At 51.3% G+C, this 57,495-nt stretch carries 59 protein-coding genes (2 of these 59 cut by a window edge); 21 read left to right on the top strand and 38 right to left on the bottom strand.

Features of this window, described 5'->3' with window-relative positions; all coding sequences use genetic code 11:
* The 5 genes from ACJJI4_RS04775 to ACJJI4_RS04755 form a co-directional block, all read left to right on the top strand.
* On the top strand, position 1 holds a 1-nt sliver of the coding sequence (locus ACJJI4_RS04775; protein ID WP_444927259.1) for a thiamine biosynthesis protein ThiC. Its footprint begins 599 nt before the window's first position; a 1-nt sliver of its 600-nt coding sequence is all that appears in the window; the start codon falls outside the window, past its left edge; its stop codon straddles the left edge of the window (only 1 of its three bases is visible, at position 1).
* 93 nt (positions 2-94) lie between these two features.
* The gene (locus tag ACJJI4_RS04770) at positions 95-406 is read left to right on the top strand and encodes a hypothetical protein (RefSeq protein WP_444927258.1); all 312 of its coding nucleotides are present in this window, start codon (positions 95-97) and stop codon (positions 404-406) included.
* 337 nt (positions 407-743) lie between these two features.
* The gene (locus tag ACJJI4_RS04765; RefSeq protein WP_444927257.1) at positions 744-1,202 is read left to right on the top strand and encodes a hypothetical protein; all 459 of its coding nucleotides are present in this window, start codon (positions 744-746) and stop codon (positions 1,200-1,202) included.
* A 144-nt stretch (positions 1,203-1,346) separates the two neighbouring features.
* Positions 1,347-2,204, top strand: coding sequence for an AraC family ligand binding domain-containing protein (locus tag ACJJI4_RS04760; RefSeq protein ID WP_444927256.1), 858 nt, complete (start codon positions 1,347-1,349; stop codon positions 2,202-2,204).
* Between the two features lie 91 nt (positions 2,205-2,295).
* On the top strand, positions 2,296-2,925 hold the full coding sequence (locus tag ACJJI4_RS04755; RefSeq protein WP_444927255.1) for a LysE family translocator: 630 nt from the start codon (positions 2,296-2,298) through the stop codon (positions 2,923-2,925).
* Positions 2,926-2,939: 14 nt separating this feature from the next.
* On the opposite strand, the gene ACJJI4_RS04750 is transcribed toward ACJJI4_RS04755, so the two are convergent.
* Both ACJJI4_RS04750 and ACJJI4_RS04745 read right to left on the bottom strand, forming a co-directional pair.
* Positions 2,940-4,184: a cation:proton antiporter gene (locus tag ACJJI4_RS04750; protein ID WP_444927254.1), complete on the bottom strand. Its 1,245-nt coding sequence runs from the start codon at positions 4,182-4,184 to the stop codon at positions 2,940-2,942.
* 1,466 nt (positions 4,185-5,650) lie between these two features.
* Positions 5,651-6,715: a hypothetical protein gene (locus ACJJI4_RS04745; protein WP_444927253.1), complete on the bottom strand. Its 1,065-nt coding sequence runs from the start codon at positions 6,713-6,715 to the stop codon at positions 5,651-5,653.
* A gap of 714 nt (positions 6,716-7,429) precedes the next feature.
* On the opposite strand from ACJJI4_RS04745, the gene ACJJI4_RS04740 reads away from it, so the two are divergent.
* The 3 genes from ACJJI4_RS04740 (at position 7,430) to ACJJI4_RS04730 (ending at position 9,438) form a co-directional block, all read left to right on the top strand.
* Entirely contained in the window at positions 7,430-7,885 is a 456-nt protein-coding gene (locus ACJJI4_RS04740) for a Cif family virulence factor (protein ID WP_444927252.1), read from the top strand.
* A gap of 154 nt (positions 7,886-8,039) precedes the next feature.
* Entirely contained in the window at positions 8,040-9,131 is a 1,092-nt protein-coding gene (locus tag ACJJI4_RS04735; protein WP_444927251.1) for a PA0069 family radical SAM protein, read from the top strand.
* Complete coding sequence (locus ACJJI4_RS04730) at positions 9,106-9,438, top strand: GIY-YIG nuclease family protein (RefSeq protein WP_444916552.1); 333 nt, start codon at positions 9,106-9,108, stop codon at positions 9,436-9,438. The genes ACJJI4_RS04735 and ACJJI4_RS04730 overlap by 26 nt, the downstream gene beginning before the upstream one ends.
* Positions 9,439-9,457: 19 nt before the next feature.
* Here the strand turns inward: ACJJI4_RS04730 and tmpT are convergent, their stop codons facing one another.
* The 3 genes from tmpT to ACJJI4_RS04715 all read right to left on the bottom strand — a co-directional run bounded on the left by tmpT (position 9,458) and on the right by ACJJI4_RS04715 (position 11,902).
* Positions 9,458-10,096, bottom strand: coding sequence for a thiopurine S-methyltransferase (tmpT, locus tag ACJJI4_RS04725; RefSeq protein WP_413664982.1), 639 nt, complete (start codon positions 10,094-10,096; stop codon positions 9,458-9,460).
* 240 nt (positions 10,097-10,336) lie between these two features.
* Positions 10,337-10,846, bottom strand: a complete 510-nt coding sequence (locus tag ACJJI4_RS04720; RefSeq protein ID WP_413664981.1) for a DUF1097 family protein — start codon at positions 10,844-10,846, stop codon at positions 10,337-10,339.
* Positions 10,847-11,206: 360 nt separating this feature from the next.
* A complete protein-coding gene (locus ACJJI4_RS04715; protein ID WP_444927250.1) occupies positions 11,207-11,902 on the bottom strand; it encodes an SDR family oxidoreductase in 696 nt (231 codons plus the stop codon).
* Positions 11,903-11,915: 13 nt separating this feature from the next.
* Between ACJJI4_RS04715 and ACJJI4_RS04710 the strand changes: the two genes are divergently transcribed.
* The 5 genes from ACJJI4_RS04710 to ACJJI4_RS04690 all read left to right on the top strand — a co-directional run bounded on the left by ACJJI4_RS04710 (position 11,916) and on the right by ACJJI4_RS04690 (position 16,443).
* Entirely contained in the window at positions 11,916-12,278 is a 363-nt protein-coding gene (locus ACJJI4_RS04710) for a DUF3301 domain-containing protein (RefSeq protein WP_444898052.1), read from the top strand.
* Between the two features lie 8 nt (positions 12,279-12,286).
* Positions 12,287-12,508, top strand: coding sequence for a DUF1653 domain-containing protein (locus tag ACJJI4_RS04705; RefSeq protein WP_444927249.1), 222 nt, complete (start codon positions 12,287-12,289; stop codon positions 12,506-12,508).
* A gap of 385 nt (positions 12,509-12,893) precedes the next feature.
* Positions 12,894-13,400, top strand: coding sequence for a phosphatase PAP2 family protein (locus tag ACJJI4_RS04700; protein ID WP_444898054.1), 507 nt, complete (start codon positions 12,894-12,896; stop codon positions 13,398-13,400).
* Positions 13,397-14,470, top strand: coding sequence for an MJ1255/VC2487 family glycosyltransferase (locus ACJJI4_RS04695; RefSeq protein WP_444927248.1), 1,074 nt, complete (start codon positions 13,397-13,399; stop codon positions 14,468-14,470). The genes ACJJI4_RS04700 and ACJJI4_RS04695 overlap by 4 nt, the downstream gene beginning before the upstream one ends.
* Positions 14,471-14,640: 170 nt before the next feature.
* A complete protein-coding gene (locus tag ACJJI4_RS04690; RefSeq protein ID WP_444927247.1) occupies positions 14,641-16,443 on the top strand; it encodes an acyl-CoA dehydrogenase in 1,803 nt (600 codons plus the stop codon).
* Positions 16,444-16,471: 28 nt separating this feature from the next.
* Here the strand turns inward: ACJJI4_RS04690 and ACJJI4_RS04685 are convergent, their stop codons facing one another.
* The 12 genes from ACJJI4_RS04685 to ACJJI4_RS04630 form a co-directional block, all read right to left on the bottom strand.
* A complete protein-coding gene (locus tag ACJJI4_RS04685; protein ID WP_444927246.1) occupies positions 16,472-17,839 on the bottom strand; it encodes an ATP-binding protein in 1,368 nt (455 codons plus the stop codon).
* On the bottom strand, positions 17,836-18,510 hold the full coding sequence (locus ACJJI4_RS04680; RefSeq protein ID WP_282931897.1) for a response regulator transcription factor: 675 nt from the start codon (positions 18,508-18,510) through the stop codon (positions 17,836-17,838). Before ACJJI4_RS04680 ends, ACJJI4_RS04685 begins: the two co-directional genes overlap by 4 nt.
* 34 nt (positions 18,511-18,544) lie before the next feature.
* Entirely contained in the window at positions 18,545-18,862 is a 318-nt protein-coding gene (locus ACJJI4_RS04675; RefSeq protein ID WP_282931896.1) for a PepSY domain-containing protein, read from the bottom strand.
* A 65-nt stretch (positions 18,863-18,927) separates the two neighbouring features.
* Positions 18,928-19,491 carry a glycine zipper 2TM domain-containing protein gene (locus ACJJI4_RS04670; RefSeq protein ID WP_413664972.1) on the bottom strand — a complete coding sequence of 188 codons (564 nt, stop codon included), beginning with the start codon at positions 19,489-19,491 and terminating at the stop codon, positions 18,928-18,930.
* Between the two features lie 143 nt (positions 19,492-19,634).
* Positions 19,635-20,336: a DUF3106 domain-containing protein gene (locus ACJJI4_RS04665; protein WP_444927245.1), complete on the bottom strand. Its 702-nt coding sequence runs from the start codon at positions 20,334-20,336 to the stop codon at positions 19,635-19,637.
* Positions 20,329-20,568 (bottom strand): hypothetical protein, encoded by a 240-nt coding sequence (locus tag ACJJI4_RS04660; protein ID WP_444898060.1) that lies wholly within the window; start codon positions 20,566-20,568, stop codon positions 20,329-20,331. The genes ACJJI4_RS04665 and ACJJI4_RS04660 overlap by 8 nt, the downstream gene beginning before the upstream one ends.
* Positions 20,552-20,938, bottom strand: a complete 387-nt coding sequence (locus ACJJI4_RS04655; protein WP_444927244.1) for a hypothetical protein — start codon at positions 20,936-20,938, stop codon at positions 20,552-20,554. The genes ACJJI4_RS04660 and ACJJI4_RS04655 overlap by 17 nt, the downstream gene beginning before the upstream one ends.
* Positions 20,935-21,459 (bottom strand): RNA polymerase sigma factor, encoded by a 525-nt coding sequence (locus tag ACJJI4_RS04650; protein ID WP_444912518.1) that lies wholly within the window; start codon positions 21,457-21,459, stop codon positions 20,935-20,937. Before ACJJI4_RS04650 ends, ACJJI4_RS04655 begins: the two co-directional genes overlap by 4 nt.
* A gap of 362 nt (positions 21,460-21,821) precedes the next feature.
* Complete coding sequence (locus tag ACJJI4_RS04645) at positions 21,822-22,235, bottom strand: hypothetical protein (RefSeq protein WP_444912517.1); 414 nt, start codon at positions 22,233-22,235, stop codon at positions 21,822-21,824.
* Between the two features lie 149 nt (positions 22,236-22,384).
* Entirely contained in the window at positions 22,385-23,749 is a 1,365-nt protein-coding gene (locus tag ACJJI4_RS04640; protein WP_444927243.1) for an L-cystine transporter, read from the bottom strand.
* Between the two features lie 162 nt (positions 23,750-23,911).
* Positions 23,912-24,373, bottom strand: coding sequence for a TlpA family protein disulfide reductase (locus tag ACJJI4_RS04635; RefSeq protein ID WP_444927242.1), 462 nt, complete (start codon positions 24,371-24,373; stop codon positions 23,912-23,914).
* The gene (locus ACJJI4_RS04630) at positions 24,291-25,694 is read right to left on the bottom strand and encodes a YihY family inner membrane protein (RefSeq protein WP_444927241.1); all 1,404 of its coding nucleotides are present in this window, start codon (positions 25,692-25,694) and stop codon (positions 24,291-24,293) included. Before ACJJI4_RS04630 ends, ACJJI4_RS04635 begins: the two co-directional genes overlap by 83 nt.
* Before the next feature lie 172 nt (positions 25,695-25,866).
* Between ACJJI4_RS04630 and arsC the strand changes: the two genes are divergently transcribed.
* From arsC to sppA, 4 genes are all read left to right on the top strand, one after another.
* On the top strand, positions 25,867-26,211 hold the full coding sequence (gene arsC / locus ACJJI4_RS04625; RefSeq protein ID WP_282931887.1) for an arsenate reductase (glutaredoxin): 345 nt from the start codon (positions 25,867-25,869) through the stop codon (positions 26,209-26,211).
* Entirely contained in the window at positions 26,211-26,831 is a 621-nt protein-coding gene (wrbA, locus tag ACJJI4_RS04620) for an NAD(P)H:quinone oxidoreductase (RefSeq protein WP_444898064.1), read from the top strand. The genes arsC and wrbA overlap by 1 nt, the downstream gene beginning before the upstream one ends.
* A 10-nt stretch (positions 26,832-26,841) precedes the next feature.
* Positions 26,842-27,189 carry a DUF2069 domain-containing protein gene (locus ACJJI4_RS04615; protein WP_444898065.1) on the top strand — a complete coding sequence of 116 codons (348 nt, stop codon included), beginning with the start codon at positions 26,842-26,844 and terminating at the stop codon, positions 27,187-27,189.
* A gap of 86 nt (positions 27,190-27,275) precedes the next feature.
* Positions 27,276-29,141 (top strand): signal peptide peptidase SppA, encoded by a 1,866-nt coding sequence (sppA, locus tag ACJJI4_RS04610; RefSeq protein WP_413664961.1) that lies wholly within the window; start codon positions 27,276-27,278, stop codon positions 29,139-29,141.
* Between the two features lie 30 nt (positions 29,142-29,171).
* Here sppA and ACJJI4_RS04605 read toward each other — a convergent pair whose 3' ends face one another.
* The 13 genes from ACJJI4_RS04605 to trpB form a co-directional block, all read right to left on the bottom strand.
* Positions 29,172-29,465: a DUF3175 domain-containing protein gene (locus ACJJI4_RS04605; protein ID WP_413664960.1), complete on the bottom strand. Its 294-nt coding sequence runs from the start codon at positions 29,463-29,465 to the stop codon at positions 29,172-29,174.
* Positions 29,466-29,804: 339 nt separating this feature from the next.
* On the bottom strand, positions 29,805-31,025 hold the full coding sequence (locus ACJJI4_RS04600) for an MFS transporter (protein ID WP_444927240.1): 1,221 nt from the start codon (positions 31,023-31,025) through the stop codon (positions 29,805-29,807).
* A 24-nt stretch (positions 31,026-31,049) separates the two neighbouring features.
* On the bottom strand, positions 31,050-33,080 hold the full coding sequence (locus ACJJI4_RS04595; protein ID WP_444928217.1) for a transglutaminase TgpA family protein: 2,031 nt from the start codon (positions 33,078-33,080) through the stop codon (positions 31,050-31,052).
* Entirely contained in the window at positions 33,080-34,090 is a 1,011-nt protein-coding gene (locus ACJJI4_RS04590) for a DUF58 domain-containing protein (protein ID WP_444927239.1), read from the bottom strand. Before ACJJI4_RS04590 ends, ACJJI4_RS04595 begins: the two co-directional genes overlap by 1 nt.
* 4 nt (positions 34,091-34,094) lie before the next feature.
* A complete protein-coding gene (locus ACJJI4_RS04585; protein WP_444927238.1) occupies positions 34,095-35,006 on the bottom strand; it encodes an AAA family ATPase in 912 nt (303 codons plus the stop codon).
* A 148-nt stretch (positions 35,007-35,154) separates the two neighbouring features.
* Positions 35,155-36,336: an O-succinylhomoserine sulfhydrylase gene (locus ACJJI4_RS04580; RefSeq protein WP_444905926.1), complete on the bottom strand. Its 1,182-nt coding sequence runs from the start codon at positions 36,334-36,336 to the stop codon at positions 35,155-35,157.
* A 185-nt stretch (positions 36,337-36,521) separates the two neighbouring features.
* Complete coding sequence (gene purF, locus ACJJI4_RS04575) at positions 36,522-38,009, bottom strand: amidophosphoribosyltransferase (protein WP_282931878.1); 1,488 nt, start codon at positions 38,007-38,009, stop codon at positions 36,522-36,524.
* Positions 38,010-38,054: 45 nt separating this feature from the next.
* Positions 38,055-38,549, bottom strand: coding sequence for a CvpA family protein (locus ACJJI4_RS04570; protein ID WP_444927237.1), 495 nt, complete (start codon positions 38,547-38,549; stop codon positions 38,055-38,057).
* A 241-nt stretch (positions 38,550-38,790) separates the two neighbouring features.
* Entirely contained in the window at positions 38,791-39,435 is a 645-nt protein-coding gene (locus ACJJI4_RS04565) for an SPOR domain-containing protein (RefSeq protein ID WP_444894518.1), read from the bottom strand.
* On the bottom strand, positions 39,416-40,690 hold the full coding sequence (gene folC / locus ACJJI4_RS04560) for a bifunctional tetrahydrofolate synthase/dihydrofolate synthase (protein ID WP_444927236.1): 1,275 nt from the start codon (positions 40,688-40,690) through the stop codon (positions 39,416-39,418). The genes ACJJI4_RS04565 and folC overlap by 20 nt, the downstream gene beginning before the upstream one ends.
* Positions 40,691-40,767: 77 nt before the next feature.
* Positions 40,768-41,622: an acetyl-CoA carboxylase, carboxyltransferase subunit beta gene (gene accD / locus ACJJI4_RS04555; RefSeq protein WP_282931874.1), complete on the bottom strand. Its 855-nt coding sequence runs from the start codon at positions 41,620-41,622 to the stop codon at positions 40,768-40,770.
* A gap of 160 nt (positions 41,623-41,782) precedes the next feature.
* Positions 41,783-42,592, bottom strand: a complete 810-nt coding sequence (gene trpA, locus ACJJI4_RS04550) for a tryptophan synthase subunit alpha (protein WP_444927235.1) — start codon at positions 42,590-42,592, stop codon at positions 41,783-41,785.
* 92 nt (positions 42,593-42,684) lie between these two features.
* A complete protein-coding gene (gene trpB / locus ACJJI4_RS04545) occupies positions 42,685-43,908 on the bottom strand; it encodes a tryptophan synthase subunit beta (protein ID WP_444927234.1) in 1,224 nt (407 codons plus the stop codon).
* A gap of 101 nt (positions 43,909-44,009) precedes the next feature.
* On the opposite strand from trpB, the gene ACJJI4_RS04540 reads away from it, so the two are divergent.
* Entirely contained in the window at positions 44,010-44,207 is a 198-nt protein-coding gene (locus tag ACJJI4_RS04540) for a hypothetical protein (protein ID WP_444916534.1), read from the top strand.
* A gap of 11 nt (positions 44,208-44,218) precedes the next feature.
* On the opposite strand, the gene ACJJI4_RS04535 is transcribed toward ACJJI4_RS04540, so the two are convergent.
* The 8 genes from ACJJI4_RS04535 to leuC form a co-directional block, all read right to left on the bottom strand.
* A complete protein-coding gene (locus ACJJI4_RS04535) occupies positions 44,219-44,827 on the bottom strand; it encodes a phosphoribosylanthranilate isomerase (RefSeq protein WP_108732437.1) in 609 nt (202 codons plus the stop codon).
* A 125-nt stretch (positions 44,828-44,952) separates the two neighbouring features.
* On the bottom strand, positions 44,953-45,846 hold the full coding sequence (gene truA / locus ACJJI4_RS04530) for a tRNA pseudouridine(38-40) synthase TruA (protein WP_444927233.1): 894 nt from the start codon (positions 45,844-45,846) through the stop codon (positions 44,953-44,955).
* A 131-nt stretch (positions 45,847-45,977) separates the two neighbouring features.
* Positions 45,978-49,361, bottom strand: coding sequence for a motility hub landmark protein FimV (locus ACJJI4_RS04525; protein WP_444927232.1), 3,384 nt, complete (start codon positions 49,359-49,361; stop codon positions 45,978-45,980).
* Between the two features lie 197 nt (positions 49,362-49,558).
* Positions 49,559-50,554, bottom strand: a complete 996-nt coding sequence (locus ACJJI4_RS04520; RefSeq protein WP_444927231.1) for an Asd/ArgC dimerization domain-containing protein — start codon at positions 50,552-50,554, stop codon at positions 49,559-49,561.
* Between the two features lie 190 nt (positions 50,555-50,744).
* Positions 50,745-51,860, bottom strand: coding sequence for an aspartate-semialdehyde dehydrogenase (asd, locus tag ACJJI4_RS04515; protein WP_444927230.1), 1,116 nt, complete (start codon positions 51,858-51,860; stop codon positions 50,745-50,747).
* Positions 51,861-51,929: 69 nt separating this feature from the next.
* Positions 51,930-52,988: a 3-isopropylmalate dehydrogenase gene (gene leuB, locus ACJJI4_RS04510; RefSeq protein ID WP_444928216.1), complete on the bottom strand. Its 1,059-nt coding sequence runs from the start codon at positions 52,986-52,988 to the stop codon at positions 51,930-51,932.
* 30 nt (positions 52,989-53,018) lie between these two features.
* Positions 53,019-53,666, bottom strand: coding sequence for a 3-isopropylmalate dehydratase small subunit (gene leuD, locus ACJJI4_RS04505; protein ID WP_444927229.1), 648 nt, complete (start codon positions 53,664-53,666; stop codon positions 53,019-53,021).
* The gene (gene leuC, locus ACJJI4_RS04500) at positions 53,666-55,114 is read right to left on the bottom strand and encodes a 3-isopropylmalate dehydratase large subunit (protein ID WP_444927228.1); all 1,449 of its coding nucleotides are present in this window, start codon (positions 55,112-55,114) and stop codon (positions 53,666-53,668) included. Before leuC ends, leuD begins: the two co-directional genes overlap by 1 nt.
* Positions 55,115-55,311: 197 nt before the next feature.
* On the opposite strand from leuC, the gene ACJJI4_RS04495 reads away from it, so the two are divergent.
* From ACJJI4_RS04495 to ACJJI4_RS04485, 3 genes are all read left to right on the top strand, one after another.
* Positions 55,312-56,184, top strand: coding sequence for a LysR family transcriptional regulator (locus ACJJI4_RS04495; protein ID WP_282931865.1), 873 nt, complete (start codon positions 55,312-55,314; stop codon positions 56,182-56,184).
* Between the two features lie 163 nt (positions 56,185-56,347).
* Positions 56,348-57,085: a TIGR04219 family outer membrane beta-barrel protein gene (locus ACJJI4_RS04490; RefSeq protein WP_413664944.1), complete on the top strand. Its 738-nt coding sequence runs from the start codon at positions 56,348-56,350 to the stop codon at positions 57,083-57,085.
* A 130-nt stretch (positions 57,086-57,215) separates the two neighbouring features.
* Positions 57,216-57,495: the 5' portion of an NAD(P)H-dependent flavin oxidoreductase gene (locus ACJJI4_RS04485; RefSeq protein ID WP_444927227.1), read on the top strand. The gene runs 773 nt beyond the window's last position; only the first 280 of its 1,053 coding nucleotides appear in the window; it begins with the start codon at positions 57,216-57,218; its stop codon lies beyond the right edge, outside the window.

Raw genomic sequence — 57,495 nt, 5'->3', positions numbered from 1 at the left:
ATATACGAAATTCAATCTAACAATCAAGTCGGGCGTGACTTCACAACAGATTGCTCGGCCGCCCATTTAAGACTTATAGAAAGAGACCTTTATAGTGGATGAACTAATATATAGCAAAGAAGAGATCCTGTCGGTTCTTAGAGATATCAATGAATTCGTGGTCTCACTGAATCAAATGAATAAAGTACACCACGAGTTTGGTGAAGAGGCGTGGAAGGATGAAATTATTGATTATTTTCAGAGTGCAAGGGTAAGTGATAGGCTAGCGCAAGTACGCTCGATGCTTTCAAAACCGTTTCCGAGTGAGATTGGACCCGATGATATGGATGAGCTGGAGAGGGAAATGCAGGGGGTACAGTATTGGACTTTTAAGGAGTACCTGGCAAAGAAAAATGGCAAGGCGTAGCGTAGGGCGTTTAGCAATGCATTCGTTTACACTCCCCCGACAAAGAACAACTCACCCCACTTTCCAGAAACCGCTTATCGAAAGCGTTAAATTTCGGTAAGGTGATCGGTTATTAATATTTAAGAAAATCGTTTCCAGCCTATCATAGGCTTTCTTAAGGAGCCATCTACAAAAAAGAGGGACATGCTCGTAATGATATTCTCAAGTAGCATCGTTACACTTTACAAGACTAGTCAACGCCACCTACTATGAGGGTTGGATCTCCATTCTTGGGCTTCGAAGGCTTAAATTAAAAACTTGCCTCTTCACGGGATCCAAAGTCATGGCGTTAAGCAATATGAATAAAATTCGAAGAAAAGTCCTAACCAAAATTACTTTAATTATTTTCCTAACAGGTATAGTTTTCTATATGTCAATTGTATTCAGGTCAAATAAACCTATAGATTACGCAAGGAAAAATCAATTTAGAGTTGTGCCAATAGATAACTTATTGGTAGATAAGCCAAAATTATTTGGGCGAGATGAATTGCCAGTCTTTATTTATATTTCCTCTGCTACAGGTGATCCTGTGCTATTGGAAACTTCTGTTAAATATGATGACTCCGAGTACTATAGATTGATCAGATACAGACCAGGAGTTTATTCAAATGGGAATAAATATGCCTTCGTTGAGGAGGGTAAAGGTGGTTGGTTTTCTTTGGACGGAACAATGGTTTCAAATCCTGGCTGGTACACGGGTAGGATAAAACCAGTGAGCTATGAAGTAAGAATGGGCAATTTATATTTCGTAAGGTAAATGCTTACCAAACAAAGGCACTCGACATCAAAAGTACCACTTCGAACCTCTCCACTATTCAATTGTTACACACCCATCTGTAACTTTGCCTTACCACCCTTTCTTTCTGTAAAGTAATGGTTATTTATCATACGAGGGTTATCAGTGCGAAAGGAATTCTCTAAGGCTTGGCGAAGTCCGAGTCATTGCGGCATAGAGCTTTTTCACGCCTACTTCCATAAGTTTTCCTTTGCCAAGCATTGGCATGATGAACTCGCTATTGGAATCTTCCTTTCTGGCGTAGAAAAGCTCGATTATCGCGGTGAAATAGTGACTATTCCTCAGGGAACCCTTGCTGCGCTTAATCCAGGCGAGATTCATACCGGTTTTTCCGGAAGTGACTCCGGCTGGTACTACCGTATGTTTTACTTTGACACGGCGCTTATTGAGGAAACCCTCAGGGAACACACTCTGCTGAATCAAACACCCGTACCATTTTTGAAAGGGCCACTATTGGATGATCCTGAGCTTTTTCAGCTCCTTTACAAGCTACATAGCAGTCTTGAAATGAACGCCTTATCCCTTTCAACAGACTCACTACTCACCCTAGCAATTAGCCAGCTCTTTGCCCGTCACGGCGACCAAAAGATCTACCCGAAGTCATCGTCTAACAAACAGGAAGCCTTGAAGGTCCGTGCTTATTTACAGGAAAACTGGCAAAGAAATGTGACACTGGATGAGTTGTGCCAATTAACTGGCATGAGTCGATATCAGCTAATTCGTAGTTTTAATGCCCAGTTTGGCGTTCCTCCACATCAATTCCTAATCCTCCTAAAAATCCAAAAGGCCCGAGCATTATTTCGTACGGGTACCCAAGTGGCTGAAGTGGCTATCGACTGCGGATTTTTTGATCAGAGCCACTTGAGTCGAAACTTCAAGCGTGCATTCGGTATCACACCTGCTCGTTACTTAAAGTCTGCACAGCGCAATTTCGTACAAGAACCTTCCTTCTACTCCCTCTAAGCTCACCTATCTCAGGGAAAACAAAGCGCACCGTTAAACCGTGTGAGCTACTTCTCATAGCGATATTTCTTCTATGACATGAGTAATATATATGAGCTTAGAGTTTCTATTAGCCTGGTTGGCAGTAATGTTCCCACTGATTTTTAGCCCGGGACCTGCCAATATCACCTTTGCTGCAGCCGGAGCCAGCTTGGGTATTCGTCGTTCCTTACCTTTACTGGCAGGCATAGACATTGTATTTCTAATGAAGGCCTTATTGGTTGGCTTCGGATTTATGAGCTGGCTAATTCACTACCCTATGGTAATGACCATCTTACAGTGGACTGGTGCCATCTACTTAATTTACCTTGCTTACGTTTTTATAAAGCCTAATAAAGAGCCTGGAAAAACTGCCACCAAATCGGTAAGTATTTGGCAGGGAATGCTAATTCAAAGTATGAATATTAAAGCTTGGATGATAGTAATTACTATGTTCTCTGTGTTCGCACCAAAGCAAGAGGAGAGCAATGAAAGCAGTATTATCACCTTGATTATTATGATCACCATACTCAACTTTGTGACACATTTCTCATGGATCGCTTTTGGTCGGACCTTATCGAAAGCACTTATCAGTGATAAAAATAAAAATCTGCAAAACAAGTTTTTTGCATTCAGTCTGCTTCTTGTCGCTGTGTGGTTAATTGCTGATAACCCCACCGCTATTAGCCTAAATGCTGTATGACTTGGAACCTTAGCTCAAAGGTTTAATTTATGAATCAAGCGGCCACTGGTAGTCCCCTGTACCAACAAGGAGAAAAGGACCACGCCAAATACCATAGATTGAATTGTCCACCAATAGGGCAATTCAACTGGAAGAGAAAGCACCAAAGCGACCGCAATAACCCCTCGCAGCCCGCCCCAACTCATTAACAGACGCCAGGATTTCGGTATCGGGGGGCCAACAAAGCGTGTCAGAGGTGCCACTAAGAATACAGATAATGCTCTAGCTCCTAAAGCAGCCGCTGTAGCAATAAACATTGCCAGCCATTGGTGGGTAAACATCTCAAAAGTTATCACCAATCCCATAATCACAAAAATAATGCCGGTAAAAAACAGTCCCATCCACTCCCAAGTTGGACCCGCATTAATCAAATAGGTGTTATTTTGCTTGCTTAAGCACGCTCGAGCAACAATTGCACATATCATTACCGAAATGATACCTGATACATGAAAGATACTTTCCGCCAAATAGAAACTACCAAATGCAGCGATTACTAAAGTCATTAAAGCCGCACTGGGAGATCGCAAAAACAATATGACAAGAGTGGTTATCAAGCCAAAAACAAGCCCAATTGCAACGCCACCAAAAAATACCATGCAAAAATATAGTGTCACTGAAGTGGCGTCCAACGAAGGGGCTGCAGCCCCCATCGACGAGCTTTCAACGATACCATAGGTAGCTAGCCCTAATACTAACGAATAGAGCACTACAGCTGCAGCATCATTGAAGAGGCTCTCTCCATCCACCAAGGTTAAGAGATCTTCTCCTGTTTTTTCCTGACGCAACTTATTAACTACAGAAACCGGGTCTGTAGCCGCTAAAATAGCCCCGGTCAACATGGCCGCCACCCAAGGAAAACCCTCAGGATGACCAATGCCGTAATAAGTAATTGCTGCAATAAGAACTGCACAAATAACTAAACCAAGTGTAGAGAATAACAGTACAGGTCCAATCCAGCGCTTTAAGACTTTGGGTTCCAGCTGCCAGGCGGACTCAAAAATTAATACCGGTAAAATAACAAAGAATACCAGCTCTCTGATACTGGTTGCACGCAAACCTGTATCATAGTCAATTATGGGAAGTAGCAAAGCCGCCAGCACTCCTGCGACAAGGCAGCCAAGTGTATTATCTATACGTAATATTCTGGCGATAGCTAATCCGATAACAGCAGCAACAGCCAGGTATAACCCTTGCCCTACAACGGTGACTATGTCATTCACCAAGCCACTCCCTCTGCCAATATAACCAAGAGTTAAACACCTTAACTCTTAGCCTCAAAAATGATAAAAAACTCATCGAAAACAACCAACTGTTATCGAAGTAGTCAATCTATTCATATAAAACTCTATATTGTACTGAACACCCTTTTGCCCATTTATTGGTTCACGGTATCCAAAAGTTAACATTACTCTTTGGTATATCATGTTTGCTACCACCAACATTGGGTAACCGCTGCGTATTTGCACCAAATTTCTGAACTCGACCTTCAAGCATCGAAGCTCCTTGACAAGGGCCATATATCGCCTATAAGACTAACGGTAACACATGAAGGCGATGCAGGTTCTCTGGATGGTAAATTGACAGCGAAATTCATTACCTCCTTTACGTGATTTTCAATGTAGGAATGTATTACATATCTAGCTTGTATATTAACAGTAGGTATCCACTGATATTAAGGATTCCAGGCCAGCCTATTTAGATTTAACCACTGCATTTTTGTCTCTCCTGGCAGGCCATTTGTTTCAGTATAGGCGCCAAATGCAGTTACTTTAACCAGTCACTCATAAAGTTCTCACACATTATTTGACAAACAACCCTTTCCCAACTTTTGCAATCCGGCATATCAAAAAGATGTTTATCTAGATGCCACTGGAACCCCTTCTTGTCAATTAGTCATCGGCAACTCCGGGTCTAGTGATCAGAAAAAGGCTTTATTATGCTACTTAGAAACTAAAACCGTCTTTCATAGTCATCCATCTCAAGATATACGCTCGCCGTCCAGAATGAATCGAGCGGAGTAAACTCGCCATTGAGCCTACAGTGGCATCGAAATGTACTTGACCAGCGTCTCCCCTCTTCCCGAGAAAAGTCCTTATGACCCGCCAATCATTACTGAGCAGCTACAAACTAAAACAAGCCAACCAACCCACCAATAATTATTGACAAACAAAACTACTAAACAGGCATAAATTTTTAATTAAAAACTCATTTTATTAAGTAGACTTTTAATTTACAGCCACACAACAAAAAATTAGAAAATATTATATCAAGACCTCATATACACTTTTGCTCACGGCCTAGCAGGAAGCACACTTTATTTAATTGAAGTTAGACTACGCAATCTAACAAATTAAATAGCTAGAAAAGTACCGCGTCCTTTATTGACCAACTCAGAAATCGCGACTTTTAAACCTAACTGAGATAAAATAGAGCCAGTTACTTACTATAAAAAATTAAGAGCACTATCTCTGCGAGACAAGAGTACGTATGATCTCCATAAATCGATCTGCGTAATTAACGGCACTTTTATGGCTAAGTAATGGCTCACAGTAACCAAAAATAAAACTGGAATTACGATTGGTTGTATATGATATTATTGTTAAGGGACTCAAACCATTTGTCTGTGTAACCATTCCTTTTTCAACTTCAAATATTTTCATTTTCCCACCCAACTTATCCAGGCTACCTAAATTTGATACACAAATTCCTGCCATAAAGGACTCATTTGCAAAAGTGGTTTTGCAGCCATATTCTCTATGTCGGAAACCTTATAGACGGATTCTAATTTCTTAGCTAGTGGAGTCTTTTTAGATAGAGCAGAGAGCACCTGAAACTGAAAATCTTCTGCAAGGTCTAAAAAATCATTCAAGGCAGCTCCCTTGAGAACCTTCAAACAAGTGGTATGTGAAAATGAGCCCACGTGTTCAATGGAAATAGGGGGATCACAAAGCCCCCTAACATCCATAGCTAAAACAATCTCCGTTTCTTTTTTGAGGCCAGGTAGCATCTCTGCAGCAATAGAGGCAATTGCACAAAGCATCGAAGTAATTCTTATATTCCTAGGCTTACCAATTTTTGCCAATGACCGAATAATATCTGGATTTAATAAGCGAGCTATCGCATTAGCTCTTCGCTCACCTACAGGTGCAGGTGTCTCTACAAGTCGATTATAAGAATTCTCTTCTCCCCCATGAAAAATATGTTTCTCCCCTACATATCCTGCATCCTTCAATCTACTTACTATACTTTCCTGCAGTGGTAAAGATTCGACCTTTGCTTCCATATAGTTCTCAAGCAGCAGCCTATCTAATTCCAGATATATAGTCATGATAGAGCGGCCATCCATCACGGCATGGATATTATTAAATACCACCCACTCTACCAACCCCTTGTCATTTGTGAAAATCGTAAGGCTATATGTATACTTCTCACTATCCAAATAGTTCTCCGCTTGACGGGCATATTCCAACTCAAAATTTAAAGGGTTATTTAGCTGGAGAATTTTAATAGGAATGTCTGAAAATTTCACATCACATACCCATTTGTAATGGGCATTCTTTACAACCCTCGCCCGCAATAGAGGATGGTGCTGATGAAGCACAGCAAACCCCTTACATAGTGACTCGGGGGTAAGAGGTTCACATACCTTAGTGAAGGTAATTAATTGCAATCCGCCTTTGGACTGCCTGGTCAATTCAACGTAAAGCGCTTCTTGCCGCCCTAATTCACGAGAAAGCACTCTTGAATTCATACTAAAAAATGTCACCTTATAGCGCGTATAATCACTTAGTATAGGCAACATTATTTAGTAATTTGTGTATTAGAAAGCTGAAGAGCAGCCTCTACTAGAAAACTTGATCCCAATTGATTTACCAAGGAAACAGTATATGGTTATATATACGATATGCAGCTTCATGGCGCCCTCAGCAGAGAACCAAATCATCATATTTACATCTTATCTTTTGACACAAAAGTAAAACGACAGCCTTCGGATTAGAAATATCGGGTAAGAATTATCGCTAATTTCGCAGCGACAGAACTTCAGAAACACTATTCCATAGTGTTTTATTTTTAATTTTGTGATTTTTCCAATTGATTACTCTGAATTTCTAATGAGTTAAAATATTCATGCATCAACTTAAAGAGCGAATATTAAGACTAAAACTTAATAAAGCTATATTAGCAAACATATCGATGATAATTTACTCTTCTACATAACAATCAAGCTTTCTGTGACGCAGCAATAGGTACGAACGCCCCACGGTCTTTCTTGCACAGCTGAGATCAAGCTCACATTTCTCTACTGACATCAGTAGAAAAAGGGATTAAGCTCAATTCCAATATAAAGAACATTAAGAGCACGAGAGTTATAAAACTAATTAAGTATTAGCGGCAAACGTCAGCTAGTACGCTTTCGCAAAGTCCCAGCAGTTTGACTTCATACTTAAAAAGCAAGGAGATGAGCATGAAAGACAAGCTTCAAATTCAAAAAGTAGTAGATGAACTTTACAGCGGTATTTCCGGACCTGCAGGTTTTCAGCGAGACTGGGAAAGACAGGCATCATTATTTTCCCCTGATGCAAAAATGATACGCACATTTGCGGATAGCAATGGCAAGCCCCAGTCTACAATCCTCAGCGTCCAAGAATATCCAGAAAATTTTGAAAATCTAATTGCAGATCGCCCTTTCTATGAAGCTGAAATACACAACATTATCGAGCAATTTGGAAATATTGCTCATGTCTTCAGTGTTTATGAAGCCTGGAGCGATAAGGAGAAAACCCAATTCCTAAAAAGAGGGATAAATAGTATCCAGCTATTGAACGATGGCGAATCCTGGAAGGTAGTGCATATGATTTGGGATGACGAACGGCCCGGGCTGACAATGGAATCGAAATATAACCCTGCAGTCACTGCCTAAACAGCATTTAAGAGCACAATTAGACCCTAAGAGGCATTGCCTCTTAGGGAAACCAAACCCAGACTTATTTTCCTCTCCAGGTAAATCCGCGAAGGCTTGCAATCCTTCAAAATTAAGGCGTAAACTGTACATTAATACAGTTATCGCTAAAAAAATGTCAGATCATCCTTCCACTAAAGTGCCATCCCCATGCAAGGGTCGAGGAACCGCCTCTAACCTCCCTGGGCGCTTTGCTGAACTATCCAGCTCCCGTGAAACTGATGGCTGGCAAATGGAGCCTGATCAGCCGGTGAGACTAATAACCTCATCCATTGAGGAAAAGGCGAAAACTATTATCTCGACTAATCAATCTCCAGATATCCCTTTCTCCCAATCGATAAACCCCTACAGGGGATGTGAGCATGGTTGCATCTATTGTTATGCCCGCCCAGCTCATGCCTATATGGATTTATCACCAGGGCTCGATTTCGAGACCAAGATTTTCTACAAGCCGAATGCTGCTGAGCTTTTAGAGAAAGCGCTACGAAAGAAGAGCTACCAGTGCAGTCCCATCGCTCTGGGAGCCAATACCGATCCCTATCAACCTCTGGAACGAGAGAAAGAGATAACCCGTAGTTTGTTGGAGCTTATGCAGGAGTTTCGCCAGCCGGTAACCATTGTCACCAAAAGCCAGCTAATCTTGCGAGACCTCCCACTGCTGGCAGAAATGGCACAAGATAACTTGGCCCAAGTCGCCATTAGCGTGACCACGCTAGATAATGCCCTTAAGCGTAAGCTTGAGCCAAGGACCGCTGGCCCTACTGCTCGTCTGCGAACAATTGAACAGCTGAGTACAGCGGGCATTCCTACCGCAGTACTCGCTGCGCCTATGATCCCCGCTCTCAATGACTGTGAGCTGGAGTCGATTCTTGCAGCTGCACGGGAATCAGGGGCTGTAAGAGCCGCATATATCCTATTGCGCCTCCCCTATGAAGTTGCCCCTCTATTTCGGGAATGGTTAGAGGTACACTACCCAGAAAGAGCAAAGCATGTCATGAGCCTGGTGCAGCAAAGCCGTGCAGGTAAGGACTATCAAAGTGAATTTTCCCAAAGGCGAACTGGCACAGGCATATTTGCTCAACTACTCCAAAGACGCTTTCAAGTGGCAATGAAAAAGCTGGGCTTGGATCATCGGCGCCTTACCTTGGATTGCTCCCAGTTCAAGCCGCCGCCTCGCACTAATGAGCAGCAGGATTTATTCTCTTGAATCTATGGGCTATATAAAAAAGAAGGAAGAGCTGGGCGTGAATTGGTTTCTCTATCTTGTTCGAACGGCCAGAGGAACACTCTATACCGGTATAACCAATGATTTGGAGAGGCGTTTTGCTGAGCACTGTAGTGATGGCCCAAAGACGGCAAAAGCACTACGAGGTAAGGGGCCCCTTACGCTCGTGTTCTCTGTGGGGCTACCCGATAAATCAACCGCCTTGAAAATGGAGATAGCCATTAAGAAGTGGCCAAAATCAAAAAAGGAAAAACTAATACTTGGCTCTCATTCCCTGCCAGAAATTTAACTTGCAGAGAAAGCCATTATCATTTTGGCGTTAACAACCATGCCTCTTCTCTTGCAGGAACCTTGCCTTTAAGTCCACCAACAACGTCTCTTGTCGCTAATACTTGTAGGCTATAATCGGCATCATAATATTCGTAAATCAAACGGCTCCCAACAGAAAAAGGTGGGCCAGGCATCTGAGTTTGTTCATACTCGAAGGATACGAGGAGTTGAGGTGCGACTTGGGTAATAGCCATTAAGTGTCTGACATATTGCTCACGAATATCTGTGGGGAGGGCTACCAGTGCAGCCCGATCATAAATCGCTACAACCGGCCCCAACTCCTCTCTACCCAAATCGAATATATTGCCAACAAAAATATCGATGTTGGCACCAGAGTAGCACTTCAGATTACCAACCTGGCTTACCTGTGGGATTACTGCCATTTCACTGAAGAGCTGCTTCACGGCCTCCTCATTGAGTTCACAGCCAACGACTGAGATATTCTGTTCTAATAACCAAGCAATATCTTTCGTTTTGCCACATAGCGGCAAGAAAATCCGATCACCCGGAGACAGAGAGAGACTGGAAAAAAATTCTGTCAACAACGAATTGCCGGCCGCCTCGTGAAAGCCAATATCATTTCTTTTCCACTTATCGTGCCAAAATTCTTCCTTCACAACTGGCTCCTACAATCCAAGGTAAAAAAATAGATAAGAAACGAATTACATCAATGAAGAAGTGTTCTGTAGTATTCCATTTCGATACTACTTTCAGACTCATAGGGTTCAGTAAACGCCAAAGCCGTAACAAATATCATTGCTGTAGATAGCAATATACGTTTTAACATTGAACTACACCTCTATTCAATCTTACTGAACCCCTTACAACCCTTTCCCTCAAGCACTCAGATTAATCTTTCAACAAGTCCTTACTGCTCGTTGCTGACGCGGCCATAAAATATCAATCAGGCCGGCAAATGCTGCACCGATAGATACCGTTGCAATCAGTTGAAAATAGGCATCCAAGGTAATGTCCAACTGCGCAAGAAACGCAATAATGATACCAATGGCATAGCTGGTGACATTCCGAATACCGGTCACCATTCCCATTGCCCATACACTGATAATCGAGAAGAGAAGTGCAATCGGCCCAACCAGGATGCTTGGGTCAATTTGCCATTTATGTGCCGCTGTTTGAGCGCCCAACCCCAACCCCAGCCCGGTCACCACACATGCGAGATTGTAGGCACCTGCCCGCCAATCACGCCCTCTGGAGTAATAGGCAATAACACCCAACACCGCTACCCATATTGGCATTCCGCCCAGATAACCGACGAGTGCCGCAACAATGAGAATTGCAAGGATTGGTGACTTCAGTAACTGGGGGGACAAGCTTTTACGCTTGGTTAAAACACTGGGCCACTTCATGATTTCCACTCCTTCGAGGACACCCTGATAAGAGGTAAGATTCCTTGCCTAAAACGTAAAACCCGCCAACACTCTGAAAGGATCTATCAGAACCATTCCTTGATATGAAGCTATTTTCAGGTAGTTCCCACTCTGGGGGATAGAAAACTTCTTCCGTATTCTTGCCCAATCTTGCAATCAGCAGGCAGTAGCACGAAGCAGACAAAACAGACTCACCCGCCGGCCAAATGCAAAAAAGTTGAAATGCATAAATTCGACTGATCAAGGCTACTCAAGCGACCTCGTATTCAGGCCGGCAGAGTGTGGGAGCTGCATTCTATTAGATTCTCAAAGGAGTTTTGTCACAGCCCATTACAAGCGTTACCAGGGAATTTCTGTCCCGTCATAGTTATAAAATCGACCCGTTTTTGCTGGCGTTACTGATAAAAGCAGCTTTTTTAGTCCGCCGACACTTTCCTCAGCAGAAATCAGTGCTCCGGGGCCGCCCATAGCCGTTTTTACCCACCCCGGATGCAAAGCGAGAACCGTGATTCCTCTCGGCTCTAAATCGATAGATAAGCTTTTGACGACCTGGTTTACGGCTGTCTTTGAAGTTCGGTAGATATATCCCCCGCCAGAGCGATTATCAGCGATACTCCCAACCTTGCTGCTCATCACCGCGATTAGCTTGTGCTCGCTGGCCGCAACATTGTCACAAAAAGTTTCTGCCATCATATAGGGGGCGATAGTGTTGGACTCTAAAACTCGACGCCACTCTGCGCGGTCAACAGCGCCAAATCCCACGCCCTTCGGCCCGTAGTAACCTGCATTGTTGAGCAATATGTCTATCGGCTCTCCTTGAAAGGCCTTACCTAGAGAGATCATCTGTTCGTAGTCGGTCACATCCAAGCCAATCAACTGTATCGAGGCGTAGCGCTCTTGCAACATCGCGAGCTCAGCGGCTTTCTTCGGTTCCCGGCAACAAGCCAGGACCTTCCAGCCAATTTCGGCAAACTGGGCACACAACTCAAGCCCAATTCCGCGATTGCAGCCAGTAATTAAAATCGTGCCGGACATTGGCGCTCCTTAAATGGTATTCTTGCAGGAAAGCGATCATAGCAACTGTATAGCAATGTATTACACTCTCAGCGACATACTGTGGCTTTCCCTGTTCTTTGTGGTTCTTTGGTATATCTGGGCCAGTATGGCCGCTAAAGAGCACGTCCGGCGAGCCGCTTCTGATCACTGCCGACAGCTCGGTGTCCAACTGTTAGACGACACCGTGCTTTTGGTTCGTACTCGAATCAAAAAGGATAAGAGGGGGTTTTTCAGCCTTCACCGCAGTTACAAGTTTGAGTTTACTTCTACAGGCGAACATCGCTATTCAGGCACTGCTGTACTTCACGGGAATCGCATCCAACAGCTACAGCTTGCCCCCCACCACGTAAGTTAGAGGTACCCATGCAACGCGGCCTATATCGTCACTACAAAGGAAACCTGTACGAGGTTTTACATACCGCAAAACATAGCGAATCCGAAGAGGTTATGGTGGTGTACCGAGCCCTTTATGGAAGCTATGGCGTCTGGGTGCGACCAAAAGACATGTTTAATGAAACAGTTTCTAAAAACGGCGTTAAATCTCCACGCTTTGAATTAGTCCAGGCATTTGACATAGCTGCCTGACCTGCCTGAAATGTCATTAATTTTGGAGGGGCCATGCCTCCTCCAAAGTCACTTTATCTGTCTATTATTTTTTCCAATAAGATAAGTAACTTTCTTCAGTTATATCTGCACCCAATCCAACTCAATCTTTTGTCTAACTTGCTGGTACTCAGGTGTACTATCAGCTTACAACTGACCCCGAAAGCCCCCAGCGTTTATTAATCGAATTACTTATAATTTTGATTTGGAATAATCTTGCGCCAACTATTCGTTGGATCTTTCAGCCTTTGAAATAAGCTCTTTCATACTATTCTTCCCGCCTGGTCAAGATTTCATTATTGCGACATAAATCGGTCAAGTCCGTGCAATAATCGATTTGTAACTTGTCGGCATGCGAGGCTTACCGATGAATCTAAAGAGTTTTGATGTGTCCATAGTGCTGTATATGGTTGAGCGGGCATCACGCCCCAGCTCTCGCCGGCGCTATCTGTGGCTATCTAAATCTGGGGATGGGTGGGCAGCCGGGGCACTTTTATTCACCTATGTATGGCTCAATTCAGCCATTCAACTGCTGTACTTGGCATGTACCGCAGTTGCCTTGGAACGCGGATTGTACTGGGGGATAAAAAACACGACTCGACGACTTCGCCCGCCCCAAGCAATCCCGGGCATGCGTCCCGTAATTGTGGCGCACGATCGTTTCAGCTTACCGTCGGGCCACACCTCATGCGCCTTCCTATTTATAACCGCGATGTCTATACAGGTAAGCCCCATGTGGAGCTTCGGTTATATCTGGGCCACCGGGGTCGGAGCCGCCAGGGTTGGCCTGGGAGTTCATTTCCCGTCTGATATTTGTGCCGGCGCTATTTTGGGGACCAGTGTCAGTTTAATTGTGAGTGCTGCCTTTATATGAAGATACTTTACGGCGTTCAATCCACGGGTAATGGGCATATTAGTCGCTCCCGTGCGCTGGCTAAGCAATTCGAAAAGTATCCAAATCTCGAGGTCCAGTGGTTATTTTCAGGCCGTCCAAGAGAAAGCTTATTTGAGATGTCTTCTTTTGGAGACTATTGGTGGCGGGAGGGAATGACTTTTATCCACAGTCATGGCCGCTTAAATAGTTTCGCAACACTACGAAACATCAATGCAGTAAGATTCATCAAGGATATAAGAACACTGCCGGTTAATAATTTTGATTTAATTATCAGTGACTATGAACCTGTTACGGCATGGGCAGCGAAATTTAAGAAAAAACGCAGTATCGGTATCGGCCATCAATACGCCTTTGAATTCCCGATCCCTGCACCTCGCAATAAGTGGGCATCCCGAACAGTACTAAAATCATTTGCCCCAACACAAGAGAGTATCGGTTTGCATTGGCACCACTTCGGCAACCCAATACTACCGCCAATCGTCCCTCAGAAACCTGAACTCTCCCAGGAGTTGGGTGAACATATTCTAGTTTACTTGCCTTTCGAACAGCCTATTCCGATGCTGGACGAACTTTCCAGGCTGCCCTATCGGTTTATCGTCTACGGTATACCCCACAATTTACCTACCTTTAGTAATATTCAAGTTAAGGCCCCCTCAATTAATGGCTTTCAGAAGGATCTGGCAACCTCTAAAGCAGTAATCTGCAATAGCGGATTTGAATTATTGGCTGAAACCCTGGCTCTGGGAAAACCCATTCTCAGCAGGCCTCTCGCCAATCAATTTGAGCAGGAAGCCAATGCCAAAGCTCTCGATCAGCTCAAACTGGCCACAATCGTAAAACAGATAAATGCCTATACGATCGACAAGTGGCTAACCAACTGCCCCCCTCCACTTCGGATAGTTTGGCCTGATGTGGCTCAATCACTGGGCAACTGGATTGCTTCCGGGTGCCGACAAAGCCCAGCTGAACTATCCTCCCAGCTGTGGCGCAAGGTGGTACCAAAGCCCGTTGCAGACGCAGCACCAGTATTTCAAAGAATATCCGAGTAAAAGCACTCTAATAATCGCCAAGTCTATTCATAGAATCAGTCATTGCCCAGTGCACCCTCTCCACGTTTACATATACACTTGAATCGTAGTGTTCCAGCATAAAAATATTCAATGGAAAACTACCTGGAAATTAAACGGATTACCCAAAAAGAATAATGTAAGAGGTAAACATGGCCCATCAGCTGCTCAACGAGCGTGAAATCGATTTTTTGCTTTACGAATTTTTAGATACCGAGGCCCTAATCAATCGCCCTCGGTACAGTGAGCATTCCCGTGAAATTTTTGATGCAACACTGAATACTGCACACACCATTGCAGAAAAATTTTTCGCCAATCACAACGCCAAAGGCGATGAGATTGAACCGAGCTTTGATGGTGAAAACGTCAGCGTTATCGAAGAAACCAAACAGTCCTGGGATGCTTTTGCCTCTGCAGGATTTCTCGCCGCTCACTGTGATGCAGAGGAAGGCGGACTGCAATTGCCAGAAGTTATTCTGCGCACAGCGCTCGCTTATATGGCCGCAGCAAACGTTGCCAGTGCTAGCTACCCGTTCTTGACCATTGGCGCGGCCAATCTGGTACGCACTTTTGCCAGTGAGTCGCTTAAAAAGCAATTCCTTCCACAAATGTTGGACGGACGTTTTGCCGGGACTATGGCACTAACTGAACCGGATCAGGGCTCCGCGCTGTCAGACATTCGCACTAGCGCCCTACCAGAAGAAGACGGCAGCTACCGCATTCATGGGCAGAAAATGTATATTTCTGGTGGCGATCAAAACCTCACTGAGAATATCGTTCACCTGGTTCTGGCAAAAATTAAAGGCGCACCCGCAGGTGTGAAGGGAATATCGCTTTTTCTGGTTCCCAAATTCCTTCTGGACGAGCAGGGGAAACCGGCAAAACGCAATGATGTAAAACTCGCAGGCCTGCTACATAAAATGGGCTACCGCAATACCACATCAACGGTATTGAGCTTTGGTGAGGACAGTGGAGCTGTAGGCTACCTGATCGGTGAACCCCACCAGGGCCTGAAGTATATGTTCCAAATGATGAATGAAGCCCGTATCAGTGTGGGAGCTGGCGCTTCTGTACTTGGATACCAGGGGTACACTTACTCTCTTGAGTACGCCAAGGGCCGCCCACAAGGACGTATGCCCTCTAACCGAGATCCTGAATCCAAACAGGTCCCTATCGTCCAGCATGCCGATGTTCGCCGTATGCTACTGATGCAAAAAGCCTATGCTGAAGGTGGCTTAAGCTTGAGTATTTATGCCACCTCACTTTACGAAGATGAGCATACAGCCCCTACAGAAGAGCAGCGCAACAATGCTGCAACACTGCTCGATCTGCTAACTCCCGTAGTAAAATCCTGGCCTTCCAAGTACTGCCTAAAAGCTAATGAGTTGGCGATTCAGGTTTTGGGGGGAGCGGGTTATATTCGTGAATACCCGGTAGAGCAGTTGTATCGAGACAATCGCCTTAACGCAATTCACGAAGGTACAGAAGGCATCCATGCCCTGGATTTACTGGCCCGGAAAGTACCGTCAAAAAATCTTGCTGGCTACCAACTGTTACAGGCAGAGGTCCGCAATACGATTATGCAGGCCAGGGATAAACCTAAGCTCGAATCTATGGCCAAAATGCTGGAAGAAGCCCTGGAAAAGTTGGATGAGACAAGTTTTGCATTATTCTCCCAGCTTCAGGAAGATGTGGATCGCGGCCTGGGTAATGCCACCCTATACCTGGATTTATTTGGCTGTACAGTAGTCGCCTGGTTGTGGCTACAGCAGGCAGTTATCGCAGAAAAAGCACTGGAAAAGAATCCTAATAGTGAAGCTCAGGATTTTTACCAGGGTAAATTACACACTGCGAAATACTATTTTGAATGGGAGCTGCCAAAAACAGAGACAGCTATCGCACTGCTGAAATCAGGCAATAGCGTTCCTTTCGACATGCAGGAAAATTGGTTCTAGTTAAACGACCTGTCGAGCAAAACGGAAATTACAGTTGTACCGTAATTTCCGTACCTCCCTGAGGAAGAGGGGCCGCATTTATTTGCCCTTCATAGCTCTCAACAATATCCACTACCACGGCAAGTCCAATACCCTGCCCAGGTTGCTGTTCATCGGCGCGAACGCCCCGCTGGGTAACCGCTTGCCATTTCTCACTGTCCAGCCCTGGGCCATTGTCTTTAACCCGAATAGACAGTTTGCGAGTATCTTCCATATTCTCAACGGCAACCGATAATTTCCCGTCACCATATTTATAAGCGTTATCCAGCAGGTTACCCAGGACTTCCATCAAGTCACCTTCGTCACCATAAAACAGGGTGTTTTCAGCACAGGAACTTTCGACATCACACGGCTTACTGCGATACACCTTTTCAAGCGCATCCAGTATTTTATGGAGCAGTGGCGCGACCGGTGTCCCCCGTATAATGGATTTCGGCGAACTGGTTACTGCCCGCTGCAGTTGATAACTGATAATACTGTCCATCCGCTGTACCTGATCCGTTAGCGTCTTGCCGGCGGTTGTTGAATCTCCAGAAAATTTGAGACCTTTCAATACCGCTAATGGCGTCTTCAGGCTGTGGGCCAGGTCAGCTAAGGTATGCCGGGTTTTTTCTCTCTGGCGGCGCTCATTTTCAATCAACAGATTTAAGTTATCTGTCAGTGGGCGTAGCTCCCGAGGAAAATTACCCTCCAATCGATCAGCACCCCCACGTTGCATTTCCTGAAGCGCATTAGCCAGGGCTGTCAGCGGGGCAAACCCCCAGCGCAGAACCAACCACTGTGCAAGGATTAATAACAATGCTCCCAACCCCAACCAGTGCCACATGGTTGAGCGAAACTGCCCCACTTGAGCCTGTAGCGGGGCCGCATCCTCGAGCACTGCAAAGGTAAACAAATTTTCATCTTCCAGCCCCCAGGCAACCCCTTGGCGGAAACTGCTATAACTTCCCTCTTCTCCCGGAACCGATACCTGCGAATAGGACTCCTGCCCCTGGGAAAGCGGATAGAACTCCAGCTGCGGCATTGCCAGGGCTGACTCCGAACGCCAGATAATCTCACCCTCCCGGTCAATAACAGCTCCCACCAAGCCGGAATCAGGCTGGTTGAAGCGTTGCTCGGGCAAACTCGGGGGCAGAATCAGGGTTTTACCTTCCGGCTCAGCAACCGCCAGCAGGGTGTAAATGTAGACCTGCAGCTCCCGCTGCTTGGCTTCATTCAGGGAGGTGCGATAGGCGTGCTCGAGGACTCCAGAGATAAGAAGAATAAAGCCGACCAGCACAAGACTGGTAACCAGGGCCAGACGCCCCTTTAAGGAACCCAGAATATAGGAAAGCAGGGGGAAATTGATGGATCTCACTGCGGAATCACAAAGCGATAGCCGCGCCCGCGCAAAGTCTCGATAGGCTTAAGCTTGGCTGCCGCATCAATTTTTTTCCGCAGGCGTCCAATAAACACCTCTATCACATTGCTGTCCCGGTCACAGTCCTGTTCATAGATATGTTCTGTCAGGGTGGTTTTTGACACTACCTCATCCGGATGTAGCATCAGGTATTCAAGTACTTTGTACTCAAACGAAGTCAGGTCCAATTCAACTTCATCCACACTAACCCGTTGCGCACTGGTATCCAGAACGATAGGTCCGGCTTTAATCGTCGGCGATGAGAAACCTGCGGAACGGCGCACCAGGGCATTCAACCGTGCGAGCAGTTCTTCAGTATGGAAGGGTTTTACCAGGTAATCGTCCCCGCCAGCTTCCAGGCCGGAGACCCTTTCCTGCCAGTGTCCCCGAGCCGTTAAAATCAGAATAGGAAAATGCTTCTCTTCACGGCGCAGTGTTTCAATAACCTGGATACCATCAATTTTGGGTAAACCCAGGTCCATTACTGCAACGTCGTAGGGATATTCCCTTCCCAGATAAAGTGCCTCTTCTCCATCGGGGGCTTCGTCAACGGTGTACCCGGCCGTGCGCAGGGACTCTGCCAGCTGCTGCCGCAGTAATGCTTCATCTTCAACTAATAGTGCGCGCATAGTAATTACCTTATTGCGGCTCGCAATTATTCTGCTAGCGGGATATACGGCCGCTCTGTTTATCAACAAACACCACATAAACCTGGCTTTTGGCCGACAGTCCTTTCACCCGATACACGGCTCGCCCCTGTTTCTTGGTCTCAGAAATGGCGAGAATTTTTCCACCAAAGCGTTGTTTTACGATTGAAGCAGCCCGATCTCTTGAGATTTCTCCCCCTTGAACACGAAGAAAGTGGGGCTGGAAACTCTCCCGCTCATAAGCGGGGTAGCTGTGTACCGTGGCACTGCAGAGCGCCGGCAAAAACACAGCGGTAAAAGCAATAAAGCCAAGTAAGGTACGATTCAGTTTCACGGTGCGGCTCCTGTGGATATCCAATTTTCCACCCTTTATAAACTCCCTGCCGCCCTCAACCGGGCTCAAAGAGCCGGTGAGACGTCGACATGGACCCGGATTCTATCGCCCGGATGATGGTCAGTGCGAGTCAAGTAAACTTGCCCATTATACCGATAGCGGACATCGTATCCGACTAATTCCCTTCTTGTAGAGTATTCATCTACAACATGGCAACGGGACTCTGTTGCATAGTGGACTGGAGCATTGGCACGGCTGATCTGGTTACCTACCAGGGCGCCCACCAAAGCCCCTGCGATTGTGGCGCCGCCACGATTGTGACTGCGATGATAACCGTAACGTCCACGGTGGCCGTGATCGCCTAAGTTATTGCCAATTGCAGCACCTATAAGTCCCCCCACTACAGTACCTGCCGGGGAAGTCGGCTCGCGATAGGCAACCTGTTCATCGCGACACTGAGTCGTCGGTGTAACAACCTGAACATCGGTGTAGACGGGAGTAACCTCGGTAACTCGCGCATAATCATAGCCACCCGCAGCATAGCCTCGGGGGCCCGCGCTGGCAGTAGAACTTAGACCCACCAGTGCCGCAACTGCCGCACCCGCGATTAGCTGTTTGTATAGTTGCACGATATATCTCCCGCTAGTCATCAACGGGAGCCAGATTACTTAAGATGATCTGAATAGACGCTGAATTACACTGTCGTACCAGCGTAGCAGCGAGGTAAAACGACAAGCCAGCCTCTCAGGATTGGAATTTGAATGGCAGGGCACTATTCAGAAGCCCCAGATGAACTATCAGTCTCCTCATCACCCTCTCGTCGGTCACTGGCCTCTCGATCACGCCTAGGCCGAGAATCCTGGTGCCTTCTCCCCCTTTCGTGCTCCCTTCTGGGCCTATCTCCTCTCGCCCGGTCGCCCCTCGGTCGGTCTTCTCTGTGCCGGTTTCCTCTAGGTCTATTCTCATCGGACCTATCCCTCCTAGGCCCATCTTCCCTGAGTCTATCCCCTTGCGCTCGCTCTCCCCGAGCCCTATCACCCCTGGGCCTTTGCGGTTCACTCCTATCGCCCCTAGCTTCCCGCCAGCGCTCGCGCACTTGCTCTCTCTGTTCGGGGGACATCTGCCGATATCTCTCACGAGCCTCACGGATACTCTCACGCCTGCCTTCCGGCAGGGCACGGTACTGTCGATAAGATTCCCGCAGCTGATTACGGCGTTCCTGGGGCAGAGACTGCCATTTTTCATAGCGCTGCCGAGCATTGTCACGCTGCTCAGGGCTCATTGAGTTCCATCGACGCGCACCCCGCAACAACCTCTCCTGCTGGCGATCAGACATGTTGGGCCAGCGCTCTTCCATGCCCTGTAACAGCTTGCGATCACTATCACTTAGGCTTTTCCACTCCACCGACCACGCCGTACCAGCCCAAAGCAGTGAGGCTGCCATCAAACAAGTTGCGACCAGGGTTTTAATCATGACTGTCCCCCAGCCATATATCTTTGCTTTTGGTGCCTTCTTGGGTTTGCCCGGGACCTTGAACCAACTCGGGATCTTCAGGGATAACGACATCACCTTGTTCATCGACCCACTCTTCCAGGAATAACAGGAATTCCTCCGGCAGAGGCTCAGCTTCCTCCGCCTCGGTAGTACCTGGAAATACGAGCGCACACATAGATATGATGAATAAAACACTACGAAGAGTGCCCATCCAACTCCTCCGCCAACCACTGATAAAACTCCATATCCTCAATCATCTCTATATCCATATCTTCATCCAGCAGCCAATCACCACTCACTAGCAGCCCTGTACGACTTTCATTATTGATAACAGAACTGGGCCACCATAGAGCAAGAAATAGCACTGCGGCAGAAGCCGCTGTAACTGGAAGGTAGGGATACAAGGTGTTGAGTGAAAAGTACCGCTTTTTATTATTTTGCTCTTGCGCTGCGGAGCGGATTCGCCGCAACTCAGCCAGGGTTTCCGTATCGAGCGATCTCTCTCTACGTATAACCGCAGCACTGGCCGCTCCGAGTATACGCTTCTCGTTAGTCGATGAATTGTTTTCTAAATTACTCATTCCATCGCCTCCAAATGAACCCGCAGGCTGCGCAATGCTCGAGAGAGGTGAGTCTTCACACTTCCCTCGCTACAAGCCATAGCCCCTGCTGTCTCACTGACATTAAAGCCTTCAACGCAGCGCAACAAAAAAGCCTGCTGTTGACGCAGAGGTAACTTTTCAATGGCGCGGTCAATGGCATCAATCGTACGTTCACCGATTAGGACACTATCCGGGCTGCGGCCGTTGGGGTCGGGAAATTCACTCAGATCCCATTCATCGCCTTCGCTATTAATAGGAAGTTTATCTTTCAACAGCTGCCAACGGGACAGGTTTTTCTTGCGACGATGCCAATCGGTTATGCGGTTATTAAGAATGGTAAAAAATAATGGGCGCCACTCCGCACGGTCTCGGCAGCTATAGCTTTTGACGAGTGCAAGCATAGAGTCCTGAACGATATCCAGCGCATCATCACGGTCCCCTACAGCATATTTCGCCATAGTGAATGCCCGCTTTTCAACTGAAGCGAGAAACTGATCCATAAAAGCCGATTGAGGTCCCTTGACGAGGATGCAATCCTTCTACGGCTATTGCGGAGCCTCTAAATAATTCCGTGATATTTCTTTGGCTGTCAGGGCAGCTCACAGTCTAGGCGCGGCTTCACAGGAGTGTTTAAACCTTTTGAGAAGTCGCAGCACAGAGTATGAACCACTCTGAAATCCCCGTAGGACAGACTTAGAAGGCCCCAGCTACTGCATAGCTCTTGCAAAGGACTAAGGCTTTTATCAGCAGGCTGCGCCTAGCGACTGCAGTCTTCCAAGACTATAGAAATATCACGGAATTATTCAGAGGCTCCTTAGTTTGCCGCAACCCACTAGATAATGCCTGCTACAACCAACAATCACTAATCGTTATTGTTGTCACGGGATCTACGATGGTGCTTTTTTGTCCGCTCGCCGCGTTCGTTCTTCCGATCGTATCTATTATCTATTCGCTCGCCTTTTTTATCGAGGCGCTCGTTTATTTTCTCACCTTTGTTATCCAGGCGCCTATCGATACGATCACCTTTTTTATCTAAATGTGCAGCTAATTTATCTCTCCCATTAGCGGCAGCCTGCTCAGACCGCTGGTCCAGGCGCTCATTAATACGATCACCTCTATCGTCGAGGCGCTCTTCAATACGATCCCCCTTTCTGTCGAGACGATTTTCAATACGGTCGCCGCGATCATGTCCATCATCCTCACTGCTTTCAGCTTGCAGCGAGAGGGGAAAACCAAGGCTAAGCGCCAGTACTGACAGTCCTATCAGTTTATTCATAAGTTGCTCCAGTTCCGTGAACAAAAAACTCAATGCGTTAACAGCACTGACTATAACGTCAGGCACCAGAGCTGGTTGACAGGACTCCTATGAAAAATCGGCGAAATCAGAAGACAAAAATAATCGGTGCACAAAGTACCATTCTCTGTTCAACCCTCTACAACTTCCGGGCCGGGCACTTCATCGCCGAGCCAGCGTTGTGTCAGGGTGCCAGCGGTCATAGCGCCGTTAACATTCAGCGCGGTTCGCGCCATATCAATCAGAGGTTCAACAGAAATCAGCAGAGCCGCGATAGTGACTGGCAACCCCATCGCCGGCAATACCACCAAGGCTGCAAAGGTAGCCCCACCACCAACGCCCGCTATACCGAAAGAACTGATCATTACAACCGCCACTAAAGTAGCAATCCATACTGGGTCCCATACATTGATCCCCATCGGCACTGCCACCATTACTGCCAGCATGGCCGGATAAATACCGGCGCAGCCGTTTTGCCCAATAGTCGCACCGAAAGATGCAGAGAAATTGGCAATTGCTGGAGACGTACGCAGCTGGTCTACCTGAGTCTCGACATTCAGGGGAATAGTTGCAGCACTGGAGCGGGAGCTAAAGGCAAAAACCAGCACCGGCCATACCTTGGTGAAATAGTGCAGCGGATTGATACCATTAATAAGTAGCAACAGACCGTGCACTAGGAACATCAAACCAATAGCCGTAAAGGAGGCCAGCACAAAACTCAATAAGTTAAGAATATCCCCCATACTGGATTTAGCGATCAGGCCTGTAACCAGGGCCATCACGCCGTAAGGGGTAAAAGCCATCACTAGTCGCACCAGCTTCATAACCCAGACTTGAGCCACATGAACGAAGCGCTCAATCGCTGCGCCCTCTTCGGGAAATTCACGGCGAACCGCCAAGGCTGCCAACCCTAAAAGCACCGCGAATATAACCACCGCTATAACAGAAGTAGAGCGAGCCCCGGTCAGGTCCAGAAAAATATTGCGCGGCACAAAAGAGGTAATAATCTCAGGAATGGAAAGGTCTGTGACCTTGCCAATACGCTCATTCAGTACTTCCACTCGCGCAGCTTCCCTGGAACCCTCAACCAATCCCGCAGCCGACAAACCAAATAGCTCGGCCATAGCCACGCCAATTAGAGCGGCCACCGCCGTTGTTCCTAATAGTACCCCCAGGACTGAAATACTGATTTTGCCCAGCGCCTGGGTATGGCTGACTTTAACTACCGCCACTAATATGGAAGTCAGCACCAGGGGCATCACGAGTAAATACAATAGATTTACGTAACTGTCCCCTATCATCTCTACCCAAGGTATCACCTCTGCGGGTGCAGCCCCCCATCCGCGAGACAGTTGCAGGGTGCCTCCAAAGATAACCCCAAGAATCAGGCCAGCCAGCACTGCTGGTGCGAGGGAGTCACGGCCTCGCTGCCAGCGAAAAAGTCCGTATAGAAAAACAATAAATAGAAGCAGGAAAGCAAATGAACTGATATGCATAAGGTCTGGGTCCCACCCGGAACAAAAGGGGAAAGTGGCGGCATGCTATCAGCGATCCGTCACAAGCCTATAGATGTGTTAGTTATAGTTCTATAAAGTTTGGGAGCTTCTAATAATCCACTGTTACTCCGCCGGCTTTTACCAGCACTCCATTAGTACTCGCTATAAATTGAGAGCCGAAATAAAGTCGTCTCTATCCTGCGGCCCAACCAATGTTTTATGCCAGCGACCATCGGTACCAATAATGAACGTAGAAGGCAGCACCTCCGGCTTCTCCTGCCCCCAGCGCCCTTGCGGTTCGGCCACTAGAACGGGAAAAGAAATACCCAACTTATCCGCCTGTTTTTGTATTTCCGCAATCGGTAAATTGTCGAAGTTCACCCCAACAACAAAGACATTGTTGTTACCGTCGGCCAGTTGGTTAAGGACCGGGATCTCCTCTCGACAGGGCTTACACCACTCTGCCCAATAGTTAACCAGCAAAACCTTACCCGATACATCCAACTCTTCCCCATCAATGGCTAGAAGCGATTTATCGTCTTTAGCGCAGGCGCTTATTCCGCATACCAACAAAAGAAAGGTGACCGCTGCTGCTCTTGTCATCTTCACTTTGACTATTTTCATCAAGCCCACTTTCTCCCCCGCTTTCAGAGTTTGCTTGCTTATCATCAGTCCCGCCGTCGTGGCCCAGCTCAAGGGGCTTATCTTCAGCTTCCTTTTGCTCGGCCTCCAGGAACAACTCTCCAACAGTGATACCTAATTGCTCCCGGGTTGACTCTCTGGCATTGGCAAAGCGTTGCTCTACCTCTCCATACCAGGGCAATCCATCCAGACTCGCAGGAATTCCACTGGGCATCCAATCCGAACTCAGCCAGCCTGCCAATTCAACCAGGGACACCGTGTTCAGGTCCCTTAGCAAAACATAATCATTGCGATCAGTCTGGGTCACCATACGATTAGCCTGAAGGATATTCCGCAACCTTCGCCACTGAACAAACTTGATTCCCATACGGGAAATATCTCGCTCCTTCAGAGGCCTCCCCTTTGCGCATTTCTTATACATCTGCCAGAGAACAATAAGGAGGGCAACCAGGTCAGAATGCTCCCGCTCCTGGGTCGCAGCTTGATAAACCGATAGTGTGCGCACCAACACACAGCCGGCCAATACCAGTATCCACATCAGATAAATCCAAAGCAGGAACAGGGGAACAACAGCGAATGCCCCGTAGATTGCCTGGACCGAACTCCGCGCTACCAACAAGCCGAATAAGTACTTCATAACCTCGAAAACAATCGAGATTATGATCCCCCCCTCTATTCCGTGGCGCAACGGGACATAGCAATTGGGCACAGCGATGAACAGTAGGGTAAAAACTATGGAGCTGAAAACAAACGGCAGAATCCTGAATAACAACGAAGTTACCTCAAAGGAATCAGCTCCACCCAAGAAAAATTTTTGAGAAAAGACAAAAGTACTTGTCGCCAGTCCCGCCCCTAATAGGATTGGACCGAGACTCAATATCGCCCAGTACAAAAGAAAACTCGAAACGCCGCTGCGGCCTTTTTGGACATCCCAGATAGAGTTAAAGGTCCCCTCGATACCGCGAAGGGTCAAACCCGCAGTAATAATCAGCATCGCGATACCAACGCCAGTCAAACGCTGTGCCTGTTCGGAAAAACTGCTGATATATTTTTGGATCTCGCGCCCACTCTGAGGCAAAAAGTGGGTGAACAGTTGATCCTGTAACCTACTCTGCAAGCCGGCAAAGTCGGGAAACAGTGACAACATGGCGTAGCTGACTGTCACTAGGGGAACTATGCCAAACAATGTCAGGTAAGTGAGAGCAGCCGCGCGTTGCCGACAATCCTTTTCATCAAACAGTTTCCACAGTGACGTCGCAAAGCGCAGCCAGTGGTTTCCCCAATCCTTTACGGTGCTTCTCATTGTGATCTCTCTATGCCTGGACATCTCGCCCAGGCCGCAGTATTACTGCCCCAAATAGCCAAGGAGTTCCCGAAAACCCCACAGGACGTTGGAGGGATTATTCAGAAGCGCCTTAGAACTCCGCAACATTCTTCGGTTAGAATACGCCAAACAGTAACAGGATGCCGCCACAATGTGGACGATTTACCACAACCCCCGCTGCTCAAAATCCCGCCAAACCCTACAGCTATTGCAGGATAACGGTATTGAACCGGAGGTGGTTCTCTATCTACAAACCCCACCTTCTGCCGAGGATATTCAGCAGTTGCTGCACAAACTGGATATTGATGCACGACAGTTGTTGCGCACTGGTGAAGAACCCTACAAGCAGTTAAACCTGAAAGACAAAGATCTGGCCGAATCCCAGTTAATTGACGCAATGGCTCAAAACCCTATTTTGATCCAACGCCCGATCGTTATAAAAGGCGACAAAGCAGTGATAGGACGGCCCCCTGAAAATGTACTGGGGCTGATCTGATGGATCGGGACAACGAAGGCTATGTCCTCATCCTCTACTACAGTCGCACCGGTGCTACGGCGCGCATGGCCACCGAACTGGCTCGCGGCGTAGAGGCCAGCGGGATTACCGCTCGCCTGCGCACCGTGCCCGGCGTATCCCCAGACACTGAAGCCAGCGAGCCGCCGGTACCCACCGAAGGTGCCCCCTACTGTACAATCGAGGACCTGCGCAATTGCTCCGGTTTACTGATGGGCAGCCCCACCCGCTTTGGCAACATGGCCTCTCCGCTGCGCTATTTCCTTGACCAAACCAGTGACATTTGGCTCGATGGCAGCCTTACCGGTAAGCCGGCTGCGGTATTTACCGCTACTGGTAGTCTTCACGGTGGCCAGGAAACTACGCTGGTATCCATGATGCTGCCACTGCTGCACCACGGCATGTTAATCGCCGGCATCCCATACTCCGAAGCCGCCTTAATGCGCACCCGCACTGGCGGCACACCCTATGGTGCCTCACACTGGTCCGGTGAACACGCCACATCGCTTTCCGATGACGAAGTAACCCTGTGCCGGGCACTGGGCAAGCGAGTCGGCAGCCTGGCACAGACGCTGGATAATTCGCATAACGGCGACAACTAGAGGATAAAGTGTGAACGATTCTGTACAGCGCAAGCTCAAGATAGCGCTGCGAATTAACTGGATTTGTTATATCGGCATGCTCGTACTGTTTGTCGTCTGGAATCTATTCCTCGAAGGCGGCTCATTGTTCCTGTGGTGCTTGCAGACCATACCACTGCTGTTGGTACTACCTGGGTTACTAAAGCAGCACTATCGTAGCTATCTGTGGCTCTGTTTTATTCTTTTGCTGTATATCACTGCCAGTATTGTCGGTGTAACGATGCCTACACGCGGCTGGCAGGATGGCGTACTGGTAGTCCTTAGCCTTATCCTATTCTTTTCATCAATGATGAGCAGCCGCTGGCATCGCATGCAATAGCCACCGGCACTACTCACATTGCTTATGATTTTGTAACTGATAAATAGACAACGCTTGCCCCTCAGCGCACTAAGGAGTTTTGAGGTTTGACTGATTCATCCAATGAGAAAGGACTGTTCCGCAGCTTTTTTGGTGCCATTGGCGGCTCAATTACCTGGCTGAGGCGAGTGTTTACCAACCTGGTGTTCCTGTTAATACTGGTATTCCTGGGTATCGCAATTTTTGGCAAAGACGAACAGCTGGTAGTCCCACAAGGTGCAGCCCTGCGCGTGGCTCCGAGTGGATTTCTGGTAGATGAGCTCAGCCAGCCCAGCGGATTACCGATTTTCTTCGGTGGCTCCCAGGGGCCAGCGGAAATCAGGGTTAAGGATCTTGTCGACTCTATCGACAAAGCCGCACAGGACAAACGCATTTCCGCACTGGTGCTGGAGCTCGACAATATGGTCGGCGGCAGTCTCAGCAAGCTCGACGAGATTGGCGCAGCCCTGCAGCGCTTCAAGGCTGCCGACAAGCCCATTTATGCGGTGGGTGATAACTACACCCAGGCGCAATATTTCCTCGCCAGCCACGCCGACAAGGTGTACCTGAATCCAATGGGTTCCGTGATGCTCACCGGCTTTGGCGTCTATCGGAATTACTATAAAAGCGCCCTTGAAAAGCTCAAAGTCAATTTCCACGTGTTCCGCGTTGGCGACTACAAGGATTTTATCGAACCCTATACTCGCGACGACATGTCTCCGGCTTCCCGTGAGAATAACCAGCGCTGGCTGCATGAACTCTGGAGTGAATACACCGAACAGGTGACCGGCCTTCGCAACCTGCCAACTGAGAGCATCGATCTATTTATCGACGAGCTACCCCAGAAACTGCAGCAGCATGAGGGCGACTGGGCACGTACTGCTCTGGCCAATAAACTGGTCGACCAACTCGCCAACCGCAACTTGGCTGTTCAAGAGCTACGCAAAACCATTGGTGAAGATGAGAACGATGAACGCAGTTATAAGGCCATCGATGCCCTCACCTATTTACGCAGCCAAAAGCTCAGCGAAGTCGCCGCCAAGAAAGAACCCAATAAGATTGCCTTAATCACGGCAAGCGGTTCCATTGTCGATGGCCGCGCTCCCGCCGGCAGGATCGGCAGCGAAAGCCTGGGAGAACTAATCGCACAGGCGCGCAAAAAAGAAGTTGATGCACTGGTTCTGCGCATTGACAGTGGCGGCGGCTCCGCCTTCGCGTCAGAAGCAATTCGACAGGAGTTACTCGCCACCCGCGAAGCCGATATCCCTGTCGTTATCTCCATGGGCAGTCTGGCCGCATCTGGAGGCTACTGGATTGCTACCGGCGGCGATCGAATCTGGGCCTCTCCCGCAACCCTGACAGGTTCCATTGGCGTATTTGGCGCCTTCCCGACCTTCGAGGATTCCCTTGAGGCACTGGGTATTTATACCGATGGTGTGGGCACTTCAGACCTGGCCGGCAGCATGCGGTTGGATCGTGCCCTACCCGAGGCAGCCGCCAGTATCCTGCAACAGGGAGTGGATAATACCTACGCCAGGTTCCTGAGAATTGTGGCCGAGTCCCGTGGCAGCACTCCCAAGGAAGTGCACAAAATTGCCCAGGGCCAGGTCTGGACCGGGCGCGCGGCTAAAAACCTGGGGCTGGTAGACGATCTGGGCAATCTCAACGACGCCATTGCCGACGCCGCACAGCTTGCTGAGATCGAAGAATACGATGTAATAGAGATCCAGCGCGAGCTGACTCCCGGCGAAAGATTCCTGCGCGCCCTGAGCGATAATGTGGATGCACGTATCGCCGCCAGCCTTGAGGCAAACCTGCCACTCGGCGCCTGGTTAAACAGCTTACAACCGGTTTTGGCACCAATCGGCGAACTGCAGAGCTTCCGCGACCCGCGCGGACTCTACGTGCGCTGCCTGCCCTGCCTAGCCCCCTAAAAGACTTCATCGCCTCTACCCTGCGCCGGCTCAATGCCGGCGCGGACGCCCATAAAGCTCACGCAATTCATTTTTCGCGGCCTCCAGGATTCTGCGCCTGCGCGCAGGCAAATGATGACCCGCACGATTGATATAAAAAGTGAGCATAGACATAGCTGAACGGAAAGGCTCTGATTTGCGCTGCTGACTGGCCTCAGCTGCACTCTTCAGGGATTTGGCTATCGCTTTTGGATCATCCAGGCTAAATACACCGGCTTCAAGGTCCAGCGCATGGCTGTTTGTCGTGACTCTCTGTGACCATTTGGCACTTTTTACTGATACCAAACCCCACCTCCATAACCGCAGTTCCCTGTTAAATATATGGTGGCTCATCCGGATTTGGTCGTTGCGGGATTCCTAAGGAGCCCCTGAATAACTCCGTAATGCCTCTGCGGGTCTTGAAGGGTGCAGGTGTAAGGCGCAGCTCGCCGCGAATGGCCGTAGCCCTTTGCAAGAGCTGTAACGCAGCAGATGCGGCCTTCAAGGCCCGCCCTTCGGGGCTTGCAGAGCGATTCACACTCCGCGTTGCGACTTCTTGAAAGGTCTAGACATTCCTGCGAAGCCGCGTCTTGATTGAGAACCGCTCTGCATGCCAGAGGTATCACGGAGCTATTCAGAGGCTCCCTAAACCTCGCTATCGGAAATTTTAACCTGCCGTAGAGCCCCACTCAGGGCAACCAGTGCGAATGCCAATAAACTCAGGATTCCCGCCCACAATAGTGTCGTCAGAGGCGCTGCAACCTCGCTCAAAACACCCGCAGCCAGGGCCCCCAGCGCCGCAGAGCCAAATAGGGCAAATTGATAAATAGAGATAATGCGACTGCGATAATCCGCCGGCGCCAGCAATTGCACAATGCCTCGCCCCAACCCTGCGGAGGCTGCCGCAACCGCCCCCCAACACAGACACAACAGGATCAACCCAAACTTTGTTGGCCCCAGGCTGATAGCAATCAAGAGTGCAGCGCTGTAAAGCAAGCACATCAAAATTCCCCGCCCAGGCTCCTGCCCCTGGCCCCGTCTCAACATAGTCACCGTCGCGATCACCGTGCCCGCTATAAATGCCAGCTGCAGGGTCGCGTAGTAACCGGCACCGCGACCGTAGTCCTCAGCCAGCAGCGGTAAGACCACCAAGAAAACCCCGATATGCACAAAGCCATTGAATGCCATCAATGCGATCAGCTCCCGCAATACCGGGTGTTTCCATGCCTGACTGAGACCATCCAGAATCAGGGTGTGGGGTCGCTTCTCTGGTGCCTTCTGACGCTCTTGAGGCTGACACAAGGAGAAAAGCAATAATGAAGCCACTAGCACAACGGCAATCTGTACACCCAGCAAGTGCTGCAAGCCCCACTGGTCAAATCGACTCGCTAGCAACATTCCCACTGCCTGGCCGCCGTACTGCGCCAACATCATCCAGGTTACGGTTTTTTGCACGCCTTGCTCAGTGGCCTGCCCCTTGCGGTTGCGGGCACTGCGCTGCACCAGGTTATCCCGTGCCGGCTGTAAAAAAGCGCTGCACACCCCCAGGCAAATTCCGTAAACCATCAAGGTGGATAAATTCAGGACATGGAAGGTGAAATACAACAACAATGCGGTATGACAAAGCGCCAGGCCCAAACAGGCTAGAGCCGACACCAGAGCCGGGTCTCGCCTATCTGCCAAAGCACCGCCAAACAACAGGAATACCAGGTTTGGCAGCAATACTGATGCCTGAATCCACCCCAATTGCAGGGCCGGAAGATCCACGATCGTCAGCGCAATCCAGGGCAGCAATATCACCTGCAACCCGGTTGCCAGGGAGGTGCCGCTATAGCCCAACAGAAACCTTTGCAATTGGGTTGGCATTCTAGATACGAAATAACTCAATGATTAATAACCTGCCAACTCACGCTTGTGCGGCGTCATATTTTCCGAGTGCCGCAACCAGAAATACCAGCTTGATAGCTTCCGAAGTGTTCTCAGCCCAGAGCCGTCACCACCATAGGCGGCAGACTCAAAAGCCTCTGTCACTGCTGCGGCATAACCAGACATCTCCGGTTTTTCCTCGGCAATCCGGCGGGCATAGGATCCTGCAGTCTCACCGGAATGCCGCTGGACCCCATTGCGGGCCATGCGCCGGCAAAAGCGCTGGTAGAGCTTCTCTGCAGGCGCCAACTTGGATCCTCCTGCGGAGCGGGCCGCCCATAAACTGATACCCAACAAAAGCACAAGAATCGGCGCCCCCAGTAATAGGGCGATACGCATTGGAGACAGATCACCAAATAGCCGCTGTAACAAATTCTGCTGTCGATCGGCATCGAAGCTCACTACGGTTTGATACCAACGGTAGTTGATCATATCCCACTGTAAGCGCAACTGGCTGAGAATGCCGATACGGTGTAACGGAAATAGGGAGTCCTGCATAAACTCTTCACCTGCCGCACTCTCCAGACCGTCGCGCACCCGCTCCGGAGCTACTGCCGCTGTGGGGTCTACACGTTGCCAGCCTTGGCCGTCGAGCCAAATTTCAGCCCAGGCATGGGCGTCGTACTCTCGCACCAATAAGTACTCTTCTCCACTGACCCACTCACCGCCCTGGTAACCAGCCACTACTCGCGCCGGTATCCCCGCTGCGCGCATGGCAAACACATAACTACCGGCAAAGTGCTCGCAGAAGCCCTGCTGGCTATCGAAAAGAAACTCATCAATAGTATCGCCGCCCAGTGCTGGAGGCTTCAGGGTATAAGTGAAAGCACTGTGGAAGTGCGACAGCAGCTGGGAGGAAACCGCCTCAGCACTGAGCCCCTGATCTCGTAGGGAAGCCATCCACTGACGAGTACGGCTATTGCCGTAACTGGGAAGTTGCAAATTCCTGCGCCGCTCCGCATTGCTGAGAGTAGCACTGAGTGACAGGGTTTCTCTCGGCCAGGAACTTACCTGGTAAGAAAAGCGGTTGAAAACCGGGGTCCGTTTTACCAGGCGATCATCCGTTGTCTCTCCCACACCCGCACTCTCTGAAGCCGGTTTTGCCATAGCGAATAGCCAGGGGCTGCGGCTCGCTTCCTGGATAACCTGGTAGCGATAACGGGGACCCACTTGAGGAAGCACCTGCTCACCGCTTCTCCAATACACTCGCCCGCCATTTCGAGGGTCAACACCATAGCCCTGGCGCCAGGTACGTCCATCAAATTCCGAATACACCAAGCCCCTCCAGTAGCGCTGCTCAGGCGGGGGGACAGGTCCATCAAAGGAGATACGCAAGGTCGGCTTGCTGGATTTGGAAAGCTCAGTAAAGTCTCCCGGGGCCATAGAATCACTGACACCGGTACGCCCAGCGGAGGTATTCTGCGGCACAGACCAAAGGGGCCCCAGCCTAGGTATAACCAAAAACAACAACACCATTAACGGCGTGGCCTGTGCCACCAACCGCAGGGATAACCCCAGAGCCCGGCGCGGGCGCGCACTAAAGTGTCCCAGCTGCGCCGCCATGGCTGCAGTAATTACCAACACACTCAGTAGACCGTAAAGTGCATAGGGAATGGTCTGCTCTTGCACAAACAGAGTGGCGGCTACGAAGTAGGCCAGCAGTAGACTGACAAAGGCATCCCTGCGGCTGACCAGTTCGAGATTTTTCAGGGTGAATGACAGCGCCAAGAGTGCAATCATCGGCTCCAAAGCAAACAAGCGCCGATAGGACAGAGCCAGTCCCGCCACCGTCAATAGAATCACTGTCAGTTTAAGAGCGCGGCCGGGTAAATCCCTGCGCCCGCGAAAGACTTCCAGGCGCCAATAAACCGCAAAGGCCCAGGCAAAAGCCACCCACAGTGGCAGCATTGTGAATTGCGGCAAAAGGGCGACAAACTGGGCAGCAAAAATCCACAGCAAACTTTCCCTGGGCAATAAATCCTTATTCGCAATCATCACTGGCCTCGCCCGGGGTACAGGGCCAATGCCTGCAAGACCTGCTGCTGATGCTCGGGACCGAGCGAAGGCTCTATTGAAATGCCAGGCAGGCACAAACCATATGCAATGCCTTGCTTTTCCGCTTGTAGGGTCCAGTCACAGAGATTGCTCAGGCGCATCTCTATATCCCTACCATCGAGTAAACCCCAGTCTAGCCACAAGCGCGTGTCAGTTTTGCGCTCATAGTCCTTGCTGTAAAGATCGCGTCCGGCCGCGTATTGCTTCCAGGCTACATGGCGTAACGAGTCACCCGCTTGATAGGGTTTTAGCGCTGCAAAATCATCTCCACCCCGCTTCACCTCACCGAACTCCCCCTCGGCAACAGTCTCTCCTAGCGGTAAAGGGCCCGCAGAAATTGGACGGGGGTAAACCAAAAATTCAACATCCAGGTCAATGCGGCTCCAGCAGCGAAATAACCCGAGAGGGAAACGACTTTCAACCCTCAACCGAGGTGCCTGCACTCGCCCACGTTTTACTACCGGCATAGAGATACAAATATCCGCACTTTTCTGCTCGCACAAATCCACGCGACTGCCCTGCTCCGGTGGCCAACTCAGCTCGAGCCATTCCCGCTCCCGCTTGCCCTCACAACTGACATTAATTTCCGCCTCGGCAAAATCACCAGCAAAAGCTGCCCGGGTATCCAGAAGGCGCAAGTGCACGCCACTTAAATTGGCAAAGGTGTGTAGTGGCAGCACCGCCAAAATGCTGACTAACAAAAATGTCAGAGCGAAAACCAGATTGTTTTCATAATTGGTGCCCAGCAACCACAATAATGCCACCACTATTAGGAAACCTAAGCCTGCGCGCGTGGGCAGGATAAATAACCGACTGTGGTTCAAGGTAATCGCTCGGGCCCGCGGTGCCCGGCGACTAAGCCAGCGCTGCATAAGGTTGCGCCAATATTCCACCAGCAGGTGTATCGGATTGCGGGAAGGGTTTCGACGTTGGGGGTGACTTACACTCATCGACTCAGGCCGCAATCACATCCACTTGGCGCATCAGACGCTCAACCAACTGCTCGCCGTTGCTGCCATCGCTCTGTAATCGATGTCCTGCCACCGCCGGCAACACAGCCTGGATATCCTCAGGCAAAACATGGCCACGATTGTGAATCAACGCCCAGGCTTTGGCTGCGCGCAAAAGGGCCAAGGCGCCTCGGGGTGATAAACCCACTGCGCAATCCGGGCTCTGGCGGGTTTGCAAAACCAGTCGCTCAAGGTAATCCAACAGACTGTCAGAAGTTTTCACCTGCGTAACCAGGTTTTGCATTTTTCCGAGTGTGGCAATATCAATTCTGGGTTTTAACTTTGCCAGCTGCTGCCTCGGATCGGCCCCCATAAACAAAGCCCGCTCCGCCTCCCGGGTGGGATAGCCGAGACTGATACGCATCAGGAAGCGATCCAGTTGGGATTCCGGCAATGCAAAGGTGCCCGATTGTTGCATCGGGTTTTGCGTGGCAATCACAAAAAATGGCTGGGGCAGTGTGCGGGTCTCACCATCGACACTCACCTGGCGCTCTTCCATGGCCTCTAGCAGCGCACTCTGGGTTTTTGGCGATGAGCGATTAATCTCATCCGCCAATAACACCTGGCTAAACACAGGTCCCTCGTGAAAGTGAAATTGGCTGGACTCCCGATCAAATATCGAAACACCAAGAATATCCGCCGGCAACATATCACTGGTGAACTGCACCCGCTTATAAGTTAGCCCCAGCACCTGTGCGAGTGCATGGGCCAAGGTGGTCTTACCCATACCCGGCAGGTCTTCAATTAACAAGTGGCCTTTTGATAACAAACAGGCCAGCGCCAGCTTCACCTGGCGCTCTTTACCCAACAAAACACTGCCGATATCGGACACTATGGCGGAAACTATTTTTTGCACGGCAAATCCATTACTGCTCAATTTTTCTCAAGGGGGCTATTTCTGCACACCGGCAAGGGCGCAACAAAATGCAAACGCTACCGGTAGCAGCGGACAGTATTTCACTGTCCGCTAATAATCATAGGTAGCTGGGCGCTTACGCCAGCGCTTATAGTTGGGATAATCCACGCATCAGGTCGCGCTTGAGGTCCTCAACATTTTCCAGCCCTACCGAAATACGAATCAAATTTTCGGTAATTCCGGCGCGAGCCTTATCTTCATCACTGAGGCGGCCGTGAGTAGTGGTGGCAGGGTGCACAATAGTGGTTTTTGCATCCCCCAAGTTGGCGGTGCAGGAGAGGATTTTACAATTGTCGATCACTTTCCAAGCCTCCTCACGACCACCGCGCACAGTAAAACTCAGCACTGCGCCAAAAGCGTCTTGCTGTTCCCGCGCTAGGCGGTGTTGGGGGTGTTTAGGCAAGCCGGTGTAATTTACCTTCTCAACCATCTCCTGCTCATCGAGCCACCAAGCCAAGTCGAGTGCATTGGTGCAATGCGCCTGCATACGCAGCTTTAAAGTTTCCAGGCCTTTGAGGAATACCCAGGCATTAAACGGGCTCATACTCGGTCCGGCAGTGCGCAGGAAAACCACCAACTCATCCATTACTTCCTTGCGACCAACAGCAACACCGCCCAGGGCCCGGCCCTGGCCGTCGAGGAATTTGGTTGCGGAGTGCACCACAATATCAGCGCCCATGGATAGGGGTCGCTGCAGTGCCGGGGTACAAAAACAGTTGTCGACCACCAGCATGGCACCAGCGCTGTGGGCGACCTGTGCCAACGCGCGGATATCGGCTACTTCACACAGAGGGTTGGAAGGCGTCTCCATAAACAGCAGCTTGGTGGAACCATCTACGGCCTGCTTCCAGGCATCCATATCGGTCAAATCAACATAGCTCACCCGCACGCCGAACTTTTCCATATAGCGGCCAAATAAAGCCGTAGTTGTGCCGAAAACACTGCGGGAACAGATAACGTGGTCGCCACTTTTCAGTAACGCCATACAAATACTGAGAATGGCAGCCATGCCGCTAGCAGTGGCTACCGCAGCTTCACCACCTTCGAGAGCAGCGATGCGCTCTTCAAAAGTACGCACTGTGGGGTTGGTATAGCGGGAGTAGACGTTGCCGGAGCTTTCGCCAGAGAAGCGTGCAGCAGCCTCTGCAGCGGAGGGGAAAACATAACTGGAGGTGAGGTAAAGTGCCTCGGAGTGCTCTCCTTCCGGTGAGCGAACCTGGCCGGCGCGCACCGCCAGTGTTTCCAGAGCGTAACCGTCGTCTTCAAACATATACCGCTTCCTGGTCAGTATTTTTGGAAGCAGCCATCTTAACCGAAACGATCTTAACTGGCGCCCTCTTCTGCCGCGAGAAAAGGACGCTTACGCTTTTTTACTATTGGCAGGCTACAAAAAACGGTTTTTTGCCGCCCGCCAAATCAGGTGAGGGATATTTAGATATTCCCCCAAAGGACGAATTACAAAGCGTTGGCGTCGGCCTTTTTACGCTTGGCCGTATCATTGCGCTGAGCGTGCAGATCGTTTAGGTATTCCTCGTCCACATCACCGGTGATGTAATTGCCGTCGAATACAGAGCAATCAAAGCGATCAATTTTTTGCTTGCCACCACTGGAGCTGACTACCAGATCTTCCAGCTCCTGGTAGATCAACCAGTCTGCGCCAATCTCCTCACAGATTTCCTCGGTGGTGCGACCGTGAGCCACCAGCTCAGTGGCGGAGGGCATATCGATACCGTAGACATTCGGGTATTTTACCGCTGGTGCAGCACTGGCGAAGTACACTTTGGCAGCACCGGCATCGCGGGCCATCTGGATAATCTGCTTACAGGTAGTACCGCGCACAATGGAGTCATCTACCAGCAACACATTCTTGCCACGGAATTCCAGCTCGATGGCGTTGAGCTTCTGGCGAACCGACTTCTTGCGCTGCTTTTGACCGGGCATGATAAAGGTCCGGCCGATATAGCGGTTCTTCACCATACCTTCACGGAATTTCACCCCCAAGCGGTGGGCTACCGTCTGACCTGCCGTGCGGGCAGAATCCGGGATCGGGATAACCACGTCGATATCGTGATCCGGGCGCATGCTGAGAATTTTGTCCGCCAGATGCTCACCCTGACGCAAACGCGCCTTGTGTACCGATACGCCATCCATAATGGAGTCAGGACGGGCAAAGTACACATGCTCAAAAATACAGGGAGTCAAAGACGGGTTATCTGAACACTGCTCGGAGTGCACAGTGCCATCCAGTTCGATATAGAGCGCTTCGCCAGGAGCGACATCGCGCACCAAGGTGTAACCCAGTACGTCCAGAGCCACGGACTCGGAAGCCACCATATATTCGGTGCCCTTCTCGGTTTCACGCTTGCCGTAAACCAGTGGGCGAATTCCGTTGGGATCGCGGAAAGCAACAATGCCGTAACCGACAATCAGGGCAACGCAAGCGTAGGCGCCGCGCACGCGCTTGTGTACAGAGCGCATCGCACTGAAGATATCTTCGGCTTTCGGCTGCAGCTTGTGCAACTTGTGCAGCTCGTGGGCGAACACGTTCAGCAAAACTTCCGAATCAGAATCTGTATTGATATGGCGCAGGTCCTGCTGGAAGATCTCATCGACCACCTCGTGCACATTGGTGAGGTTGCCGTTGTGAGCCATGGCTATGCCGTAGGGAGAGTTCACGTAGAACGGCTGAGCCAGCGCCGGGCCGGAGCTACCGGCAGTGGGGTAGCGGACGTGACCAATACCAAAATTGCCTTTCAGACGCTCCATGTGGCGCGCGCGGAATACGTCGCGAACCAGACCATTGGCTTTCTGCTGGTTCAGGCGATCATCGTCACAGGTAACGATACCGGCGGCATCCTGTCCCCTGTGCTGTAGCAGAGTGAGCCCATCATAGAGCTGCAGATTGACGTCACTCTTACCGACGATACCGACGATACCACACATATATTTGACCCTATTGACTCGAGAAGAGCGCTTTTGGCGCTCTATTTAAAACAACTTTACGAAGAATTCCTTAACGGAGCCCGCCAGCTCCCACGCACTATCCTCAAACTCGAGGAAATGGGGAATCAGAACAGACTGACTCCACCAGCTGTCCTGTTCCACCGGCACCAATGCCGGGGCCAGGATCAACAGCGCCATCACGACAATGGCTCCCCGCACCAAGCCAAACGCCATTCCCAGCACTCTATCTGTACCGGATAGCCCAGTTGCCTCAACAAAGGCAGAAAGCACCATGTTGAGACCGGCGCCAGCGAGTAAGGTGCCGATAAACAGGATGCCAAAAGCTGCAATCATTTGGAGAGAGGGGGTGTCGACGAGGTTGGATAGCATTGGCGCCAGCTGGTCGCGAAACATCATGGCGACGATAAAAGCGGCAATCCAGGTAAGCAGAGACAAGGTTTCCTTGATGAAACCTCGACTAAGGCCGATAAGCGTGGAGATACCCACAATAGCCAGAATGATCCAGTCAGCCCAATTCATTCAATCCTACCTGCGTGGCGGCTGCTGCCGCGAAGAGCGCGCATTCTAACTGAAGGGACTAAGCGCGTGAAGCCGTAGGCCAACCGATTGGAATTTATTACTTGTAGTACCGCTTTCCCTGGACGTTTGGCACAGTGGCAATCGGTTAATTGCGAATAAAAATGCAAAGTGGAAATCTGCCAGCGAGTTACCACCATCCGCCTCGGGCTGAAATAGTGGCAACCTGAAGTCAAAGGCCCGATCAGGCCTTGAACTGAAGCACGAGGGTCTGGGCTTTCAGAAGGGTATCCAATTCTTTTTTCAGTTGATGGGCATCGGCCTTGTTGACCTTTGGCCCAACAAAGACCCGCACCAGGCGACCCTTGTCTGTATCCACTGCCCGAGTATAGGCACTGTAGCCCTCGTTCATCAGGCGCAAACGCAGCTTATCCGCATTGGACTCATCCCGGTAGGAAGCCACTTGAACCACCCAGGCCACAGGCAGGCCATAGGCATCTACAAGGGGCGAGGCTCCCTTCTTCGGCGCGGCCAGTTTTTCCTCCGGCTCATCACTCTTGGCGATCTCTGACCCTTCCTCTCCCTCATCTGCTACTGGAGCCTTCGGGTTGGAGAAGTTCTCCGGCAGATCCGGCTGGAAAGCCTCACCGGGCGCCGGTGCAGGCACAGCATCCGCTACCGGTTGCGGCTCGGCAATTTCAATAGGGCGTATATCCGGCTCCGCCGGAATCTGGCTGGTTTCACTGATATTGCCTGCGGCCTCCCGGTCCAACAGGCTGGGCAAGAAAATAACGGCAAGCGCAGCCAAAACCAGCGCACCGACAATGCGCTGCTTAAATCCGTCGTTCAATCGCCCTCGGCGGGAGGGTTTACCCTCGCAATTCTCCATTACCTTCGTCTCGCATCTGCTGCAGAACCTCAGCCACAGTAAAGAAGGAACCAAATACAAGCAACCTGTCTTGTGGACCAATGGTCGGCAGCAGCTGTTGTAAACCATCGGCGACGCTTGGACAGCGGCTATCGGCGTTCGTTGCCTCAACACCTGCTGCGGCCAGACCTTCCAGCAAGGTCTCTCCGCTCGCAGCGCGGCTATTGCCCGGTAACTCTGCGGGGTGCCAGGCATCCACCACATCCCGCAAAGGCGCGAAGAGTCCCACCAAATCCTTATCGGCCATAGCCGCTACCAGCGCATGGGTCTCACCATCTACAGGGTGATCTGCAAGCCATTTGGCCAAGTGTTCGGCCGCTGCCGGATTGTGCCCCACATCCAACAGCAGGTTGCGCCCCTGCCATTGAACCTGCTGACAGCGCCCGGGCAGGGCAATTTCAGCCAGTGCAGATTCGATCTCACCCCGGGGCAATACATTGAGCAGAGCCAGCGCGGTAATCCCAGCAGCGATACTCGGGCGCGGCAAGTTGATCGGGGGGATCGCAAGTTCCAACTCACCAAAACGGTAAAGTTCTTTTTTACCCTCTCCCAAATTGAGAGAGAAATCCTGACCTATAAAGTAACTGGAACTGGACAATTTTTCTGCCGCAGACAGCACAGATTGGGTGGGATTGCTATCAGCACAGACAAAAGGCGCCCCAGCACGTAGGACACCGGCTTTTTCACGGCCGATTATTTCCCGGTCACTGCCAAGCCAGTCCTCGTGATCAATGGCAACACTGGTGATAATAGCGAGATCCGCATCCACCAGGTTGACTGCATCCAGGCGCCCACCCAGGCCAACTTCCAGAAGTGCAAACTCGACGCCTGCCCTTTGAAATAACCAGAGCGCCGCCAGGGTGGTGTATTCAAAATAGGTCAGGCTGGTCTCACCGCGAGCAACCTCGATAGCCTCAAACGCCAGCACGAGATCTTTATCGGCAACCTCTTCACCCCCGATACGCACCCTCTCGTTAAAGCGCAGAAGGTGTGGGGAACTGTAAGCGCCTACGGAGCGCCCTCCCTTACACAGCAGCGCCTCCATAGTGGCCACGCAGGAACCCTTACCATTGGTGCCCGCCACAGTAATCACTGTCGGTGCCGGTTTCTGGATGCCCAGTGCATCGGCGACAGACGCGACGCGCTCAAGACCTAATTCAATTTCGGAAGGGTGCAGCTGCTCCAGACGGGAGAGCCAATCTTGCAGTGAAGGCATAGTTGAAAACATCGATGATGGGGGCTGCAATCAGCGGAAATTAAGCTGATCACAGCATTACCCCAAGGGAATGGAAATCAGTTGCCGGTCAGTTTACCCAATATGCGGGACACTGTAGAGCGCATTTCCTTGCGAGGAATAATCATATCAATTGCGCCGTGCTCCAGCAGGAACTCACTGCGCTGGAAACCTTTCGGCAATTTCTGGCGAATGGTCTGCTCGATAATATTCGGGCCGGCAAAACCAGCGCGCGCTCCGGGCTCCGCCGCATTGATATCACCCAGCAGGGCCAGGGATGCGGAAACACCACCGTAAACCGGGTCGGTCATAATGGAGATATAAGGCACACCGGCCATCTTCATTTTTTCCAGCACCGCCGAGGTTTTGGCCATCTGCATCAGGGAGATCAGGGCCTCCTGCATCCGGGCACCACCGGTAGCAGAGAAACAAACCAACGGGATACGCTGCTCCAGGGCACGCTGAGCGGCACGGGTAAAGCGCTCACCGACCACATAGCCCATGGAGCCACCGTGGAAAGCGAACTCAAATGCTACCGCTACCAGGGGCGCACCATTCAGGCTGCCCTGCATGGCGATCAGGGCATCCTTCTCACCAGTGGACTTTTGTGCCTGTACCAAGCGGTCTTTATATTTTTTGACGTCTTTAAACTTCAGGCGATCAACCGGCTGCACATCGGTGGCCAGCTCTTCACGACCCTCCTCGTCGAGGAAGATATCCAGGCGGCGACGGGCGCCGATTCTAAAGTGGTGATCGCACTTGGGGCACACATCCAGATTGCGTTCCAGCTCCGGGCGATAAAGCATCGCATCGCATTTGACGCACTTCTTCCAAACCCCCTCGGGGACCTTGCTGCTGCCGGTGCGACGCTCTGTGCGAATTACCGCAGGGACAATTTTTTCTAACCAGCTCATCTCGTTTCCAAATCCGGAGGCTTTCTTTGGGCCGGCACATTTTACCGACCAGTGGGTTTCAGGCTAGGAATTAAAACACTAAGCTGAACAACAAACCCGGCCAGATCAGCCGCTATTTTTGGCTTTCTGGCCAGCTTTGTGCTTAGACTTATAGCTGCTTTTAGCGATCCAGGGCTTCGCGCATCTCGCTGACAATAGCCCCAACCGCAGTTTTAGCGGCTTCCAGGTCTGCCGCCGCATCTACCGCCGACACCAGCACGCTACCGACCACAGCACCGTCGCCATGGGCACTGACCTGGCGGGCCGAGGTACCATCTTTGATACCGAAGCCAACACACAGGGGCAGATCGGTAAACTGGCGAATATGGTCCAGATTGTCACGCACTGAATCCAAATCCAGGTGGCCTGCTCCGGTAACCCCTTTCAGGGATACATAGTAAACAAAGCCACTGGCGACATCGGTAATTTCACGAATACGCTCTTCAGCGGTGGTAGGCGTCAGCAGGAAGATATTGCGCAGGTTGCGCTCCGCCAAAAAGGCATTCAGGGAACCGGACTCTTCAGCCGGCAGATCTACGGTCAGGGCACCATCGACACCCGCAGTGGACGCCGCTTCAGCAAACTCCAGTTCACCCATACGCTGAATAGGGTTGGCATAGCCCATCAGGATTACCGGGGTGTCACTATCCGACTGACGAAATTCTTTCACCAATGCCAAACATTTGCGCAGCGAAGCCCCATTGGCCAGTGCTCGCTCATGCCCTTTCTGAATTACCGGGCCCTCTGCCATGGGGTCGGAAAACGGCACCCCCAGTTCAATAACATCGGCCCCGCTGGCCACCAACTGATGCATCAGCGGCACAGTATTTTCCAAGCCGCCATCGCCAGCGACAATATAAGTTACCAGCGCCTTGCGGCCCTCATCGCGCAACTTGGCAAAGCGGCGATCAATTCTATTTTGTTCTGTCACAGTTTATTCCCTGAGCTACTCCTGGCAAAAAGCCAGCTCAATTATTTGATCCTCACCCATTTTGCCCGCCTCAGAGGCGGGCGGTGATATTGCTACACCTCGATACCGTCGATAGCGGCAACGGTGAAAATATCCTTATCGCCTCGGCCGGAGAGATTCACCAGGACATTCTGCTCAGGGCTCATGGAAGCCGCCAACTTGAGCGCGTACGCGACTGCATGGCTGGATTCCAATGCCGGCAAAATACCCTCAGTGCGAGTGAGACGGCGGAAGGCATCCAGGGCTTCATCATCATCGGCCGTGACATATTCCACCCGGCCGATATCTTTCAGCCAAGAGTGCTCAGGGCCAACACCCGGGTAGTCGAGCCCCGCAGAAACCGAGTGAGTCTCGATAATCTGGCCGTCGTCATCTTCCATCAGGTAGGTGCGGTTACCGTGCAGAACACCGGGAATACCATCATTCAGTGGTGCAGCATGCTTACCGGAAGCCAGGCCTTCACCGCCGGCTTCGACACCAAACATTTTCACTTCAGCGTCATTCAGGAACGGGTGGAACAGGCCGATCGCATTGGAACCACCACCGACGCAGGCCACCAGCGCATCGGGCAACTGGCCAAAGCGCTCCAGACTCTGGCGACGGGCTTCACGGCCGATAATAGAGTTGAAGTCGCGCACCAATTGCGGATAAGGGTGAGGACCAGCCACAGTGCCGATAATGTAGAAAGTATTATCGACATTGGTTACCCAATCGCGCATGGCTTCATTCATGGCGTCCTTTAGGGTCTTGGAGCCGGATTCCACCGGCACCACTTCTGCCCCCAGCAGTTTCATACGGTATACGTTGGGGGACTGGCGCTTAACGTCTTCCGCACCCATATAAACCGTACACTGCAAACCGAGACGCGCCGCCACGGTTGCCGTAGCCACACCGTGTTGACCAGCGCCGGTTTCGGCAATAACACGGGTTTTACCGCTGTGTTTGGCCAGCAGTGCCTGGCCCACCGTGTTATTTACCTTGTGCGCACCGGTATGGTTCAGGTCTTCCCTCTTAAGCCAGATTCGCGCACCGCCCGCCTGCTCAGTCAGTCGCCCAGCAAGATACAGCGGCGATGGCCTGCCTACGTAGTGCGCCAGATCGTGATCAAAGGCAGCGACAAAATCCGGATCATCTTTCAGGCGGCTATACATTGCCTGAAGCTCATCCAATGCGCTGATCAGCGTCTCCGATACAAAGCGACCGCCGTAGGGACCAAAATGTCCGCTCGCATCCGGGAAGGTGGAAAAATCGATAGCACCTGGCTTACTCACACTCATACTCCGTGGGTCACGTGGGGTTAAAACTTTCTTTCTGTTTACCTACTGTTTGAATAGTTCTTCCTGAACTATTCAAACGTCGCCAGAAAATACTGGCGCAGATGCGTCGATCTGCTGGTATTTACTGGCTCGCGCCGGCCAAGCCGGCAAGCGGCACTTCCCTGTGTCGCCTCAATACTATTAGCCGTAGTTCTTCCCGAACTATTCAAACGTCGCCAGAAAATACTGGCGCAGATGCGTCGATCTACTGGTATTTACTGGCTCGCGCCGGCCAAGCCGGCGGGCGGCACTTCCGGTAACGCCTCTAAATCTATCTCTTCGCCGCGCTGACAAACGCAAAAACTTTTTCTCGATCCTTGCGTCCCGGCTGACGTTCTACACCTCCGCTCACATCCACCCCCTGTGGGCGCGCAGCTTCTACTGCTGCAGTTACATTCGCGGGATTCAAGCCACCGGCAAGAACGATCGGGCGACTGCTATCTTGGGGAACCCTGTCCCAATCAAAGGTCTCTCCGGTACCACCGGGGACACCAGGCCTGTAGGCATCCAATAGAAAACCCCGGGCTTTGGGGTGCTCAGTCATTGCGGCTTTGACATCGAGGTCATCTTTCATCCGCAACGCTTTGATATAGGGACGCCGGAATTGTTCGCAGAAACGGGCGCTTTCATCGCCGTGGAATTGCAACAGGTTAAGCGGCACCGATTCCAGTACAGCGTCCACCTCACTCTGTGCCGCATCGACAAATAACCCCGTCAGGGTGACAAATGGGGGAACTGCCGCTGCAACTTTAGCTGCCATATCAAGATCGATATAGCGCGGGCTCGGCTTATAAAATACCAGGCCCAACGCGTCGGCACCTGCATCTACAGCCATCAGGGCATCTTCTATACAAGTGATGCCGCATATTTTTACTTGCATCGTGTAACCTGGACTCAGCCGACTGGCCGATCAAAAGAGGGAACGACGGATACTAGCAGATAGTCAGAAGGCGCGAAATGCACGCCCTCTCCCAGATTTGCTTTAGCCTTGAAAAATTCAGCAGTCTAACTGGAAAGCAAAGCACCCAAAGGCTGTGGCACCAGCAGTGGCCCCGGCTCACACTGGGGAAGCTGGAAATGATCCGGGTAGCGCACATCAACGAGATACAGGCCAAACGGCGGCGCAGTCACGCCGCCGGCGGAGCGGTCCCGCTGATCCAGCACCTCTTTTGCCCAAATTGGTGGGCGCTCCCCTCGCCCCACGGCCATCAAAACCCCGGTGATATTGCGCACCATATGGTGAAGGAATGCGTTAGCACTAATTTCCAAGGCAACCAGCTGACCCACTGGAGCAATATCCAGGCGGGTAATTTCACGCACCGGGCTCTTAGCCTGGCACTGAGAGGCACGGTAGCTGGTGAAGTCGTGGCGGCCGATCAAGTAGCTGGCTCCCTCACGCATCGCCTCCAAGTCCAGTGAGTGCTGGGTCCAGGTTACCTCAGCGGCGCTGTGGGCTGAGCGGGTCGGCGCACTGTGAATCAAATAGCGATAACTGCGTGCGTGAGCGGAAAATCGTGCATGGAACTGCGCCGGCATTTCCCGAGCCCAGCGCACCCGCACTGAATCCGGCAACTTGGTATTAACTCCCTGCACCCAGGCGCGGTCCGGGCGCTGCGCTCGGGTATCAAAGTGAATGACCTGATTGGTAGCATGAACGCCCGCATCGGTACGCCCGGCACAAACCAGGGTCACTTCCTCCGCTGCAATAGTTGATAAAGCCCGCTCCAGATGAGCCTGGACAGTCTCCGATGCAGACTTCTGCTTCTGGAAACCGTGCAACTTGGCTCCGCAGTATTCAACGCCCAGGGCCATACGGCACAGCCCTTCGGGCAGCCCCTCACCTTCAGGGACCTCCCCATTTGGCTTGTAAATATACTCCCTCTGCGTCACCTGACTCATATCACCAAAACCACTTGCTCTCCCCGCTGCGACTGCGCCGGGTAAAAATCACTGCCGGGAACTTCCCGGTAAACATAAAAAAACCTCGCAACCAGTGCGAGGTTTTTTCAAAAACGGAATATGCTGCTAGCTTACACCATCCGCTCCAGCATTTCCTCGGCGCGGTCTTTGTGTTCACCGCCACCATCCTGGGCTACCTCTTTGAGGATATCCTTGGCACCCTCTTCGTCACCCATATCCATATAAGCTTGAGCCAGCTCCAACTTGGTCGCCATCTCATCGCCGCCTTCCAGCAAACTCAACTCTGAATTGAGGTCGCTTTCCAGGTTGAAGTCGAGGTCACCAAAGTCAGAATCTGACGGCTTCTCGACAATCGCCTCAACCTGCTCTGTCGCTTCAGGCTTAGCTTCAACTAGGGGTTCTGGCTCAAGAGTCAAATCACCCTCAGTGGATTCATCGATGAGAGCCAGCTCATCCTCCAGGGAGAACTCCTCTTCGATTGCATCCGCATTGAAGTCCAGGTCGCTAGCCCCGGCCAGCTCCATACCTGCCGCATCGAGAGTTTCCAGGTCAGCATCGAGGGATAAATCTGCTGCCCGCTCACTGCTGGCCGCGGCTACCTCTGCCGAGGGCTGCTCAGTTGCGTGGAGATCCGCAGCAATATCATCCAGGTCGATACCGTCGAGATCCAGGTCGGAATCCAAGTCGCCGCCGATCATCTCCAGATCACCATCAGAGAAGTCATCCATGGATAACTCTTCTGCAGACTCCTGGGCAGAGGAGACTCCTTCTGTCAGGGAGATCTCCTCGCTCAAACCGCTGTCAACGGAATCCAGCTCCAGAGCATCATCCAATTCAAAGGCCGTATCCAGCTCAGCCGAAATCTCTTCTTCTTTCTGGGGCTGAATCTCTTCCTCCATCATGGAAAGATCCAGCTCAAAATCCAAGCCCGGAACGGAACCACCACTGGTAGTTGCCTTTTCTTCCAGCTGGGCCTCAACTGAGGCCTCAGAGCTTTCTTCTGCCGCCGGCTCCAAGTCGAGGGAATCCAGATCCAACTCAGAGGTATCGAATTCTATTGGAGCATCGACACTCTCTTCTGTGTTATCAGAAAGCTCAAGCCCCAAATCGTCTTCAATCAAAGCGGGCTCTTGATTACTTGAGCCCAGATCACCCAGGTCCAACTCACCCAAATCAAGGTCATCAAGATTTAAGTCGTTTTCAACTTCTGGTTCCGATACCTCAGCAGTAACTTCCTGGCTGTCTCCGTCGAGAGCACTGTCCAGGTCCAAATCATCCAGATTAAACTCGGTATCCAGCGACTCGCTTTGATCTGCGCTCGCCTGCAACGGCTCTTCAAAGCTGCTATCCAACTCCAGGTCCAGGGACAGCTCTTGCTCAGAACCAGAGCTCTCCTGATCCAATGACAGATCCATAGTCAGGTCATCTAGGAGAGAGGTATCGGGCTCCAGCGCGTCACCGCTACCAACCAGTCCCGGCTCGGCGCTGGTGAAGTCATCGTCCAGGGCCGCACCGATATCATCGAGCTGCGCCGCTTCGAAGGACTCATTGGAAAGACCCATAGCTGGGGCTTCAAAATCCGGCGCACCGGCAATGGATTCACGCAGGCGGGCGGCGCGATCGGCAGCAGGACCGTCGCTGATGCTAAGCAGCTGGCGGTAGTGATCGTCAAACTTTTCAACGTCCTGGTTGTGGGCGTAAACCTCCATCAACATCAGGCGCGCGTCGACTACCTGCGGGTCCTTTTCCAGGCCCAGCAGCAGCTTGCTTTCCGCTTCCTCATACTGCCCCAGGGACAGGTGAATCTCCGCTTCAGAAATTGGGTCATCAGTGCCTACATCGCCGAGATCGCCCAGATCGAAGGTATCGTCTGCCTCCATGCTCTCAACTGCAGCGAGAGTTTCATCGGGTTCGGCGATATCCTCAGGAATATCCAGCGGCTCTTGTTCCATAGCCATCTGCTGTTCAAGTTCCTGCTGCGCCTCTTGTTCAGCCTTGCGGCGACGCCAGGTGAACAGTCCAAATATAGCGGCCAGCAGACCCGCACCACCCAGGCCAATCAACATTCCGTTATCGGCCAGCTGCTCCATAAAGGTTGGCTTGGGCTTGGTTTGAACTTCAACTACACGATTACGCGTCTCTGCTGGAGCCGGTTCGGCTTCAACAGTTTCTTCTTCCGTATCAGCAGCAACATCAAACTCTTCGCTGTCTTCAACAGTCAGGCTGTCATCTAAAGACTCTACTTCAACGCCATCCGTCTCAGTGGGGTCGAGCAACACGTCTGACTGCTCCGCGGCGGCCTGCACCGCAGCCAGTTCCTCATTGGAAACATCAATCAGCGTATCCATGGTATCGATCTGCTCGTCAAGCTCGGCGATACGCTCACGCAATTCAGTGTTTTCGAGCTTGGACTTATCCAGCTCTTCCTCAGCTACTGTGAGATCACCTTCCAGCGCCTCACTGTCATCAGTGCCGGTTCCAGAACCGGAGGTAACGGACTCATTGTCCCCCGGAGCGGCGAGGCTAACGCGCCCTTCAACCGTTTCGCTGACAAAGGACTCCTCCTCAACCGCACGAGCATCCAGCGGTGCGCCGGTAGCCACTTCCACATCGGAGCGCTGACGCCAGGAGTCATTCTGCTGGGCCACCTCAGAAATCGCCTCCGTCATAGTTAGAGTGCGCAAATCCTCGGTGTTGGGCAGGCGCAGTACGGCGCCTTTCTTCAACAGGTTGATATTGTCATTAATAAAGGCTTCCGGGTTCAGCCTTTGAATCGCCAGCATGGTCTGCTGAACAGAGAACTCGCGACTGGCACGATTTTGCAGCGCGATTTCCCACAACGTATCGGAGGAACTTACCGGGCCATATACCTGGCTGTCGCTTTCACTCGTGTCTGTAGCTGTATAGCGTGGCTGCGGACGAGCGGGCTCGCGAGTTTCTGGAGCAGCTCTTTCAGTTGGGGCTGGCTCAGCCGGAGCCTGACGAGCAGCCGGGGCCGGTGTTGTGCGAGGCTGGGGCTGCTGAACTGGGGCTGTGCGACGCACTTGCTGTCGCTCGCGCTCAGCTGCGCGCACGGGTTGCTGCGCAGCCGTTGGGGAAAACGCAGGCAGGTCCATCAACAGCGTATATTCGCGCAGTAGACGGCCACTGGGCCAGCGAGTCTCAACCAGGAAATTCAAAAAAGGTTCGCGAATGGCTTCGCGACTGGAAATACGGATAACCGGCTTGCCACCGGAGTAGTCCACTTCAAAACTTAAAGAAGTAAGGAGGTAAGAGCGCTCGACACCAGCGCGTTCGAATTCTTCAGGACCTGCGAGGCGAACCCTAATTTCGGTATCTTCCAAACCGCGAGTCTGCAGCAGTCCGATTTCCGCATCGAGAGGCTGGTTAAGGGTCGAGTTGAGCTTGATCTCACCTAGTCCAAGCGCCAGAGCCGCGTTGCTTCCCAGTGCACCGACTAGACCAACTGCAAGTGCCAACTTACGCACACGCATATCCGATTCCCTTTATTGTTAGAACCTTCCCAGGGTTTCCGAAAAGCGCGCCTTCAGAATATCCCCATTACTGAACGGTAATCGTTCAACTAATTAGCCGCCGTTTAGGCAGCCGCCAACTATGGCGAATTTTTCGCCAGTCTCAGCCAAGCCAAAGTTAAGATTACACCTTCACTATGGCCGCTAAGTATTAAATATCAGTAGTTTTTTAGCAACAAGTGGGCAATTTGTGCACAGTTTATTGCTACATCTTTACGCAGGTTGTCAGACACCGCACAAAGATTTAACTGTCGCTTGTTGAGTAGACTTTGGCGCAAGCGGCCGATGATTGTCACGTCACTGCCCACCGCACTTTCTGCCGAGGGCTGCTCCGCCATTTTGAGGCCAGCGCCATTTGCCAGCAGCGCACGCACTTTTTCCAGATCGACATCTTCAGTTAAAGCGACGCCCAAATTAGCTAACTGACCGTGGAAAACAGAGACCGTATTGATGCTGGCATCGACTGCTACCGCGTCTCCAAATAAGCGGCGCAGGTCGTGAACCAAAGTCAGCTCACTGAGGGTGTGGCCACTGGCGAGCAGAGCCTCGCAGGCACTGAGCTGGTTAAACGCCAATCGGTGGCCAATCTCAGGATCAATTTCCGCATCCTGACCACTAAACATCCGCGCGGTTTGTGCCGCCATAGCATCAATTGCGGCCTTGCCCAGAGCAGACACCGGCTGATTGAGCTGTACCTCTACCGCTTGCAGTTTATCTTTCAGGGGCGCCAGGGCTTCCGCCACCATGGAGGCGCCGGCACTTGGCAGGGCAACAACGCGGCGCTCGGCAGAAGCGAGTTCACCGCTGTTAAACATTGGGTGTACCAGGGCAACACTTTCATCGCCACGGGTGTTGTTGGCCACGTCTACAATCCAGGCGCCATTTTGTTCTGCGGCAGCCATGGCAGCTTCAACGGCATCGCCGGCGCTCAGCAGAATCACGACCTGCTTATCGTTAAATGTAAATTTCTCCAGGGACTCCACCGGAATATTGCGATTGGCAAATACCTGGGGGTCTACTTCCCGTTCGTCAGTCTCCAGCAAACTCAGCTGCTCGGCGGAAATTACTTCACGCTCTTCGAGTACTTCCAGCAGGGGACCAAAGGCGGCGTTATCAACACCGACAATGACCAGTTCGCGGGTGGCTTCGGACATGGCAAATCACTTCATTGAATTGGAAAGGGAAAAATGAGGGGCGATTATACCCGTGGGGAAAATTCGAAAAAGGCGCTATGACAAACAGTAGCCGTTTTTTACGCGAAGAAGTTCACAGCTTGGCAAAAAGTCCTCCACTAAAGTGGCCTATTTCCACTCTTAGTAGAGGACTTACTCAGGTTCGTACCAGTTACAGTTTGCCGAGTAAAATCAGCAGGATTCTGCGCAGGGGTTCTGCGGCGCCCCAAAGCAGCTGATCCCCTACAGTAAAGGCGTTTAAGTACTCTGGACCAACGCTCAATTTACGCAGTCGACCGACGGGAATATCCAACTTTCCGGTAACTGCTGTTGGCGTCAGGTTCTGCACCGTAGCCTCACGCTCATTGGGCACCACATTTACCCAGTCGTTGGCACCATTTAACAATTGTTCAATGTCGGCAAGTGGCAAATCTTTTTTCAATTTTATGGTGAAAGCCTGGCTGTGGCAGCGCATGGCACCGATACGTACACAAGTGCCGTCCACCGGAATCGGGGTTTCGGTCTGTAAAATCTTGTTTGCTTCAACTTGCGCCTTCCACTCTTCGCGGCTCTGGCCATTCTCCAACTGGGTATCGATCCAGGGCAACAAACTGCCTGCCAGTGGCGCGCCAAATTCTGCCGTGGGGAATTCTGCTGAGCGCATATCTGCTGCTACTTTGCGGTCAATCTCCAGAATGGCGCTGGCGGGGTCGGCCAGCTCTGTTGCCACACCATCGCGCAGCGCACCCATCTGCGAAATCAACTCGCGCATATTGCGCGCACCGGCACCGCTGGCCGCCTGGTAAGTCATGGCGGTAACCCACTCGACCATGCCCGCCTTAAACAGTCCACCCAGAGCCATCAACATCAGGCTCACTGTGCAGTTGCCACCGATAAAGTTTTTCTGTCCGGCATCAATTGCGCGATCAATCACATCGCGATTAACCGGGTCCAGCACGATCACAGCATCGTCCTGCATTCGCAGGCTGGAAGCCGCATCAATCCAGTAACCCTGCCAACCGGCCTCGCGCAAGCGGATAAAAACTTCCTTGGTGTAATCGCCACCCTGACAGCTGACAATCGCATCCAGCTGGATCAGTGCATCAATATCGTAAGCATCGCCCAGTGGCGGCAGGGGCCTGCCGATGTCCGGCGCCGTGCCTCCGGCGTTGGAAGTTGAGAAAAAAACCGGTTCGGCGATATGGGCAAAGTCGTCCTCTGCTCGCATGCGCTCCAGTAATACCGAGCCGACCATGCCGCGCCAGCCGATAAAACCTATTTTTTGCATTGCGGTGTCCTGTATGTGAGGTGGTCAAAGTGCGCCGCCGGGAAAGCGGCGCGATAGTGGAATCGAAACTTAAAGTGCGGCTACAACGGCAGCGCCCATCTCTGCGGTAGAGACTTTCTGGCAGCCGTCGGTATAAATATCGGCAGTGCGCAAACCCTGCTCCAACACCTTGCTCACTGCTGTTTCAATCGCATCCGCGGCCTCATTCATATCGAGGGAATAACGCAACATCATGGCAGCAGACAAAATAGTCGCCAGCGGGTTGGCGATACCCTGGCCAGCAATATCCGGAGCGGAGCCATGGCACGGCTCGTAAAGACCAAAACCGCTTTCATTCAAGGAGGCGGAGGGCAACATACCAATGGAACCGGTAAGCATGGCGGCAGCATCGGAGAGGATATCGCCGAACATATTGCCGGTTACCATTACATCAAACTGTTTGGGCGCCCGCACTAATTGCATCGCCGCGTTGTCCACGTACATATGGGACAGCTCGACATCGGGGTATTCCGGAGCCAGACGATCCAACACCTCGCGCCAGAGCACGGTTACTTCCAGTACATTGGCTTTGTCTACAGAACAGAGTTTGCCATTGCGCTTTTGTGCCGCCTCAAAGGCAGAGCGGGCAATACGTTCAATTTCTGATTCGCTGTACACGTAGGTGTTAAAGCCTTGGCGCTCACCATTTTCCAATGTCTTGATACCGCGCGGCTCACCAAAGTAAATGCCGCCGGTCAATTCGCGCACAATCAGAATATCCAAGCCGGCAACCACTTCAGGCTTTAACGAAGAGGCATCGGCCAGTTGAGGGTAGAGAATCGCCGGGCGCAGATTCGCGTAGAGGCCCAGGCCGCTGCGAATTTTTAACAGGCCTTTTTCCGGGCGAATTTCCCGCTCCAGGGTATCCCACTGGGGGCCGCCTACCGCGCCGAGCAGCACCGCATCGCAATCACCCGCCGCCTTCAGAGTTTCGTCAGTCAGAGGCTCACCGTGGGCATCGATAGATGAGCCACCTATCAGGCCCTGCTCAAAGCTGAGCCCCAGATTGAATTTTCCCGATGCAACTTCCAGCACCGCCATGGCCTGTTCAACAATTTCCGGACCAATGCCGTCACCCGGCAGAATCATTACTTTTTTCGTCACAGGAATTTCCTTTAATTACTGAACCGCATCAAAAAGCCAAGGGGCTTTCTCTCGGCGCGCCTGCTCATAAGCGCGAATATCGTCGGCGTGCTCCAGGGTCAGACCGATATGATCGAGACCATTTAGCAAACAGTGCTTGTAGAAGGCATCCACTTCAAATGGAATCAGCTCGCCACAAGGCTTGCGCACATGCTGCTGCTCCAAGTCGATAGTGAGCGCATAGCCCTCCTGCCCGTGAGTTTCCTCAAACAACTGATGCACGACATCTTCCGCCAGGACAATTGGCAAAAGACCATTTTTAAAACAGTTGTTAAAAAAGATATCGGCAAAGCTGGGCGCGATAATTGCGCGGAAGCCGTGATCTTCCAATGCCCAGGGCGCGTGCTCACGGCTGGAGCCGCAACCAAAATTCTCCCGGGCAATCAATACTGAACCACCCTGGTAGCGGGGGAAATTAAGGGGAAAGTCCGGATTGAGCGGACGGCCAGAACAGTCCTGCCCGGGAACCCCCTCATCCAAATAGCGCAACTCATCAAACAGGTTCGGGCCAAAGCCAGAGCGCTTAATGGATTTCAAAAACTGCTTGGGGATGATCAGGTCGGTATCCACATTGGCCCGATCCATCGGTACCACGACACCTTCGTGCTGGGTAAACGCTTTCATCAGACCATCTCCTCTTCCAGCTGTACCGGTGCCATCTCTCGCACATCGACAAAGTGACCGGCAATTGCTGCCGCTGCCGCCATACTGGGACTCACCAGATGCGTGCGGCCACCGTAACCCTGGCGCCCTTCAAAGTTGCGGTTGGAGGTGGAAGCACAGTGCTCCCCCGCCCCCAGCTTGTCCGCATTCATCGCCAGGCACATGGAACAGGACGGTTCGCGCCACTCAAAACCGGCTTCAACAAAAATCTCGTGCAACCCCTCGCGCTCAGCCTGGGCTTTTACGGCCTGGGAACCCGGAACAATCAGCACCTGCTTGACGCTATCCGCCTTGTAACGGCCCTTGGCAACTTCTGCTGCTGCGCGGAGATCTTCAATCCGGGAGTTCGTGCAGGAGCCGATAAATACGCGATCCAGTTTGATATCGCTGATATTCTGCCCGGCATTCAACCCCATATATTCCAGCGCTCGCTCCATGCCCGTGCGCTTGGTGGCATCGCTCTCGTCACTGGGGGTAGGCACCTGGGCGCTGATCGGCGCCACCATCTCAGGGGAAGTGCCCCAGCTGACCTGCGGCTCAATGTCCTCACCGACCAATACCACGACTTCGTCGAATACCGCATCGTCATCGGAGTGCAAGTGGCTCCAAGCCTCAACTGCGCGATCCCATATTTCGTCTTTCGGCGCGTAGGGCTTGCCTTTCACGTAATCGAGCGTGATCTGGTCTACCGCCACCATCCCCGCGCGAGCACCGCCTTCAATAGCCATGTTGCACACGGTCATGCGACCTTCCATGGACATATTGCGCATCACTTCGCCGCCAAACTCGATCGCAAAACCGGTACCGCCAGCAGTACCGATTTTGCCAATGATCGCCAGCACCACATCTTTTGCCGTGACACCTGGGCGCAGCTGGCCGTCGACGCGAACCAGCATATTCTTCATTTTCTTCTGGGTAAGGCACTGGGTAGCCATCACATGCTCCACCTCAGAAGTGCCAATACCGTGGGCCAAGGCGCCGAGCGCCCCGTGGGTGGAGGTATGTGAGTCGCCACAAACCACCGTCATACCCGGGAGTGTCGCACCTGTCTCAGGCCCGATCACATGCACAATACCCTGCCCCGGCTCATTGATACCGAACTGGACTACATCAAAGTCACGGCAGTTTTCATCCAGGGTCTGCACCTGGATTCGGGAGATATCATCGCGAATACCACTGACGCCAGCGGCGCGCTCGGCCGCCTCGGAAGGCACATTGTGGTCGGGAGTGGCGACTAGCGAATCCTTGCGCCAAGGTTTGCGACCCGCCAGACGCAGGCCTTCAAACGCCTGGGGGGAGGTCACCTCGTGAATCAGGTGGCGGTCGATATAGATAAGTGAGGAGCCATCATCACAGTTCTTGATCAGGTGGTCCTGCCAGAGTTTGTCGTAGAGTGTTTGCCCTGCCACAGCCATTCCTCTCAGTAGTTAAGAGCCTGAGTCTACCCAGACCCACCAAATAACACCAATTTATATTTATTATCTAAAGTATTCCTAAATGGAATTCGAAAGCCAAACTGGGGTAATATCCGTCTTCTGGCGTCTCTGCCATTTATCCAGCGGCTCAATTTGAGCCTTTATCGACAAACCGCTTCAGGGGAAACAGCTTGGAACTACAGTGGCTGCGGGCATTTCTGGCAATCGCCGAACAGGGTTCGGTATCTGAAGGCGCCGAGCTGCTGCACCTAACCCAGCCCGCGATGAGTAAGCGCCTGGCGGCCCTGGAGCAGCAACTGGGCTCCCCTCTATTCGATCGTATTGGGCGGCGATTGCAGCTCACCGATGCCGGTCGCGCCCTACTGCCCCGTGCCCGCCATATACTTAATGAAATCAGCGACACCGAGCGGGAATTGCGCGCTTTGAGCAACTCGGTCAGCGGCAGCTTGCGTATCGCCACCAGCCACCACGTGGGTCTACATCATCTACCCCCAGTGCTGAAAGAGTTCAGCTTTCGCTATCCACAAGTTGCCTTGGACATCGATTTTGTCGACTCAGAACAAGCTTACGAAGCCCTGATGGCCGCTAAATATGAACTGGCTGTGGTCACCCTGGCACTTAAGGAGTATCCGCACCTGAATGCCGAAGTGATCTGGCCCGACCCCTGTGTTGTGGTGGCGGCCCCGGATCACCCCCTGGCAAAGCTGCCGGAACTGGAACTCACCGACCTAGCCAACTATCCCGCCATACTGCCGGATATGAATACCTATACCGGGCGCCTGATCAAAAGAGAGTTTGATGCCCAAGGGTTAAAACTCACCGCGAAACTGGCAACCAACTATCTGGAAACCATTAAGATGATGGCCTGTGTCGGTCTCGGCTGGAGTGTTCTGCCCCACACATTGGTGGACAGCAGCCTGGCAGTGCTGCCAGTCAAAAAGCTGCAAGTACTGCGAAACCTTGGCGTGATCAGTCACCGGGGCCGAACATTGAGCAATCCCGCCAGCGCGCTACAACAGATGTTGTTCGAAGCAGCTATTTAAGAGTGTCAGGAAAAAAGCGACCAATTTACTAACAGGCAATACCCAAACGCACCATTTTTACCAGTGCAAAACGTTAAAGATTTGTAAAAATGTGCAACTTAGCCACGGCACAGGAAAAATTTATCTGTAAACTCCGCGACAAATTCATCACGGAGTGAAGTCAATGAAGAAATCCGCACTTGCCTTGAGTACCCTCCTCGCCTGCGGCACCGCAAGCGCAGATACTATCCTCGGCCTTGATGCTACTGCCGGCGCATGGCTGCCAGGCTATAGCGGTAATATCGGTACCGACGAATACAAGCTGGATAACCTGTCCCTCTCGGAAGATAACATTACCTTCCTGCAGGTTGCCCTGGAACACCCCATTCCCCTGGTGCCCAATGTGCTTCTGGCCCACAGCAATATCGATACCGACGGTGACGATACCCTGGCCACCTCCGTTACTTTTGATGATGAAACCTTCACTGCCAATTCAGAAATCCGCACAGATCTGAACCTCAGCCATACCGACGCCACTCTTTACTACGAAATTTTGGACAACTGGGTAAATCTGGATCTCGGTTTGACCGCTCGTATGTATGACGGTGAATTTACTGCAGTGAGCGATACCCAGGCAGAGACTGTCGACCTCACGGGCTACCTGCCTATGGCCTACGGCATGGCGCGCTTTGATCTTCCATTTACCGGCTGGTCTGTAATTGCCCAAGGCAATGCAACGGCCTACCGTGGCGATACCCATACCGACCTGACAGCTAAAGTGCGCTGGGATTTTGTACCAGCTGTCGACTTTGCTATCGAAGCTGGTTACCGCGTAATGACTCTCGATCTGGAAGAGCTCGACGACTTGCAGAGCGATATTGAAATCAAAGGACCATACATCGGTTTCAACCTACATCTGTAAGCAATCCACCTAGGATTGCTGTTCGCGCTCCCCAAAAACTTTTGCAGCACTAACGCCTGTGAGGTATAGCTACCTCGCTCAATCTGCACTAAGGTGGCCCAGAAGGGGAGCGCAATTCAAAGGCAGGGCCATGAATCCATTACTCGAAAAACTCGGAATTTCCCATCCCATCTTTGCAGCACCCATGGCCGGGGTATCCACACCCGCTCTCGCCGCCGCTGTATCCAATGCAGGAGGACTCGGCTCACTTGGGCTCGGCGCCTGCTCAGTAGAAAAAGCCGCAGATGAAATTCGTTGTACTCACGACCAGACCGAGCACCCCTTTAATGTAAACCTCTTTTGCCACCAACCCCCGACAAAAGATCCCCAACGGGAGCAAGCCTGGCTTTCCCATCTCGCCCCACATTTTG

The sequence above is a fragment of the Microbulbifer maximicatervae (SeqCode) genome (genome assembly GCF_052467305.1).
This window is presented reverse-complemented; position numbering and strand designations above follow the sequence as displayed.

Excerpts from the sequence above, each read along its gene's own strand:
- ACJJI4_RS04765 (WP_444927257.1), top strand. The coding sequence starts at position 744 with ATGAATAAAATTCGAAGAAAAGTCCTAACCAAAATTACTTTAATTATT.
- ACJJI4_RS04755 (WP_444927255.1), top strand. The coding sequence starts at position 2,296 with ATGAGCTTAGAGTTTCTATTAGCCTGGTTGGCAGTAATGTTCCCACTG.
- ACJJI4_RS04745 (WP_444927253.1), bottom strand. The coding sequence starts at position 6,715 with ATGAATTCAAGAGTGCTTTCTCGTGAATTAGGGCGGCAAGAAGCGCTT.
- ACJJI4_RS04740 (WP_444927252.1), top strand. The coding sequence starts at position 7,430 with ATGAAAGACAAGCTTCAAATTCAAAAAGTAGTAGATGAACTTTACAGC.
- ACJJI4_RS04735 (WP_444927251.1), top strand. The coding sequence starts at position 8,040 with ATGTCAGATCATCCTTCCACTAAAGTGCCATCCCCATGCAAGGGTCGA.
- ACJJI4_RS04730 (WP_444916552.1), top strand. The coding sequence starts at position 9,106 with ATGAGCAGCAGGATTTATTCTCTTGAATCTATGGGCTATATAAAAAAG.
- ACJJI4_RS04720 (WP_413664981.1), bottom strand. The coding sequence starts at position 10,846 with ATGAAGTGGCCCAGTGTTTTAACCAAGCGTAAAAGCTTGTCCCCCCAG.
- ACJJI4_RS04715 (WP_444927250.1), bottom strand. The coding sequence starts at position 11,902 with ATGTCCGGCACGATTTTAATTACTGGCTGCAATCGCGGAATTGGGCTT.
- ACJJI4_RS04710 (WP_444898052.1), top strand. The coding sequence starts at position 11,916 with ATGGTATTCTTGCAGGAAAGCGATCATAGCAACTGTATAGCAATGTAT.
- ACJJI4_RS04705 (WP_444927249.1), top strand. The coding sequence starts at position 12,287 with ATGCAACGCGGCCTATATCGTCACTACAAAGGAAACCTGTACGAGGTT.
- ACJJI4_RS04700 (WP_444898054.1), top strand. The coding sequence starts at position 12,894 with ATGAATCTAAAGAGTTTTGATGTGTCCATAGTGCTGTATATGGTTGAG.
- ACJJI4_RS04695 (WP_444927248.1), top strand. The coding sequence starts at position 13,397 with ATGAAGATACTTTACGGCGTTCAATCCACGGGTAATGGGCATATTAGT.
- ACJJI4_RS04690 (WP_444927247.1), top strand. The coding sequence starts at position 14,641 with ATGGCCCATCAGCTGCTCAACGAGCGTGAAATCGATTTTTTGCTTTAC.
- ACJJI4_RS04680 (WP_282931897.1), bottom strand. The coding sequence starts at position 18,510 with ATGCGCGCACTATTAGTTGAAGATGAAGCATTACTGCGGCAGCAGCTG.
- ACJJI4_RS04665 (WP_444927245.1), bottom strand. The coding sequence starts at position 20,336 with ATGATTAAAACCCTGGTCGCAACTTGTTTGATGGCAGCCTCACTGCTT.
- ACJJI4_RS04660 (WP_444898060.1), bottom strand. The coding sequence starts at position 20,568 with ATGGGCACTCTTCGTAGTGTTTTATTCATCATATCTATGTGTGCGCTC.
- ACJJI4_RS04655 (WP_444927244.1), bottom strand. The coding sequence starts at position 20,938 with ATGAGTAATTTAGAAAACAATTCATCGACTAACGAGAAGCGTATACTC.
- ACJJI4_RS04650 (WP_444912518.1), bottom strand. The coding sequence starts at position 21,459 with ATGGATCAGTTTCTCGCTTCAGTTGAAAAGCGGGCATTCACTATGGCG.
- ACJJI4_RS04645 (WP_444912517.1), bottom strand. The coding sequence starts at position 22,235 with ATGAATAAACTGATAGGACTGTCAGTACTGGCGCTTAGCCTTGGTTTT.
- ACJJI4_RS04640 (WP_444927243.1), bottom strand. The coding sequence starts at position 23,749 with ATGCATATCAGTTCATTTGCTTTCCTGCTTCTATTTATTGTTTTTCTA.
- ACJJI4_RS04635 (WP_444927242.1), bottom strand. The coding sequence starts at position 24,373 with ATGAAAATAGTCAAAGTGAAGATGACAAGAGCAGCAGCGGTCACCTTT.
- ACJJI4_RS04630 (WP_444927241.1), bottom strand. The coding sequence starts at position 25,694 with ATGAGAAGCACCGTAAAGGATTGGGGAAACCACTGGCTGCGCTTTGCG.
- arsC (WP_282931887.1), top strand. The coding sequence starts at position 25,867 with ATGTGGACGATTTACCACAACCCCCGCTGCTCAAAATCCCGCCAAACC.
- wrbA (WP_444898064.1), top strand. The coding sequence starts at position 26,211 with ATGGATCGGGACAACGAAGGCTATGTCCTCATCCTCTACTACAGTCGC.
- ACJJI4_RS04600 (WP_444927240.1), bottom strand. The coding sequence starts at position 31,025 with ATGCCAACCCAATTGCAAAGGTTTCTGTTGGGCTATAGCGGCACCTCC.
- ACJJI4_RS04595 (WP_444928217.1), bottom strand. The coding sequence starts at position 33,080 with ATGATTGCGAATAAGGATTTATTGCCCAGGGAAAGTTTGCTGTGGATT.
- ACJJI4_RS04590 (WP_444927239.1), bottom strand. The coding sequence starts at position 34,090 with ATGAGTGTAAGTCACCCCCAACGTCGAAACCCTTCCCGCAATCCGATA.
- ACJJI4_RS04580 (WP_444905926.1), bottom strand. The coding sequence starts at position 36,336 with ATGTTTGAAGACGACGGTTACGCTCTGGAAACACTGGCGGTGCGCGCC.
- purF (WP_282931878.1), bottom strand. The coding sequence starts at position 38,009 with ATGTGTGGTATCGTCGGTATCGTCGGTAAGAGTGACGTCAATCTGCAG.
- ACJJI4_RS04570 (WP_444927237.1), bottom strand. The coding sequence starts at position 38,549 with ATGAATTGGGCTGACTGGATCATTCTGGCTATTGTGGGTATCTCCACG.
- ACJJI4_RS04565 (WP_444894518.1), bottom strand. The coding sequence starts at position 39,435 with ATGGAGAATTGCGAGGGTAAACCCTCCCGCCGAGGGCGATTGAACGAC.
- folC (WP_444927236.1), bottom strand. The coding sequence starts at position 40,690 with ATGCCTTCACTGCAAGATTGGCTCTCCCGTCTGGAGCAGCTGCACCCT.
- accD (WP_282931874.1), bottom strand. The coding sequence starts at position 41,622 with ATGAGCTGGTTAGAAAAAATTGTCCCTGCGGTAATTCGCACAGAGCGT.
- trpB (WP_444927234.1), bottom strand. The coding sequence starts at position 43,908 with ATGAGTGTGAGTAAGCCAGGTGCTATCGATTTTTCCACCTTCCCGGAT.
- ACJJI4_RS04540 (WP_444916534.1), top strand. The coding sequence starts at position 44,010 with ATGCGTCGATCTGCTGGTATTTACTGGCTCGCGCCGGCCAAGCCGGCA.
- ACJJI4_RS04535 (WP_108732437.1), bottom strand. The coding sequence starts at position 44,827 with ATGCAAGTAAAAATATGCGGCATCACTTGTATAGAAGATGCCCTGATG.
- truA (WP_444927233.1), bottom strand. The coding sequence starts at position 45,846 with ATGAGTCAGGTGACGCAGAGGGAGTATATTTACAAGCCAAATGGGGAG.
- ACJJI4_RS04525 (WP_444927232.1), bottom strand. The coding sequence starts at position 49,361 with ATGCGTGTGCGTAAGTTGGCACTTGCAGTTGGTCTAGTCGGTGCACTG.
- ACJJI4_RS04520 (WP_444927231.1), bottom strand. The coding sequence starts at position 50,554 with ATGTCCGAAGCCACCCGCGAACTGGTCATTGTCGGTGTTGATAACGCC.
- asd (WP_444927230.1), bottom strand. The coding sequence starts at position 51,860 with ATGCAAAAAATAGGTTTTATCGGCTGGCGCGGCATGGTCGGCTCGGTA.
- leuB (WP_444928216.1), bottom strand. The coding sequence starts at position 52,988 with ATGATTCTGCCGGGTGACGGCATTGGTCCGGAAATTGTTGAACAGGCC.
- leuD (WP_444927229.1), bottom strand. The coding sequence starts at position 53,666 with ATGAAAGCGTTTACCCAGCACGAAGGTGTCGTGGTACCGATGGATCGG.
- ACJJI4_RS04490 (WP_413664944.1), top strand. The coding sequence starts at position 56,348 with ATGAAGAAATCCGCACTTGCCTTGAGTACCCTCCTCGCCTGCGGCACC.